This is a genomic window from Mediterranea massiliensis (assembly GCF_900128475.1).
Classification (GTDB): Bacteria; Bacteroidota; Bacteroidia; order Bacteroidales; family Bacteroidaceae; genus Bacteroides; species Bacteroides massiliensis_E.
In genome coordinates this window covers 330327-387997 of record NZ_LT635837.1, presented here as the reverse complement: position 1 = coordinate 387997, position 57671 = coordinate 330327, and the positions used below count along the sequence as shown (strand labels likewise).

Sequence of the window (57671 nt, the reverse complement as noted above, 5' to 3'; positions counted from 1 at the left end):
TGAGTTTGGCATCAAGCCCATTGGCTTGGGAGCCCGCGATACGCTTCGCCTGGAGATGGGCTTTTGCCTGTATGGCAACGACATCGATGACACCACATCGCCCATCGAGGCCGGCCTGGGCTGGATCACCAAGTTTGTGGACGGCAAGAACTTCATCAACCGTCCGATGCTGGAGAAGCAGAAGGCCGAAGGTGTGGCCCGCAAGCTGGTAGGCTTTGAGATGATAGACCGAGGCATTCCCCGTCATGGATACGGACTGATGGATGCGGAAGGTCATCCGATTGGTATGGTGACTTCGGGTACCATGTCTCCCATGCGAAAGATCGGTATCGGTATGGGGTATGTGAAGACCGAATTCAGCAAGCCTGGAACGGAAATCTGCATCGATATGCGCGGCCGCAAGCTGAAGGCTGTAGTCGTGAAGCCGCCTTTCCGGAAGTAAGTTCTGGGTAGAAGTCTTGTTTGTCCGGCTTAAAGCAATCGTTTGTCCAGCTTAAAGCAGGGCTTTACCCAGCTTAAATGATTCATTTGGGCTGGGCAAACAAGCGCTTTAAGCTGGGTAAAGGGATGCTTAGGTTCATCATTAATAAAAAGAAAAGAGGATGCGCAGGTGCGCATCCTCTTTTTTAGTCTTTTCAAATAAAGAAATGATTATTTCTTCTGGCTCTTGGCGTAGCGGCTCATGAACTTGTCTACGCGACCGGCTGTATCGACCAACTTGGACTTACCGGTGTAGAACGGGTGGGAAGAGCTGGAGATTTCCAGTTTTACCAACGGATAAGTTTCGCCTTCGAATTCGATTGTCTCTTTCGTGTTGACAGTAGAACGAGACAGGAACATGTCGCCATTCGACATATCTTTGAATACTACCGGACGGTAATTTTCGGGATGAATACCTTTTTTCATTTCGATATTGTTTTTAATTTTTTATTTCGGTTACTATATGCTTGGTAACAAATAGTGGTGTGTAATGGTCTTTTTAACTTTTCAGGGTGCAAAGATAGTGCTATTTATTGAAACAGAAAAAAAGTTTGCTGAAAAAATAGGTTTATCTCGTTTTATTTCTTTCTTTTGCAGCCGAAACCATTCGCATAATTATGAAAAAACTATTCTTCCTAATGACTCTCTGCCTCTTTGCCGTCGGCGTGGGGGCGCAGAACGGAAAGCGCGGCTTGTATAGCGTGGCGTTCTACAATCTTGAGAATCTGTTTGATACCATTCACGATGCCGGCAAGAACGATTATGATTTCTTGCCAGGGGGCAGCTACAAGTGGACATCGCAGAAGTATGAAGCCAAGCTGGCGAATATGGCACGGGTGCTTTCGTCCCTGTCGCGCGACGAGGTGCCCCAGGGACCGGCCTTTATCGGTGTGGCCGAAGTGGAGAACGACCGGGTGCTGACCGACTTGCTGGAGCAGCCTTCCCTTTCCCAATACAAGTTTATCCATTACGAAGGGCCTGACAAGCGGGGTATCGACTGTGCCTTGCTTTACGACCCGCAGCAATATGAAGTGACGGCTTCCAGGCTGGTCTTGTCCGAACCCTATCAGGGCGACACGGTACACCTGACGCGCGGCTTTCTGATTGTGGACGGGCGGATGGCCGGTGAGCGTGTCTGTGTCATCGTCAACCATTGGCCTTCGCGCGGTGCCAAGTCGCCGGTGCGGGTGCATGCAGCCCGCCAAGTACGGGCGCTGGCCGACTCCCTGCAACGCAGCGACCGGAGGCTGAAGCTGATCGTGATGGGCGACATGAACGACGACCCCATGGACGAGAGTATGCAGACGCTGGGCGCCTGCAAGTATAAAAAAGAGGTGAAGAAGGCCGATTTCTATAATCCGTGGTGGGAAACCCTGCAGGACGACGGGGTAGGTACCTTGCTGTATCGGGGTAAATGGAACCTGTTCGACCAGATAGTTCTGTCAAAACCTTTGCTGAAAAAGCGCAGGGGATTGCGTTATGACCATCATGAAGTGTTCCGCCGCGATTACCTCATCCAGCAGGACGGCAAGTACAAGGGTTCGCCCTTGCGTACCCACGGCGGCCGTACGTGGCTGAACGGTTACAGCGACCACCTGCCTACCATCATCTATCTGAAGAAATAAGTCGCATGCCGATTTTCGGATCGGGTTTGCAACGTAGACATTGCAATCTTTTGTTAAAACTCTTCAAACACATGAAAAATTTTTGTTTTTCTTTGTGTTCGGAGAGTTTTTTTATAGACCTTGTGACCGCTTTTTAAAGGAGAATGTGTACTTTTGCACAGAATTTGATTCACTAACAATAAACTTTTAAACAAAATGGTTAATTACAAAGATTTAGGTCTCGTAAACACCAAAGCGATGTTTGCGCGTGCCATCAAGGGCGGTTATGCCATTCCGGCATTCAACTTCAACAATATGGAGCAGTTGCAAGCCATCATCAAGGCTTCTTCTGAGGAGAAGAGCCCGGTTATCCTGCAGGTTTCTAAGGGTGCCCGCAACTATGCCAACCAGACTTTGCTGCGCTACATGGCCGAAGGTGCCGTTCAGTATGCAAAGGAATTGGGATGCGAACATCCTGAAATCGTTCTGCACCTGGACCACGGTGACAGCTTCGAACTGTGCAAGTCTTGTGTAGACATGGGCTTCTCTTCTGTAATGATCGACGGTTCTCATCTGCCTTACGAAGAGAATGTCGCTCTGACTAAGAAGGTTGTTGAATATGCTCATCAGTTTGATGTAACAGTTGAAGGTGAACTGGGTGTATTGGCTGGTGTAGAAGATGAAGTATCTGCTGAACATCACACTTATACAAACCCTGAAGAAGTAATCGACTTTGCTACTCGTACAGGTTGCGACAGCTTGGCTATCTCTATCGGTACTTCTCACGGTGCCTACAAGTTCAAACCCGAACAGTGCCACGTAGATCCGAAGACAGGCCGTCTGGTACCTCCTCCTTTGGCATTCGATGTTCTGGACGCCGTTATGGAGAAATTGCCGGGCTTCCCCATCGTACTCCACGGATCTTCTTCCGTTCCTCAGGAATATGTTGACATGATCAACCAGTATGGTGGCAAGCTGGAAGCTGCTATCGGTATTCCCGAAGACGAGCTGCGTAAGGCTGCCAAGTCTGCTGTCTGCAAGATCAACATCGACTCAGACTCTCGTCTGGCTATGACAGCTGCTGTCCGCAAGGTATTCGCTGAGAAACCCGCTGAGTTCGATCCCCGTAAGTATCTGGGTCCGGCTCGTGACGAAATGGAGAAACTGTACAAGCACAAAATCATCAACGTGCTGGGTTCAAACAACAAGTTGGCCGAATAATTTCTTCACCGGTATATGACAAAGGAAGCCGTCCCGACTGGGACGGCTTTTTTTATGTCTATGATTATTGGTCGTATTCTAATTAAAGGATATATGTGAAGTCTTGAATTTCAAAACTTGAAAACTCCGTTTTCACTTTGTGTTTCACTCCGTTTGCACTATCTTTGCAGTCCGAAAAATTAACGATTGCTGGAAGATGGCTAAAGCATTGACTGACCAAGAAGTGGCCTTGTTGAGAAGGAAACTTGATTTGTTGCTCCGTACAGGAAAATTATTAGTGGAGAGTGCCGCCGATACAAACCGCATTGTCCGTAACATGAACCGCGTGGCAGCCTATTTGGGACTACCCGAAGAGAAGCTGCATATCGATGTGAGTTATACCATGCTGATGGTGAACGTGAGCGACGGCTCGCATTCGTTCTCCAAGTTTCAGAAATGCGAGAAGCATGGCATCAACATGACGGCGATTTCTGAAATCAGCAAGTTGTCGTGGCGGGCCATCGAGAACGACTATTCACTGGACCAGTATGAAGAGGAACTGGAGCGCATCCGTTCAAAGAAGCGCAATTATGTGCCCTATGTGGTGGCTATCGGTGCCGGTTTTGCCTGTGGCGGATTCTGCAAACTGTTCGGCGGTGACTGGATTGCTTTTCTGTTTGCTTCCATTTGTGCTTTTGCCGGATTTCGGGTGCGTGCGCGTTGCAATGAGTTCGGTATCAATCATTATATGAGCATCGCCATTGCGGCTTTTATCTCCACGTGCCTGGCTTATATTACGACTTTTTCCGGCTGGTCGGATACTCCGTATCATCCTCTGTTGGCTTGTGCATTGTTCATTGTGCCGGGAGTTCCGCTTATCAACTTTGTGGACGATATGATAGACAACTACATACAGGTGGGCATCGTCCGGGCTGTGAATACGGCCTTGATGGTGGTGGCGATGGCATTCGGCATTGTATTGGCCATGCGTGTCCTGGTAATGGAAGACCTGGTCATCGACAGGAAATTCAGCGAACTGAGCATTGTTCCGCACGACACGTACTTGACGTATGCTGTTGCGGCAGCTATTGCTGCTATGGGCTTCTCCATGATTTTCAATATCCAGCGCCGGTTGTTGTGGGTAGTGGCCATCGGCGGTATGCTGGCTGTCTGTACCCGAAATTTCGTCAACTTCGAGCTGGGCTTCGGTCCGGTAGTAGGTTCCTTCATGGGAGCGCTGGTGGTGAGCCTGGTGGCTGTAAAGGCAGTACACTGGTTCCATGTTCCCAACCATGTGCTGACCATTCCATCGGTCATCCCGATGATTCCCGGTGTATTGATGTATCGGTCGTTGATGGCACTGATCAATATGAACGGTGTCGTGGGCGAGGTGACCATCGCGGTTTCCAACGGCATCAATGCTTCGCTCATCATCCTTTGCATATCGTTGGGCGTAGCTGTACCCAACATCTTTGCACGCCGCTACATTGCCAAGGACAGGCAGCGCTTCTTGGCTGAAGAGCTGCAGAAGCGGAAAGAACGTGGCAAGTTTATAGAATGGTAGGATTTCAAAAACGAAAGATAAATGGCTACCCGAAACGTCGGATTTGATACCGGCGTTTCGGGTAGTTTTTTTATCAGTGTACTTCTATTCGGGCCGATAGCTATATGCTATGGCTTTCCTGTTCTTCAGGGAGGCGGGGACGTCTATCAGGCGCTGGTTGCTGCTGCCGCGGAAATAAAGTGATTCGTCCCGCAGTTCCTGCCGGAAGCGGCCGTCCACCAGTACGTCTATGTATTGCAGGAGGCGGGTATACCGGGTGTTGTTCAATAGCTGTTCGAACGTATATCCTGTGTAGCACCAAATATTTTTGTTACTGTTCTCTTTGATGGCTTGGGCCAGTTCGGCAAAGCCTTCGGGCTGGAACATAGGGTCGCCTCCGCTGAACGTGACATCGGCGAAAGGGTCGTCGAGCACCTTTTGCAGGATTTCATCCGTAGTCATCCGACGTCCATGGCGGATGTCCCATGATTCGGGATTGTGACACCCGGGACAGGCGTTCGGGCATCCGGCGGCGTAGATGGAGGTGCGGAAACCCGGACCGTCTGCGGTGGTATCTTCGAGTATATCGAGTATGGAGAGCATGATTCCGGATTTATTGGTGGATGACGCGGTCGTTCAGTTCGGCCAGTTTGGCTTTGTTCCAACGGTCGGTCGTGCCGACCAGATAGCCTGTGATGCGTTGCAGGCGGTCGATGTTCGTGCTGCCGCATTTGGGGCAGGCGTCCAGATGTTCGGCCGAATTCTCGTATCCGCAATCCATGCAGCGGTTGCGGTTGTGGTTCACGGAACCATAGCCGATGTTGTAGCGGTCCATCATGTCTACTACGCGCATGATGGCTTCGGGGTTGTGGGTGGCGTCTCCATCTATCTCCACATAGAAGATGTGGCCTCCGCGGGTCAGGTCGTGGTAGGGAGCTTCCACTTCGGCCTTGTGGCGGGCACTGCATTTGTAGTACACCGGTACGTGGTTGGAGTTGGTGTAGTATTCGCGGTCGGTGATGCCGGGCAACTGGCCGAACTTCTCGCGGTCGGCACGGGTGAACTTGCCGGAGAGGCCTTCGGCCGGCGTGGCCAGGATGCTGTAGTTGTGCTGGTAGCGGTCAGAGAACTCGTTGGCACGGTCGCGCATGTAGGTCACGATTTTCAGACCCAGCTCTTGGGCTTCGGCCGATTCGCCGTGGTGTCGTCCGGTGAGGGCTACCAGACACTCGGCCAGACCGATGAAGCCGATGCCCAAAGTGCCCTGGTTGATGACGGAGGCTATGGTGTCGTTTGGCTTCAGCTTTTCACATCCCAGCCATAAAGACGACATCAGGAGGGGGAACTGCTTGGCAAAGGCTGTTTTTTGGAACTCCATGCGTTCGTGCAGCTGACGGGCTGTGATGTCGAGCATGGCATCCAGCTTGGCGAAGAAGCGGGCGATGCGCTCTTCCGGGTTGGCAATGTCCATGCACTCGATGGCCAGACGGACGATGTTGATGGTGGAGAACGAAAGGTTGCCCCGGCCTACCGATGTCTTGGGGCCGAAGCGGTTCTCAAAGACACGCGTGCGGCAGCCCATGGTCGCCACTTCGTGCAGGTAGCGCTGCGGGTCGTCGGCCTTCCAGTCCTCGCTCTGGTTGAACGTGGCGTCCAGGTTCAGGAAGTTGGGGAAGAAGCGCCGGGCGGTCACCTTGCAGGCCAGGCGGTAGAGGTCGTAATTGCGGTCGTCGGGCAGGTAGCTGACGCCGCGTTTCTTTTTCCAGATCTGAATGGGGAAGATGGCCGTTTCACCGTTGCCCACTCCCTGGTAGGTGCTGTTCAGCAGTTCGCGGATGATGCAGCGACCTTCGGCCGAGGTATCGGTGCCATAGTTGATGGAGCTGAACACCACCTGGTTGCCACCGCGCGAGTGGATGGTGTTCATGTTGTGGATGAAGGCTTCCATGGCCTGGTGTACGCGTGCCACGGTCTGGTTGACGGCATGCTGTACCAGGCGTTCTTCGCCCTGCAGCCCTTCGAGCGGACGTTGCAGATAGTCGTCCAGTTCTTTCTGATAGAGGTGTGAATAGTCGGCACCGTTCAATTGTTCGAGCGTCTGGATCTCTTCGATGAAGCTGTGGCGCACGTAGGGGGCCAGGTAGAAATCGAAGGCAGGGATGGCCTGCCCGCCATGCATTTCGTTTTGGGCGGTCTCCAGCGAGATGCAGCCCAGGATGCTGGCCGTTTCGATGCGTTTGGCCGGACGGGATTCGCCGTGTCCGGCAGAGAATCCATGAGTGAGGATGCGGTCCAGCGGATGCTGCACGCACGTCAGGCTCTTGGTGGGGTAATAGTCCTTGTCGTGGATATGCAGATAATTCCCCTTTACGGCGTTCAGGGCTTCTTCGCTCAGCAGGTAGTCGTCCACGAAAGGCTTGGTGGTTTCGCTGGCGAATTTCATCATCATGCCGGCCGGAGTGTCGGCATTCATGTTGGCATTTTCGCGGGTGATGTCGTTGGACTTGATATTGATGATTTCCAGAAACATGTCGCGTGTCTTGGCTTTGCGGGCGATGCTGCGCTGGTTGCGGTAGGCAATGTATTTTTGGGCAACGTCCTTGCGGCTGCTTTTCATCAGTTCCAGTTCGACCATGTCCTGGATGGCTTCTACGGTCATCTGTGAGGCGCCGCGGAAAGCAATGTGGTCCGTTATCTGGTGAATCAGTTGCAGGTCTTCCCCTTTGTCGGTGTGAAGCATGGCTTTGCGGATGGCGGTAGCGATTTTCTCTTCGTTGAAGCCGACGATGCGGCCGTCTCGTTTGATAACAGTCTGTATCATAACTATGGTGATGTTTGGGGTGATGAAATATGCTTTTTGGATGATGCAAAGTTATCAAACTTATCCGAAAGTTTTCTGTTTTGGAAAACTTTTATGTCTGTAAAAATTGTTAAGTCGTTTATAATCAGTAGGTGCATTGTTTATTTTGGAAAACTTCGTTTGTGCATATGTTTTCTAATATGGTAAACTTGATGAAATAAAAAAGCCTCCGGTATGTTCCGGAGGCTTTTCATGATATCGGTCGTATGGAGTATTATTTCAATACTTCAGCCAGCTTCTTTTGCAGGTCTTCGCCATGCAGGCCGCGGGCGATGATGGTACCTTCGCCGTCAATCAATACCGTGTGAGGGATGCTGCTTACGGCATACAGTTGGGCGCCTTCGCAGTTCCAGTATTTCAGGTCGGACATCTGCGGCCATGTAATGTTGAGTTGCTCGATGGCAGCTTTCCAGGCGTCTCCGTTCTGGTCGAGCGATACACCGACAATTTCGAAGTTCTTGTTCTTGTACTGTTTGTAGGCTTCTACCAGGTTGGGCATTTCGCGACGGCAGGGACCACACCAGCTGGCCCAGAAGTCTACCAGCACCACTTTGCCTTTTCCTACGTAGTCGGACAGCTTGACGTTCTGGCCGTCAGGTGTCTGCATTTCGAAGTCCGTGAACTTCTGACCTACGGCGGTAGCTTTCATCTTTTCTACATTGGCTTTGATTTTTGCGATGGTCTCATCGTTGTCGTATGCAGCCGGAATCTGGGGCATCAGCGGATCCAGATCTTCTACGTCCATATAGTAGAAGTTCTGTTTCAGCAGGTGGATACCTACGGCATTGGTGATGTTCTGCTTGATGGCGTCCTTCAGAATGGAGATGGATTTGTCTTGCAGTGCTTCAATTTCCTGTCCTTTGGCTTCGCGTTGCTCCTGGGTGAAGGTGGTGTCGGTCGATACGCTTTCGTAGATGGCGTTGATTTGGGCGTTCAGTCCGTTGAGCTGGCTGCGTACGGCTTGGTAGGCGTCGTTGTTGGGCGTGCCGGTAGCCGAGTCGTTGTTGCGGGTCAGGCTTACGTTGATTTTACCATTTTCCAGGAAGAAATCCATCATCAGAGGTTCCTTGTCCTGTGCGGCGTAGGTGATGTAGCGGTTGGCAGCTGTGTCCTGTACGCCTTTGAAGGTAAATGTTCCGTTGCTGATGACAGCCGAGTCGAGGCTGACGAGCTGGCGGCCTTCCACTTTTTTCAGATATACGGTATCGCCGTCAGAGGCTCCTTCTACGGTACCGGTTACGGTGTAACCTTTGTTGCCGTTACAAGCGGCCAGTACGGCAGCTGCGGCAAGCAGATAAGTAAGTTTTTTCATTGTTTCTATGGTTTTAAAATTAGCTGGGCAAAGATAGTGCAAACCGAGCGAAGTGCAAAGCGAAAACGCAGTTTTCAGCCTTGCACTTCCGAGGTGCAGCCTATCTTCTTGAAAGTAGTGCAAACCAAGCGAAGTGCAAAGCGAAAACGCAGTTTTCAGCCTTGCACTTCCGAGGTATCGCTTTTCTTCCTTTTAAATGGTTCAAGCAGGGTAAAGAAAATAACGAATTGTGAAAGATAATTACAGATGGGTGCCTGCCGGAAGAGTGGAGCGGCTATGTGTAGAAAATGGGTTTAAACCCCAAAGGGCCTATGTTTCAAACCCAAGGGGGGAATGTTTGAAACATAAGGCCTCTATGTTTGAAACATTCCCTGGCGGTACTTTTTCTGCCTTTGAATTGCGGTTGCTCTCCAAGAGTAGACGGTTGGTTATATAATTTGACACTCTAACACGGCGCTGGGGGAAATATAGAAAATAAAAATCCCTTCAAGCCGGCAAGCTTGAAGGGATGGGGTTGTTTGTTTGAAATAAGCGTTCTTTAGTTGTCCGCGTGCTTTATTCGGCAGCGGGTGCTTCAGCTTCTGCAGCCGGAGCTTCTGCAGCTTGTTCAGCGGCCTTGGCAGCTTCTTCAGCAGCTTTGGCAGCCTCTTCAGCGGCTTTCTTTTCAGCCAGTGCTTTGGCTTTTTCTTCGTTCACCTTCTTTTCGGCTTCGAGGCGTGCTTTGGCTTCAGCCTTCTTGGCTTCTTCCTGCTTTGCCTTCAGGGCAGCCAGACCGTTCTGCTTGTTGTTCTTCCAAGCTTCGAATTTGGCTTCTGCTTCTGCTTCGCCGAATGCGCCTTTGGCTACACCGCCCAAGAGGTGCTTCTTCATGTAGACACCTTCGCGGGAAAGGATGTTGCGTACTGTGTCAGTAGGCTGTGCACCTTTCAGTACCCAGTCGAGTGCGCGGTCGAACTTCAAATCTACTGTGGCAGGGTTAGTGTTCGGGTTGTAAGTACCGATTTTTTCAATAAATCTACCATCACGTGGTGCTCTTACGTCAGCAATTACGATGGAGTAGAAAGCGTAGCTCTTACGTCCATTTCTTTGCAATCTGATTTTTGTTGCCATAAATGTTTAATTAGTTAATTTGATTTGAATTATGCCATTAGCTCGTAATGGCGGGCGCAAAGGTAAGCATTTTCTTCCGGTCGGCCAAGCAAAAGTCCACAAAATGTGTGCAATACCTCCACATTTGGCCAGCCGTTGCTTATGAATACTTCCGCGGATACCTCAGCAGGATGGCCAGCAGGGCAAAGGCCCCCATGCAGAAGGGGTAATACAGATTTCCGATGATGTCCAGCGGCGAGATGGAAGCCAGCCCCGCAGCAATGAGCATCTGTGCGCCGTAGGGGATGAGGCCCTGCGTCAGGCACGAGAAGGTGTCGAGGATGCTGGCCGTCTTGCGGCGGTCCAGATGGAAACGCCGGGCAATGTCGCGGGCGATGGGGCCGGTGGTGATGATGGCGATGGTGTTGTTGGCCGTACAGAGGTTGGCGATGCTCACCAGGGCGGCAATGCTCAGCTCGGCTCCCCGCTTGCCGTGTACATGACGGGTGAGTCGGGTGATGATGAAGTCGATGCCGCCGTTGTAGCGTATCAGTTCGAGCATGCCTCCGGCGAGCAGGGTGATGATGATGAGCTCGCCCATGCCGGTGATGCCCGCCCCCATGGCTCCGAACCAGTCGAAGAACGACATGCCGGTGAGGAAACCGACGAGTCCCGTAGACACGATGCCCAGCATCAGCACAAGCATGACGTTCATGCCTGCAACGGCGGTACCCAACACGATGAGGTAGGGCAGTACTTTGATCCATTCGATGGTCTCGGTCTGTGGCGGTGCACTGACGCTCAATCCTTGAAAGACATAGACTCCCAGTACCACAATGGCTGCGGGTACCACGATGAGGCAGTTCACGCGGAACTTGTCTGTCATGACGCAGTCTTGCGTACGGGTGGAGGCGATGGTGGTGTCGGAAATGAACGACAGATTGTCGCCGAAGAAGGAGCCTCCCACGACGATGGCCGTCATATAGGCCAGGTCGACTCCGGTCTTTTCAGCCAGCCCCACCGCCACCGGAGTCAGGGCAACGATGGTGCCGACGCTGGTGCCGATGGAGAGGGAGATGAAGCAGGCAGCCAGAAAGATACCTGCCAGCAGCAGGTTGTCCGGCAGGACGTGAAGGGTCAGGTTGACCGTTGCGTCGATGGCGCCCATCTGCTTGGCGCTCTGTGCAAAGGCTCCGGCCAGTACGAATATCCAGATCATCATCAGGATATTCTTGTTGCTGGCCCCGGCAGAGAAGTGGTAGATGCGTTCCTCCAGTTTCAGGCCGCGGGTGATGGCCACAGCATAGCACGACGAGAACAGGAAGGCCACGGTGATGGGCATCTTGTAGAAGTCGTTCATCAGCAGGGAGGTCACCAGGTAGAGGCAGAGGAACACGACGAGCGGACTCAGCGCCCACCAGCTTCCCCGGCGGGATTGGATGGTTTCTTGCATAAAATGGTATTCAGTCTGTTGATGCTTTCCTTAAAGTGTCACTCCATTCTTGAAGATGGCTATTTCCTTATAACCTTTTTTCTCGTTGTTGACCAGTTCGCCGCTGGCCACACGGATGACATAGTCGATGAAGCGTTCGCACGTCTGCTGCATCGGTTCGTCTTCGAGGATGACACCGGCGTTAAAGTCTATCCATCCCGGCTTGTGCTTGGCCAGATTGGAGTTGGTGGATATCTTCATGGTAGGGACGTAAGTGCCGAAGGGCGTTCCGCGGCCCGTTGTGAAGAGAACCATGTGGCAACCGCTGGAAGCCAGTGCGGTGGCAGCCACCAGGTCGTTGCCCGGAGCCGACAGTAGATTGAGCCCCTTCGTGTGGAGGCGTTCACCATAGGACAACACTCCCTCGACGTAGCTTTTGCCACATTTCTGCGTGCAGCCTAGCGCCTTGTCTTCGAGTGTGGAGATACCGCCAGCCTTGTTGCCCGGCGAGGGATTCTCTCCGACGGGTTCTCCGTGGCTCAGGAAGTATTCCTTGAAGTCGTTGATGAGCTTGACCGTCTGGTCGAACAGTTCCCGGTTGCGGCAGCGGTTCATCAGGATGGTTTCTGCGCCGAACATTTCGGGTACCTCCGTCAGGACGGTGGTGCCTCCCTGGGCTACCAGAAAGTCGGAGAACAGGCCGAGCAGCGGATTGGCCGTGATGCCCGAGAAGCCGTCGGAGCCACCACATTTCAGTCCCACGCGGAGCTCGCTCAGGGAAACGTCCTCGCGTACATCCTGCGAAGCTTTGGCATAGAGTTCGCGCAGCAGCTTCATGCCTTCTTCAAATTCGTTGTCCACTTTTTGGGCCACCAGAAACTTGACACGGTCTGTATCATACTCATCCAGAAACTCGCGGAAGACGTCCGGCTGGTTGTTCTCGCAACCCAGGCCGACGACCAGCACGGCTCCGGCATTGGGATGGAGCACCATGTCGCGCAGTATTTTTTTGGTGTTCTCGTGGTCGTCGCCCAGCTGGGAGCAACCATAGTTGTGCGGATAGGCCATGATGGCGTCTACGCCTTTGCCGCCCGTTTCGGCACGCAGGGCTTCGGCCAGTTGGTTGGCAATACCGTTCACGCAGCCCACGGTCGGGATGATCCAGATTTCATTGCGTACGCCCACGTCGCCGTTCTTGCGGCGGTAGCCCTTGAAGGTCAGGTGCCGGTCGGCAATGTCCAGGTCTGCCTTTACCGGATGGTAGGTGTATTCCAGCAGGCCGGACAGATTGGTCTGTATGTTGTGTTCGTTCATCCAGTCGCCCTGTCTGCGGGCTTCGCGGGCATGCCCGATGGGGTATCCGTATTTGATGACGTTTTCACCTTCGGCCAGATTCTTCAGTGCGAATTTATGACCGGCCGGGATATCTTCGTTCAGGGTAATTTCCTGTCCGTCTACATTTATTTTTTCACCTGCCGACAGCGGTGCAATGGCTACCGCTACATTGTCTGCCGGATTGATTTTCAAGAACTTTGTTTCCATGTTACTGGGGTTGAGTGTTAGTTTATCGGTTTGTAGTAGAATTCGATGTTTTCCCGCGTCAGCAGGTCGATAGGCATGAAGTTGATGCGGTTGACCTCCTTCTTCAGAATCAGGTGGTCGCACAGGGTTTTGATGCCGTTGAATCCCTGCAGGGTAGGTTGCTGGGCGATGAGGAAGGAGATGGTACCTCCCTTCAGGCATTCCACATTGCGCTTCAGCAGGTCGTAGCCCATCAGGTTGAAGTCGGCGATGCCTCTCTTGTGCAGGTATTCGCCGATGATGTACGCTTTCGAGTTGAAAGTGATGCCGTTGTGCAGGGTGGGGTGGGCCTTGAAGAAATCGTCCAGCATCTGGGTGTCTTCCGTGTCGCGTTTGGCATGCAGGTCCAGTTCCCAGATGTGGCAGGTGGGGTGATGGCGTTCCATGTATTCGCGGAACCCGATTTCGCGCCTCTCCTGCTGGTTGGAGCCAACCACTCCTTCGTTTATCTTGCGGAAGATGACTATTTCAGTCGCATTCTTGCCGGCCAGCAGCATCAGCATGCGTGCGGCAAAAAATCCGCTTTGGTGGGAGTGCTGACCGAAGAACGAAAGGGCCGGCTGTTCCTGGATATTCGAGTCTATATATATATAAGGTATATGGAGCTGGTTCAGCTGCTCGACGAAGGGGCACGTATACTGGGGAGCCGTCGGTGCCAGCAGTACCCCGTCCGGCTGTTTCTCTACAATCTGTTGCGAAGCCTGTTCGAACGAGTGATAGTCATAAGGGTCGTAGTGGGTAACGTCGGCCTGGATGTTGAAGTCCGAGTAGGCAAGGGTGGCTTCGCGAATGCCTGCTTCGATGTCGGTCCAGTATTCGCTGGCTTCGTGCTGGGGCAGCAGGCAGGCGTAGGTGTACTGCTTGTTGGAGGCCAGGGCGCTGGCATACATGTTGGGCTGGTAGTCCAGTTGCTTCAGTATTTCTTCCACTCGTTTTCGGCTGGCTTCCGATACGCCGCTACGTCCGTGCAGCACCCGGTCTACGGTGCCCACCGAGACATCGGCCATTTGTGCGATATCTTTGATTCTGATTCTGCTCATCTGTTGGTTCTATTGATGGTGTACAGACTCTATTTGTGTGCGTACACAATAATAATCTTAATATTTTCGTCACAAATATATGATAATTTTTTGTATTCCAAAAATTGTTGTATCTTTGTGCCCGCACACGGAAGTATGCATGAATTCTGATGATGTAGATATAATGTGCAGATTGTCAGATGTTTGATTGCTTTTTCTTCGTGTGGATTATAATTTGAAACAAAGTATTATAAAATAACAATTTAATCCTAAAATAAAAAAGATTATGGGAAAGAAAGTCGTAACACTGGGTGAGATCATGCTGAGATTGTCTACTCCGGGCAATACTCGTTTTGTGCAGTCCGATTCGTTTGATGTCGTGTATGGCGGCGGTGAGGCCAATGTGGCTGTCAGCTGTGCCAACTACGGACATGACGCTTATTTCGTAACCAAGTTGCCGAAGCATGAAATCGGCCAGTCGGCTGTCAATGCCTTGCGCAAATATGGCGTGAAGACTGACTATATTGCCCGCGGTGGTGACCGTGTAGGTATCTATTATCTGGAAACAGGTGCTTCCATGCGTCCCAGCAAGGTGATTTACGACCGTGCCCATTCGGCCATTGCAGAAGCCGATCCTTCTGATTTTGATTTTGATGCCATCATGGAAGGTGCCGACTGGTTCCACTGGTCGGGCATTACACCGGCCATTTCGGATAAGGCTGCTGAGCTGACCCGTCTGGCCTGCGAGGCTGCCAAGCGTCACGGCGTGACGGTTTCTGTGGACCTGAACTTCCGCAAGAAACTTTGGACCAAGGAGAAAGCACAGTCTATCATGAAACCTTTGATGAAATACGTGGATGTCTGCATCGGTAACGAAGAAGATGCGGAGCTTTGCCTGGGCTTCAAGCCCGATGCCGACGTGGAAGGCGGCAAGACAGACGCCGAAGGCTACAAGGGTATCTTCAAGGCCATGGCCAAGGAGTTCGGATTCAAGTATGTCATTTCTACCCTCCGCGAATCGTTCTCTGCCAGCCACAACGGTTGGAAGGCCATGATTTACAACGGCCAGGAGTTCTACGAGTCCAAGCGTTACGATATCAACCCTATCGTAGACCGTGTGGGTGGTGGTGATTCCTTTTCGGGTGGTATCATCCACGGACTGCTGACGAAGGCCACTCAGGGTGAGGCACTGGAATTTGCCGTAGCCGCTTCTGCCCTGAAGCATACCATCAACGGTGACTTCAACTTGGTTTCTGCCGAAGAAGTGGAAGCCTTGGCCGGTGGTGATGCCAGCGGACGTGTTCAGAGATAATTTCTTTCAGAATAACCGAAAAACGATCATAGTAAAATGGCAAAATTTGACAAGATAGCCGTATTGAACAAGATAGGTTCTACGGGCATGGTTCCTGTGTTCTACCACAAGGACGCAGAAGTGGCAAAGAAAGTAGTGAAGGCATGTTATGACGGTGGTGTCCGTGCTTTCGAGTTTACCAACCGCGGTGATTTCGCCCACGAGGTTTTTGCCGAAGTGGTGAAGTTTGCTGCCAAGGAATGTCCTGAAATGGCAATGGGCGTGGGTTCTGTAGTGGATCCTGCTACTGCGGCTCTTTACATTCAGCTGGGTGCCAATTTCGTGGTAGGTCCGTTGTACAATCCCGAGATTGCCAAGGTTTGTAACCGTCGTCTGGTGCCCTATACGCCGGGTTGCGGCAGCGTGTCCGAGGTAGGTTTCGCCCAGGAAGTAGGTTGCGACCTGTGCAAGATTTTCCCGGGCGACGTACTGGGACCGAAGCTTGTCAAGGGCATGCTGGCTCCGATGCCGTGGTCCAAGTTGATGGTAACCGGCGGTGTAGAGCCGACTCAGGAGAATCTTACTTCCTGGATCAAGGCCGGTGTGTTCTGCGTAGGTATGGGTTCCAAGCTGTTCCCGAAGGATAAGGTAGCAGCTGAAGACTGGACATACATTACAGAAAAATGCAAGGAGGCTTTGGGCTATATCGCTGAGGCCAGAAAGTAATAAGCTGTATAAGCGGCCGGAGGGGAGGGTGGTTCGGTCCATCCGTCCTTCCGGCATGAATTGGAAATTTCATTTTGTTTAAAGGTGTTTAAAGGGGACGGCCATCGGAATGTCTGAAGCAGATATTTCGGTGGCTTGTTTTTATTGTTTTCCTTAAAAAATCTGTAAGGATATCCCAAAAGTGTAAACAGAGCTATTGTTCTTGAAAAATATGTTATATAACAGGTTTTATTCTGCCGAATGTTTGCAGATTGCAGGAAAAGCGCTACCTTTGCAGTGTGGTTGTGAAACCGCAGAAGACATAAAACAATAAAAGTTTTTTCATAGGCTATTTTTTAAGTGTTTTCATAGTGTATTGGATTTTTTTTTTGAGTAAAAAGAAAGATTGATTTTTGGGTAACAATTGACGAATAACAAGAAAAGCCATTCGGGCTTTTCTTATGTGGACGGGCGGTTCGTGAGAACAAGCTCGTTTTTTTTGTATCTATTTCTACAATCTGTAACTTTTTTGATTGACATGCTGATGTTCGTCAGCAAGTCTTGGTAATCTCTCCTGCCAGGTTGGAGTCCATGAGGCGGCGCACTTCCTGCTGGTTCAGGCCGTGGCCCAGGAGGAACATCAGTTTGGTGACGGCACACTCGGGCGTGCTGTCGTAGCCGCTGATGACGCCTGTCTGGAGCAGCTGCAGGCCGGTGCCGTAGCGTTGCATCTCGACCACACCCCGTTGGCACTGGGTGATGTTGACGATGACGATGCCCCGTTCGTTGGCTTCCGTGAGCTGTCGGATGAGCCATTCTTTCTGCGGGGCATTGCCCGAACCGAAAGTCTTGAGCACAACAGCCTTCAGGCCGGGCACGTGGAGTACGGAGCTGACGATGCTTTCGCGGATGCCGGGGAAGAGGGTAAGCACCACGACGTTGGTGTCGAACAGGTAGTGGGGCTTCATCGGGCGCGACGGGTCGGGGCGTCGGATGAGGTGTTCCTCGTAACGGATGTGGATGCCCACCTTGGCCAGCGGAGGATAGTTGAACGAGCGGAAGGCATTGAAATTCTCCGCATTGATTTTAGTGGTGCGGTTGCCGCGCATCAGCTCGTTCTCGAAGAAGATGCAGACTTCGGGCACCATGGGCGTGCCGTCAGAGCGGCGGGCGGAGGCTATCTCGATGGCGGTGATGAGATTCTCTTTGCCGTCGGTACGCAGCATGCCGATGGGCAGTTGCGAGCCGGTCAGGATGACGGGTTTCGACAGGTTTTCGAGCATGAAGCTCAGAGCACAGGCCGTGTAGGCCATGGTGTCGGTGCCGTGCAGGATGACGAAGCCGTCGTAGTCGTTGTAGTGGCTGCTGATGATTTTCACAATCTTGGCCCAGAGTTCCGGTTCCATGTCCGACGAGTCGATGGGTGGGTTGAACTGGTAGGTGGAGATGTGGCAGTTGAAGCGTTTCAGTTCGGGCACATGCTTGAGCAGCTGGTCGAAGTTGAAGCTTTCCAGAGCACCTGTTTCGGGATTCTCAATCATGCCGATGGTACCGCCGGTATAAATCAATAATACTGAAGGGCAATCTGCTGTTTTCATTTCGCATTCCGTTGTTTGGGGTGAATGATGACGCAAAGATACGGATTTATTCAAAGATATACAATTCTTCTAATGACCGGGGAATGTTCTGGTTGGTATTTGGGCATTGCATTTGGACAGGTTTTCGTTGCAGGTGTGCTTCAAAAGACCTATCTTTGCAGGGAAGGGCGAACCAATCGTCCTTCCCGAATGTTGTACAACTATATTGATTTGAAAGATATGAAAGGATTGAATTATTCATTGATGCGCATCATTTGCGCTTTGATTATCGGACTGCTGCTGGTCCTGTTCCCGGTACAGGCAGGCGAGTATCTGGTGATTACCATCGGTGTGGTCTTTCTGGTGCCTTCGCTCATCAGTCTGATCGGTTATCTGGTACAGAAGGCCGAGCTGCGCCGTCGGTTTCCTGTAGAGGGATTGGGCAGTCTGCTCTTCGGCTTATGGTTGGTTGTCATGCCCGGCTTTTTTGCCGATCTGCTGACCTTTGTATTGGGCTTTATTCTGATGATGGGAGGTGTCCAGCAGATGGCTTCGCTCATGGCGGCACGAAGCTGGATGAAGGTGCCCGGCGGATTTTATGTGGTGCCGTTGCTGATTCTGATAGCTGGTATTGTGACCTTGTTCAACCCCACGGGGGTACGTTCGACGGCCTTTATCATTATTGGTGTGACGTGCCTCGTCTATGCCTTGTCCGAGCTGGTGAACTGGATGAAGTTTACCCGCCATCGTCCGCAGCCCCGCGACGTGGAAGCCTTGAAGGATCATGCAGAGGATGCTGAAATCTTGAACTGATCAGAAAGAGACGATAAAAAACATCAGGCACGGCCTCGCATATCGATGAGGTCCGTGCCTGATTTCTTTTTCAAAGGTATGTCTTTAGAGCATAAGCTCCTCGTAAGGCAGGCCGAAGACATCGGCCACGGCTTTGTAGACCACTTTGCCGTCGGCCACGTTTACGCCGAGTGCCAGGGCGGGGTTGTCCTTGCAGGCCTTCTGCCAGCCCTTGTCTGCCAGCGCGATGGTGTAGGGCAGGGTGGCGTTGGTCAGTGCCATGGTCGAGGTGAAGGGTACGGCGCCGGGGATGTTGGCTACAGCATAGTGTACGATGCCGTCCACGACGTACGTCGGGTCGCTGTGTGTGGTGGGGTGCGACGTCTCGAAGCAACCGCCCTGGTCGATGGCTACGTCGACGAGCACCGTGCCGGGCTTCATCAGGCGGAGCATGTCGCGGGTGATGAGGTGTGGCGTCTTGTCGCCGGGGATGAGGACGGAGCCGATAACCAGGTCTATGGTGGGCAGTTCCTGGCGGATGTTGTGTTCCGAGGAGTAAAGGGTCTTCACGTTCTTGGGCAGCACTTCACTGAGGTAGCGCAGGCGGGGCAGGTTGATGTCCGTAATCATTACCTCGGCACCCATGCCGGCAGCCATCTGTGCGGCGTTGCATCCCACGATGCCTCCGCCCAGTATCAGTACGCGGGCTGGACGTACGCCCGGCACGCCTCCCAGCAGTTTGCCCTTGCCACCCTGAGGCTTCTCAAGGAAACGGGCACCTTCCTGTACGGACATACGGCCGGCCACTTCACTCATGGGGATGAGCAGGGGCAGCGAGCGGTCAGGCAGCTCGACGGTTTCGTAGGCGATACAGATACCTCCGCTTTCTATCATGGCTTCGGTCAGGGCACGGTCGGCGGCAAAGTGGAAGTAAGTGAACACCACCTGTCCGTGGCGGATGAGTTTGTACTCGGGGGCGATGGGTTCCTTGACCTTGACAATCATCTCAGCGGCGGCATAGACTTCTTCGATGGTGGGCAGCATTCGTGCACCTGCATTCACGTAGTCTTCATCGGCAAATCCACTGTTGGCGCCTGCCGTTTGCTGCACGTATACGGTGTGTCCATGTTTGACGAGTTCGGCCACTCCGGCCGGCGTCATGCCGACACGATTCTCATTATTTTTTATTTCTTTCGGTACACCAATAACCATAATGTAAAGTGTTAGGGGTTAAACATGGCGCAATATAGTGAAAAAGCTGACAGAATGTCTTTGCCCGGTGTATGTTTTGCAGCATTTCCGATTATCTTTCTTACGCTTCCAGTTCCCCTTCTTCCGGCTGGCGAGGAGACGCTTCTCCAGAGGCTGCTGGGGGAAAGGCGATTCTTTTGCCTGCATGCGAAGTAAAAAGTCTGAATACGTTGTTTTTATTTTTAGAGTACTTTTTCCGGTTTTTGCTGTGCGTATGTTTTAAAAAGAATGGTGGAATTATCGATAATACAAAGGAAACCATTATCTTTGTTGCACGTAGAAAGCATCATGAATAATGGATTTTATAGACTATGAATGTAAAAAACTTCAGGAATATATTGCTACTGATTTGTATCGCTTGCCATATAGTAGGATGTAAGCCGGGCAGGGAAGAAAAGAATATGGGGTATGATCTTGTCTGTTTCACGGAATACGATGATGACGGCAGCAGCCTGAAAGGGGTAAAACGCAGAACAGATGGAAAGATAATTGTTTCTCCTTCATCATACGCGTCTGTAACGGCCGACAGTTGTTTTATTATTGCAAGCAAAAGTGCTTATAGTCATGAAGTGTGGAAAACAGATGGAAAATATATTGGAAGATTTGACACATTTACCGGATTCAAGCGCGGCTTCTATGTCGGTACAAAGTATCGTACAACAACGTTGTATTTTCCGCACAATGACCTCCTGCTTCGTTCCGAGCATGTCAAGATGGGGAAACATGCCATCTGCTTGCAGGTGGGCAACACATGGCAGGTCATGACCTATGACGGCAGAGTACTCTCGAAAAGTGATGTCATGCCGCCACAAGAAGAATGGGATATAATCAACAAAGACTGATATTTATGAAAAATCTGATTATCTGTATGCTGGCATTTCTGACCGCAGGTGCGTTGGCATCGTGTAGCGATGACAACCCTGCCTCCACAGGTCAGGGCCAGAAGGACGGCAGCGGGGAAGTGTCGTTTGAGATTAGCAATGAAAGTGGAACGGGTACCGGCACCAGTGCCTCTCCTGTCGTGGTCTCCCAAGGGGATACGCTCAATATGGTCATCAGTCAGAAGAGCAGCTATACCGACTCCAATGGCATCACGTTTGAATGCGAGCCGGAAGCCACCATTGAGCTTTTCGCCCAACTGGATACGGTGTATGTGGAACAGTTGAACCAACTGACCGGCGTTCAGGAAAAAACGGAAATCCAGACTTCCACTGAAGGCGATAATCCTGTAGTCAATAAGATTGATCAGAAGTTCCTCATCGGCGAACAGTCTGTCAACTTTGATCTGGCATACGAAGTGTATGGTTATACCACGGCTGGTGGTGAAACGATCGAGATGCCCTACATCAAGCTGAATCAGGCAAACTTTGGAAATTCTGGAGTGACGGAAGAAACAGGACCGGGCACACGGTGCGGAGCGGTAGTCAGATCGATTACAGTCAGGCCGCTGCCACAAACAAGAGCCACTGTCAGCGATACGACCTGGTACGAAGTCAATGCAACCTTTAACCTTGATATTGAAAGCGTAAACACCAAGACTGAAAACAAGCAGAACCTTACCTTTTCTGTTACCTACCTGGGGGCGGTTACCACTGAAGTCGAGTTGGCTGATCCTGTTAAGGAGCTGTCCGCTGCCATGGATGTCCTGGGGGGAACGAGCAGTGTCGCCTCTCCTTTCCTGGTCAATCCTCAGGATACCTTAAGCTTGCTCTTCAGGCAGCATAGTAGTTATACCGATGCCTATGGGAACCGGATGAGCTGTGAACCGGAAGCGAGAATCAATCTCTTCGCACAGCTGGATACCGTTTACGCCCGGACAGCAGATGAGATTGCCCGGACTCCAAGTACCGAAGAGGCGGCATTCGAGGCCAGCGGAGAAAATCCGATTCTCTATTCGGCAATCCAGTCGATTAAAGCCGGAATTCAAGCCATTCGGTTGGAGATGTCGTATGAGACCTTCTCTACAACCGATGGGGACAATCAGGAAATAGAGATGCCATACCTGAAGTTTGAAAATGTCAGTGTCGGCGAGCTTTCCATGAACGAGCGTGCGACCAAGTCCGTGATAAAGACGGATACGGCCTTCTATGATGTCCAGGTTCCGGTAAGACTCGATGTCATACAGGTCGGCACGGCAGACGAGAACCGGCAGACTCTCGAGTTTGTGGTGTCCTATGTAGGAGCCGTTGTGACAGAAATGGAATTAAGTGATCCGGTCAAGGCGTTGTCTGACACGATCAAGGTGTTGGGCGGTACAGAAAGTACATCGTCTCCTTTCCGGGTGGAACTGGGAGATACCCTCGATTTGTTGTTTGTGCAGAACAGCAGCTACACCGATTCCTATGGCAATAGGATAAGCTGTCACCCGGAAGCACGGATTCACCTTTTTGCACAGCAGCATACTGTTTATGTTCAGACGAGAGATGAACTTGAAGGCACTCCTTCCGGCCAAACGCCTGTGTTCGATTCTGCCGGTGACAATCCTGTCCGGTATTCAGCCGTCCAGCTGTTTGAGCATGGAACGCAAGCCATACAGCTGGAGCTGTCCTATGAAACCTATACCCAAAAGGATGCGGAGGAGAATGACATTGCGATGCCGTATTTGAAGTTCCATTCAGCTGCGGCAAGCGCTGTTTCTGTCAGCGAACTCTCCACCTCCACCGGGACCAAGGCCGATACGACGTTCTATCAGGTTCAGGTACCCATCAGGCTTGAAACGGTTAACGTAGGCACTGTTGAGGAGAACAGGCAGGTCATAGAATTGATAGCATCTTATATCGGTGCTGTAGTCACGGAAAAGGACGAGCCGGAACTCGTAAGGGTTGAATACCGCACGGGATACGTTTGGGAAGAACCTCATCACAATCTGCCCCTGCTGTACTATGCCAAGGTTTATCGCGACAGATATTATAGCAATGGGGAAGTCTTTACGGACGAGTTTGTGGATAATGGACATCCGATAGAAATAAGCTTAGGATTCGGATGTATTGCTTATAATGATGATGCTTTTCTTGCTGAGGGCGAATATCGGTATAGTGATGAAGACGTTGTTGTTTTCCATAAGGGTACAATGAATGGTGAACCTAATGATAGTATCAGAACAATGACATCCATTGTTGAAGTAGATGACTTGGATGCGATAGAAGTGAAAGAGGATTTTCATCCGTCACCAGACGGAGACGGTTATCCAGGAAAATGGAGTTGCTATGTTACCGGAAAAACGTATGACGAAGGTGTCTATACGCCAGTTGACCCAGGTTTAGCTACATCTTCTTACGAAAGTTGCGATTTGCCGAGTGGATGGTATTTTCAGGGTTTCACAGAAAAAGCTGATATCACTAAAGTATATTATAAAGATTACATTGCATCTCTATATAGGATGTTTATGCATCTAAGATGCTATGACCAGTTTCTGGTCATAGATGGCATACGAATCAATTTTTTGGATTATTTGCCTGAGAGAGCATTCAATACTGTGATTGAAGATACCTCGTTTGGCAAGACCGTCACAAGAGAAACCCGTGTTAAATTTCTGGGAAGGAACTTTTATGCGGCTTGTATCATGGAGTTTCATCAGAAACAGTAATCTGCTATCTTGATCCTAAGTCAAAGCGTCTGCGTCAAAATTAGGAATGAAGAAGCTGATACAACGTCATCCCGGCCTTGAGCCGGGATTCATTGCACACAACCTGTGGCATGTGGATCCCGCATCGAGTGCGGGATGACAAAACATGGATACTTTCCATTTTAAGACAGTTATGGCTTTTGTAGCATGCTCGGCAAGGATTGTTTAATGGGTCATGCCCCGATGGCAGGGACGCACAGCAGATGCTTGGGGGTAGTGTAGGTAAGGCTTTGTAGGTATGTTCAGAAACTTTGCCCGAATCATCCGCAATACAAAGGAAAAATACTACCTTTGTGGGCCAAGACTTGTGGCGTTCTATCATGTAAGTTTGTACACAAACCATAGCTGCCAATGATAAAGCATTATATATCCTTATTACTATGCGCCGGATGGCTGTGCGGGGCCGCTTCGCTGGAGGCGGCGGTGCCGGCCGATTCGGTGTCTTTTGCCAATCCTTTTGCCCATCCCATCACGTTCAGCGGGAACTTTGGGGAACTGAGGGCCAACCACTTCCACGGAGGACTCGACTTCAAGACGGGAGGGGTGACGGGCAAGCCGGTGCGTGCCTTGGCCGACGGCTACATCTCGCGCATCCGTGTGACGCACGGTTCGGGCTATGTGCTCGACGTGGTCTACAACAACGGCTATTCCACCATCAACCGTCACCTGGAAGCCTTTGCGGGCGACATTGCTCGGAGGGTGGAGAACCTGCAATACGATCAGGAGAGCTGGGAGGTGGAGATTGTGCCCGAAGCGGGAGAATATCCCGTCCGCCGCGGACAGGTCATCGCCTATAGCGGCAATACGGGCTACTCGTTCGGGCCGCATCTGCATCTGGACGTCATCGAGACGGCCACGGACGACTATGTGGACCCGTTGCCTTTCTTTGCCGGGCAGGTAAAGGACCACACGGCACCGCGGGTACAGGGCATCATGCTCTTCCCGCAGGCCGGCCGGGGCGTGGTGAACGGCAAGACGATGAGGCAGGCTTTCGGCGTGAACCAGACGGCGGGCATCACGGCCTGGGGTGAGATAGGGGCAGGCATCCGTGCCTACGATTACATGGACGGGGTGCACAACCGCTACGGCGTGCATACGGTCATCCTCGAAGTGGACGGGAAGGAAGTGTTCCGCAGCGTGGTAGACCGCTTTGCCTACGAAGAAAACCGCTATATCAACTCCTGGACCTACGGGCAATATATGAAGTCGTTCATCGACCCCGGCAACCGCCTCCGCCTGCTGCACGCCTCCAACGGCAACCGTGGGCTGGTGACCATCAACGAAGAGCGTCCCTACCGCTTTGTCTATACGCTGCGCGATGCCTTGGGCAACGAGTCGAAGGTGCGCTTCACCGTGCAGGGCCGTCGGAGCGACATTCCTGCGGTGGAGCATCGAGAGAAGTACCATTTCCGTTGGGACAAGGTGAACTATCTGCAGGAACCCGGCCTGGAACTGGTGCTGCCCCGCGGTGTGCTCTACGAAGATGCTTACCTGAATTATGCCGTCCGTGCCGACAGCGGCGACATTGCCTTCACCTATCAGCTGAACGACCGAAACATTCCTCTGCACAAGGCGTGCAACCTGCGTATCGGGCTGCGCCGCCGTCCGCTGGCCGACAGCACGAAGTACTACGTGGCCAGCGTCAGTGCCAATGGTCGCAAGTACAACATGGGTGGCCGCTACGTGGACGGCTATATGGAAGTGAAGGTGCGCGACCTGGCTACCTATACCGTGGCCATCGACACCGTGCCACCCGTATTGACCCCTGTCGGCCAAGCCGGCTGGGGACGCTCGGGCCGCATCGTCTTCAAGGCAAAGGACGCGCAGACTGGTATCGCCTCCTATCGCGGTACCATCGACGGGCAGTATGCCCTCTTTGGCAAGCCGAACTCCGTAAAGGGAGAACTGGTGTGCCGGCTCGATCCGCGTCATGTGAAGAAGGGCGGCCGCCACGTACTGGTGATGAGCGTCACCGACGGTTGCGGCAACGTCACCACCCGCCAGTACCGCTTTGTGTGGTAAAAATGATAAATGTAAAAGATAAATTCTCTATTAATAAAAATATCGATTATGAAGATTAGAAGATTGACCCTTGCCGTCGTTTGCATGGCGGCAGCTGTGGCCGATGCTTTGGCCTGTACCAACCTCATTGTAGGCAAGAACGTATCGGCCGACGGTTCGACCATCATTTCCTATTCGGCCGACTCCTACTCCTTGTTCGGCGAGTTGTATCACTATCCCGCAGGCCTACACAAGAAGGGGACGATGATTAATGTCTACGAGTGGGACACGGGCAAGTACCTGGGACAGATAGAGCAGGCGCGCCAGACGTACAACGTGGTGGGCAACATGAACGAATTCCAGCTGACCATCGGCGAGACGACCTTCGGAGGGCGTCCCGAACTGGTGGACACGACGGGTGTCATCGACTACGGCAGCCTGATTTATCTGGGCTTGCAGCGTTCGCGTACGGCACGCGAGGCCATCAAGGTGATGACCGACCTGGTGCAGGAGTATGGCTACTGCAGCAGTGGCGAGTCTTTCACCATCGCCGACCCCAATGAAGTGTGGATTATGGAAATGATTGGTAAAGGTCCCGGCGTGCGCGGTGCCGTGTGGGTGGCTGTCCGTGTGCCCGACGACTGCATTTCGGCTCACGCCAACCATAGCCGCATCCATCAGTTTGACACGAGCGACAAGGAGAACTGCATGTATGCGCCCGATGTCATTTCCTTTGCCCGCGAGAAGGGTTACTTCAATGGAGTGAACAAGGATTTCAGCTTCTCCAAAGCCTATGCGCCGCTCGACTTCGGTGCCCGCCGCTATTGCGAGGCCCGTGTGTGGAGCTACTTCAATATGTTTACCGACCGTGGTGATGAGCTGCTGCCCTATATCCAGGGAACAACCGACGAGCCGATGCCGCTCTACGTGAAGCCGAACCGTAAAATCTCCGTGCAGGACGTGAAGAACGCCATGCGCGACCACTACGAAGGCACGGCGCTCGACATCACGAAGGACTTCGGTGCCGGTCCCTATCACACACCCTACCGCCTCTCGCCGCTGGAGTTTGAGGTAAACGGACAGAAATACTTCAACGAACGCCCCATTTCCACCCAGCAGAGCGGTTTCGTCTTTGTGGCACAGATGCGTGAAAACCTGCCGGATGCTGTGGGCGGCGTATTGTGGTTCGGCCTGGACGATGCCAACATGACGGTATTCACGCCCGTTTACTGCTGCGCCACCCGTGTGCCCGAATGCTACACCCGTGTGGACGGTGCCGACTACATCACCTTCTCGTGGAAATCCTCCTTCTGGGTGTTCAACTGGATTGCCAACATGGTATATCCGCGTTACGACTTGATGATAGACGATGTTCGGGCCGTGCAAACCGAGATTGAAACCACCTTCAACCAGGCACAGGAAGGCATCGAGGCCGTTGCCGTCAAGATGCTGGAAACCGATCCGGCTCAAGCCAAGGAATTCCTGACAAACTATACCGTGATGACGGCGCAGAGCACACACGACGCCTGGAAGCGACTGGGCGAATTCCTGATTGTCAAGTATAATGACGGGGTAGTGAAGCGCGTGAAGGACGGCAAGTTCGAACGCAATGCCATCGGCCAGCCGGCTGGCGTTATCCGTCCGGGCTATCCGAAGGAATTTCTCGAGGAATATGTTAAACAGACGGGCGACCGATATAAAATTCCTGAATAATTGGCTGGTTCGTTTTATCTTTTTATCTTTGTCGGAAGTAAGAACGAACAGAATGTGAAGTATTCATCTTTAATATAATAATAGATTATGGAAAATCAAGAACTGATCAAACAAGTGACCGCGAAAGCCCAGGAGTGGCTGGGACCGGCCTTTGATGCCGAAACTCAGGCAGAAGTGAAGCGCATGCTGGAGAGTGACGACAAAACGGAGCTGATAGAGAGCTTCTACAAGGACTTGGAGTTCGGTACGGGCGGTCTGCGCGGCATCATGGGTGCCGGTAGCAACCGCATGAACATCTATACCGTAGGCGCCGCTACGCAGGGATTGGCCAACTATCTGAACAAGTGCTTTGCCGGTCAGCCTATATCGGTAGTCGTAGGTCATGACTGCCGCAACAACAGCCGCAAGTTTGCCGAGATATCGGCCGACATCTTCTCGGCCAACGGCATCAAGGTCTATCTGTTCGACGACCTGCGTCCTACACCCGAAGTGTCTTTTGCCATCCGTCACCTGGGTTGCCAAAGCGGTATCAACATCACTGCCAGCCACAATCCGCGTGAGTACAACGGCTACAAGGCCTATTGGGACGACGGTGCACAGGTGTTGGCTCCGCACGACACGGCCATCATCGACGAGGTGAACAAGGTGAAGGTGGCCGACATCAAGTTCCACGGCAACAAGGAACTCATCCAGATTATCGGCGAGGATGTAGACAAGGTTTATCTGGAAAAGGTACACTCCATCTCCATCGACCCCGAAGTCATCAAGCGCCAGAAGGACTTGAGCATTGTCTACACGCCGCTCCACGGTGCCGGACGTGCGCTTATCCCTGCTTCGCTGAAGCTGTGGGGCTTCGAGAACGTACATTGCGTGGAGTCGCAGATGGTGAAGGACGGTAACTTCCCAACGGTGGTTTCGCCCAATCCCGAGAATGCCGAAGCGCTGACTCTGGCCATCAAGCTGGCCAAGGAAATCGATGCCGACATTGTGATGGCCAGTGACCCCGATGCCGACCGTGTGGGCATGGCCTGCAAGAATGACAAGGGTGAATGGGTGCTCATCAACGGCAACCAGACTTGCCTGATTTTCCTCTACTATATCATCAAGAACCGTCTGGCTACGGGCAAGATGCAGCCGGGCGACTTCATTGTGAAGACCATCGTGACCACCGAACTTATCAAGGCTGTGGCCGACAAGAATCATGTCGAGATGCTCGACTGCTACACGGGCTTCAAGTGGATTGCCCGCGAAATCCGTCTGCGTGAAGGCAAGCAGCAGTACATCGGTGGCGGTGAAGAAAGCTATGGCTTCCTGGCTGAAGACTTCGTGCGCGACAAGGATGCCGTTTCGGCCTGCTCGCTGCTGGCTGAAATCTGTGCCTGGGCCAAGGATCAGGGCAAGACACTCTACGACGTGCTGATGGGCATCTACGTGGAATATGGCTTCTCGAAAGAGACGACCGTCAACGTGGTGAAGCCGGGCAAGAGCGGTGCCGAGGAAATCAAGGCCATGATGGACAACTTCCGTGCCAACCCGCCGAAGGAAATCGGAGGTTCGAAGGTATGCGTGGTGAAGGACTACAAGACACTGAAGATGACCGACGCAGCCGGTCACGTCAGCGACTTGCACATGCCCGAACCCTCAAACGTGCTCCAGTACTTCACGGAAGACGGTACGAAGATTTCCGTTCGTCCCTCGGGTACGGAACCGAAGATCAAGTTCTACATCGAGGTGAAGGGCCAGATGGGTTGCCCCAAGTGCTACGCCGGAGCCAATGCCGATGCTGAAGAGAAGGTGAAGGCCGTACGTGCGTCGCTGGGCATTTGAGACGACATATAATACTCTGTTGAGAAAGTGAGAGGCTGCTTCTTTTTTAAGAGGCAGCCTCTTTTGTTTTGTGAAATACGGAAAAACGAATGGTTATCCGGCTTGTGTGAATCGTTTGCCCAGCTTATGCAAGTTGTTTGCCCAGCTTGTGCAGATCGTTTGCCCAGCTTGTGCAGATCGTTTGCCCAGCTTATACAGACCGTTTGCCCAGCTTATTCGGACGGTTTGCCCGCGTCATGAGGAAACGCTGCCTGTATGTCAGCGGTCCTTGCCTTCCAGCCAGGCGTCGATGAGGCGGCGGGCGATGCTCAGCTTGCGCGGCAGTTCGGGCAGGTTGTTGCGGTGGTAGAAGGCGCCGGCCGTGAGCTCGTCCTCCTGCAGCTTGATGGTGCCGCTCTCGTAGTCGGCAAAGAAACCCACCATCAGGCCGCTGGGGTAGGGCCAGGGCTGGCTGTCGAAGTAGGTGATGTTGCGGATGGTGAGTCCTGTCTCTTCCATCACTTCGCGGCGGACGCACTGCTCCAGTGTTTCGCCCGCCTCGAGGAAACCGGCTACAAGGCCATAGAAGGTGCCGCGGAAGTTGCGGGCATGCACCATCAGTATCTCGTCGCCGCGGCGCACCAGTACGATGATGGCGGTGGAGATGGGCGGATAGAGTTCGTTGCCGCAGCGGGGACACTTCTTCATGATGTCGGTCTTTTGTTCGGTAGGTGTGCCGCAGGCAGGGCAGTAGCGGCTTTGCCGGTCCCAGTAAAGTATCTGGTAGGCCTTGCCGGCCGCCTTGTAGTCTGGCAGAGGCAGGTGGTCGAACGAGGCACGCAGGCCGGTCATCATCCATTCGGCAGTCTCGGCCACGGGGTAGTCGATGGCAAACGCATAGACCTGCTCCCCCGTAGGCAGGGTGACGCGGTGTACCGTCTGTCCCGTTGCGGGGGCTACGGGCAGGCTCTCGCCTGTGGGCAGGGTGCAGGTACCGTCGGGTTGTTTCTGCATCAGCAGGTTGTCCTTGAAGAAGATGCACCGGCGGGCGGTGCGGTCACATTCCAGTTCGTTCATCATTTCAGTAGCTTGTAGGGGTCAGAAGTTCACGTGTACACCTCCCATGAAGGTGGCCTTCGGCATGGGATAGCCCGCGTTGATTTCGTAACGCTGTGCCAGCAGGTTCTCGCCTTTCACGAAGAGGCTTGCAAAGTTACACAGGCGGTAGCTGATATTCAAATTCCAGAGCACGAAAGTTTCCTGCTTTTCCTGTCCCTGCGTCACGGAGGTGTAGAGTCCGCGGATATATTGCACGCCGCTGGCGGCTGTCCACCGTCCCTGCTGGTAGTTGGCACCGACGTACAGCTTATGTTCGGGGGCAGCCAGTACGGGGTGTTCCATGTGCAGCCAGCTGTAGTTGGCATCGGCCTGCCAGTGGGCGTTGAAGCGGTAGGCCACGGTGGCCTCCGCGCCCCAGTTCTCGATGTGGCCCGTGTTCACGTTCTTGCGCTGGGCGGGGTCTACCTGGATGATGTTCTTCCCGTTGATGTAGTAGAGGTTGAGTCCGTAAGTCAGGCTGTTGTCACACAGGCGCTGCGTGTAGGCCAGTTCGTAGCTGACGAGGCTCTCGGGCAGCAGGTCGGGGTTCTTGGAGAACATGAACAGTTCGCGGATGGTGGGGTTGCGGAAGCCCTTGCTTACCATGGCTTTCAGTTCGGCCTGGCGGGGCAGGTGGAAGGCCAGTCCGCCTTGGGGTATCCACTCCGTGCCTGTGTGCGAATGATGGTCCACGCGCAGACCGGCATCGAGCGACAGCCAGCTGCCGATGTTCTGCCGGAAGTCCACGTATCCGGCCAGCTCGTCCAGCTGCTTGTCTACCTGCGGCTGCTTCTCGCCCGTGGCCAGTACCTTGTACCACGACTCGCCGCCGAAGTGCTGGTAGTCGAAGCCAGCGGTGATACGGTTTCCTTCGAAGAGCGAGGCGCTCTGGTACCACGAGATTCCCATCATGCGGTCCTTGGAGTTGAAGTGGGCCGTCTGCGGTTCTTCGCCCGGGTGGTAACCGTCGTTTATCTTGTGTCGGCCCCAGTTGTAGAAGAAGCTCAGTGCGCCCGAGGTCCGCCGGTAGTGGTTCTCGAGGGCGGCCGACGCCATGCCGCGGGTGATGCGCGAGTCGTTGTCGATGTAGGGAGCCGCGACGGTGCCGGGGGTGGAGGCGTTGAAGTGGGTCACGTTGACGTCGCCCCACAGTTTCCACCGGTCATTGAAGTCATAGCCCAGCTTGGCATAGCCGCCATACTGCTCGAAGTCCATGTCGGGCCGGTGTCCGTCGCTGCGGTTGTACGAGCCGGTGACGATGCTGCTGAAGCGTCCGCGCTTCAGGCGGTTGGTCACCTCGGTTTGCAGGGTGTTGTAGGAACCGTAGGCGGCCTGTATGTCGGTCTTAGACCCCTCTTCCTTCATCTGCCGGGTGACGATGTTGATGACGCCGCCCATGGCGTTCGAGCCGTAGAGCACCGAGGCAGGGCCGCGCAGCACTTCCACCCGTTCGGTCATCATCGTCTGGTAGGCGTCGGCGATGGGATGGCCCATCAGTCCCATGTACTGCGGGTGGCCGTCGATGAGCACTAGCAGGCCGGCCGTAGGACTGCCGCCGATGCCGCGCAGGCTCATGCCTCCGGCAGCGCCGGTCGACACGCCGTAGCCCATGATGCCACGGCTGGTGGTGAAGAGGCCGGGCACCTGTTCGGTCAGGGTGGGCAGTACGGAGGGCTGGTAATTGCTTTCCAACTGCTTCCGATCCACGACGGAGATGGTCATGGGCAGGTGTCGGATGTCTGTTTCATTGCGGGTGCCGGTCACCACCACCTCGTCGGTGGTTAGGTTGCGGGCAATGCGTACGCTGTCCTCCTGTCCGCGGGCAGCAGGTGCGGTCAGCAGCAGGAGGGCCAGCAGGCCTCCTGTCAGGTTTCGTTCTTTCATGCGTTTTTTCTCTGGTTGGCGATAAATGTTTCGATAACTGGGAAAATCTCTTTGGCCGAGTGAAGGTCGCGGCTGGCCTGCTCCAGCGGGCACCAGCCCGTGCGGTCGCGGTTGATGATGTGGTCCACCACTTCGTCGCAGCTCACTGCGACGCCCGCTTCCTGCAACAGCCGGAGGGCGGGACGGCTGATGATGTGGGTATACACTTCGTGTACGCCGCCCAGTACCATGAGCGAGGCGGCGGCCTTGCCGATGACCTTGTCGGCTACGGACGCTCCGTGCAGGAAGTCGGGTTCCTGCACCAGCAGGTCGTAAAGGTCGGCCACACCCCGCCGTGTGAACGTACGGGTGCGGTCACCGTTGGCTATCACGCAGGAGTATCCTCCTGCGTGAAGCATGTCTATGAGTTCTTTCATGCTTGTTTTCCGGGGTTACAGCGTTCCTTGCTTGAGTTGTTCTACATAGCGGTCGATGCGGTGCAGCTCTTCGGGGATGTCGATGCTCTGCGGGCAGTGGGACANCGTAAAGGTCGGCCACACCCCGCCGTGTGAACGTACGGGTGCGGTCACCGTTGGCTATCACGCAGGAGTATCCTCCTGCGTGAAGCATGTCTATGAGTTCTTTCATGCTTGTTTTCCGGGGTTACAGCGTTCCTTGCTTGAGTTGTTCTACATAGCGGTCGATGCGGTGCAGCTCTTCGGGGATGTCGATGCTCTGCGGGCAGTGGGACACGCACTGGCGGCATCCGATGCAGTGGCTGGCCTGTCGCAGGCGGGGCACGCTGCGGTCATAGCCCACGAGGAAGGCGCGCCGTGCCTCGCGGTAGTTGGCGTGCTCCTGCGAGGTGGGCAGGTTGCCTTCGTTCACGCACTTGTTGTAGTGCACCAGTATGGCGGGAATGTCGATGCCGTAGGGGCAGGGCATGCAGTACTTGCAGTCGTTGCAGGGGATGGTGGGGTACTGCTTCATCAGGTCGGCCGTCTGTTGCAGGAACTCCAGGTCGTCTTCCGTGAGCGGCACCAGCGGCGAGTAGGTGCGCAGGTTGTCCTGCAGGTGCTCCATGTAGGTCATGCCGCTCAGTACGGTCAGCACGTCGGGGAACGAGCCGGCAAAGCGGAAGGCCCACGAGGCGACGCTCGCTTCAGGCCCGCGCTGCTTGAGGCGTGCCACGAGGTGCTCGGGCAGCTTGGACAGGCGTCCGCCCAGCAGCGGTTCCATGATGATGGCCGGTATGTGGCGCTTCTCCAGTTCGGCATACAGGTAGTCGGCGTTGACGTTGTTGCCCGAAGCATATTTCCAGTCGGCATAGTTCAGCTGGATCTGCACGAAGTCCCAGTGTACCTGGTCGTGCATGGCCAGCACTTCGTCGAACACTTCCTTCGTGCCGTGGAAGGAGAAGCCCAGGTTGCGGATGCGGCCGGCCTCACGTTCCTTCATCAGGAAATCGATCATGCCGTTCTCGATGTAGCGGGCGCGGAAGGTCTCGATGCCGCCGTTGCCGATGGAGTGGAGCAGGTAGTAGTCGATGTAGTCCACCTGCAGCTCCTTGAACGAGCGGTTGTACATGGCGATGGAATTCTCGCGCGTGTAGTTGGAGAAGTTGGACAGCTTGGTGGCCACGAAGAACTTCTCGCGCGGATGGCGTTTCAGGGCAATGCCTGTCGACCGTTCCGACCATCCCTGCACGTAGACGGGCGACGTGTCGTAGTAGTTCACACCGTGGGCCATGGCGTAGTCTATCAGTTCGTTTACGGCATCCTGGTCGATGACGTTGCCGCCCTTTTCGGGAGCGGGCAGGGTGGGCCAGCGCATGCAGCCGTAGCCCAGCAGGGATACTTTTTCTTTCGTTTTCGGGTTCTCGCGCAGGGTCATCTTGTCGGTGGGAACTTCTCCCTGTGCCTGCAGCGAGCCGGAGGCCGAGTCTTTCGGTCCGCATCCCGCCAATACCGCGGTTGTGGTGGCTGTGCTGATGCCCACAATCTTCAGGAACTCGCGGCGGGAGATATCGTTGGAATGATGTTGGTTATTCATAAGGAAGTTATAGTAGTTAAAGGAGTTATAGAAGTTATAGAGGGAGGGTAAGGAGGGGAAACGGATGACCTGCTCGTCCCTCACCGTTTACCGCTCTCAGATGATCCGGTGCCGTTCGTGTCCTTCTACATAGATGGCGCTGAAGGGGCGGGCCGGGCAGAGGTTCTCGCAGGCGCCGCAGCCGATGCAGCGTTCGGTGTCGACGGCCGGGAACTTGAGCGAGTCGGGATTGTTGGGGTCCGACGGTACCATGGTGATGGCACCCGTGGGGCAATGGCGGGCGCAGTTGCCGCACTCCACCTGGTCGGTCTTCACCACGCAGTTGCGCTTGATCCACACGGCGTGTCCTATCTGGATGGACGACTTGTCGGCCACGGTGATGGGCTTGATGGCTCCCGTGGGGCAGACTTCCGAACACTTGGTGCACTCGGGACGGCAGTAGCCGCGTTCGTACGAGGAGAAAGGCTGCATCAGCGTCATCAGTCCGGTCGAGGGGCGTAGCACTTCGTTGGGACATACCGACACGCAGAGCTGGCAGGCCGTACAATGCTGGGCAAAGTGGCGGGCGCCTTGGGCTCCCGGCGGCAGGATGGGAGTCTTTCGGTTGGGGATTTTCTTGTCTTCGATGGTGGCCAGTCCGCCGTCCACCTTCATCTCCTGGGCCTTCAGTACGGCAGCCGAGGCCGCCAGTGCCGTCGATGCCAGAAAGGCGCGGCGGGAGTTGCTTCCCTCAGCCTGCTGTCCGGCCGGTTCGGCCTTGACTTTGGCGGGATGGGCATAGTGCAGCGCCTGGTGCTTGCACTTGTCCAGGCAATCCATGCAGGCCACGCAGCGGCTGTAGTCTATCCGATGGTTCTTGATGTCGATGCACGAGGCTTTGCAGTTGCGTGCGCAGAGGTTGCAGTTGACGCATTTGTCGGTATCGATGACCGGCTTCAGGTAAGCATATTTCGACAGGAAGCCCAGCACGGTACCTACGGGGCAGATGGTGTTGCAGTACGTGCGTCCGCCGCGCCAGGCCAGTACGATGAGTACCACCAGCGTGACGGCGGCGATGACGAAGGTGGGCAGGCTCTTCAGCCAGACGGTAGTGTCATAGAATGCATAGCTGTCGGCCCGCTCGGCCAGGTAGGCCAGCAAGTTGTTTCCCCACTGGTAGATGGGGGCGAACAGGTTGTTTGCGATGCGTCCGTACGAACTGTAGGGGGCCAGCAGGGCCACAAACGAGTGTACGCCTGCCACCAGTGTGACGACGAACACGCCCAGCACGCCGTAACGCAGCCAAGACAGGGCAGGCGAATAGCGGTAGCGGTTCTTCTTGCTCTTCTTCGAGAACCAGGCAATGATGTCCTGGAAGACGCCCAGCGGGCAGATGACGGAACAATAGACGCGTCCCAGCAGCAGGGTGAGAATCACCAGTGCCAGTACCACTCCCACGTTGAGCGCCAGCACGGCAGGGAGGAATTGAATTTTGGCCATCCAGCCGAACCATGCGTGCAGCGTCCCCGTGAAGTCAAGGAACAGCAGGGTGATCAGCGTAAAAAATACGATGGCCAGGGTCAGTCTGATTTTACGTAACATAATAAGGAAGCCTGTTTTAATTAAGGGTAAAATTGTCGTGTATCATTTTTCGAGTGATACGCTGCAAAAATAAGAAGAATTTTGGATAACGGCTATACCCGAATTACGGATATTTGCCGTTTCCCGTTTTTTTCGGGCAAAGTGTCGGACGGAGACGCTTGAAGGGGATGCGCATGATGAGGCTCTGATGCAGTGCTTCGTGAGGTTCTGACGAAGTGCTTCATGAGGGTCCGACGAAGTGCTTCGTCAGGTGGTCATGCAGTGCTTCCTTAGGGGGTGACGAAGCACTGCATGAGAGGGTCACGAAGCACTTCGTCGCGGCGGGTCGGTGTGGGAGCATTTTTCGCCCCGTCAGGAAGCCTGTCATTGCATGGCCGAAGCGTCGAACGAGAGGGGGAGCAGGTCGCCCACCTTCTTCACCTCGTAGATGCCCTTGCGACCGTAGAGCAGGATGCGCATGGGCTGCCGGTAGCGTACCTCCGTTTCGAGCATCACCTGGCGGCAGGCACCGCACGGCGGGATGGGGTCGTCCAGAAATTCGCCCTGTTCGTTGCGGGCGGCGATGGCCAGTGTCGTCACGGCCTGGTCGGGGTAGCGCGAGTTGGCGTAGAACAGGGTGGTACGTTCGGCGCAGAGTCCCGACGGATAGGCGGCGTTTTCCTGGTTGCTGCCGCAGACAACGGTGTTGTCCGCCAGCCGGGCGGCGGCTCCTACCGAGAAGTGGGAGTAGGGGGCATAGCTGCGGTGCGTGGCTTCGCGGGCGGCGTCTATCAGTTCGCGGTCGGCAGCATCCAGTTCTTCGTATGTATAGATGCGGATGCCGATGTGGAGGTTCAGTTCTTTCATGAGGTCTGGTTTCTGTAATTAATGTTACAAAGATAGGGAAGTGATTGGAATTTTCAATTCTTTTGCAGATTTTTGTGCCCGAATCAATGATAACGACATGAAATATACGTCCCGACTGCTGGTCATTATGGCCTTTCTGATGCTGCTTCTGCCTGCCCATGCACAGCGCAGGAACTCCCGTTACAACGAATACATCAAGCAATATGCCCCCATTGCGGTGGAGCAGATGAAGCTGCACAAGATACCTGCCAGCATCACGCTGGCCCAGGGATTGCTCGAAAGCGGTGCCGGGCAGAGCCAGCTGGCCCGCAAGAGCAACAATCACTTCGGCATCAAGTGTCACAACACCTGGAAAGGACGCCGTGTCTATCACGACGACGACGCCAGGGGCGAATGTTTCCGTGCCTATCGCAATCCGCGCGACTCCTACGAGGACCACTCCAAATTCCTGAAGAGCGGTGCGCGCTATGCTTTCCTGTTCAAGCTGAAGATTACCGACTACAAGGGCTGGGCCCGCGGATTGAAGAAAGCCGGCTATGCCACCGACCCTTCGTATGCCAACCGACTGATAACGATTATCGAGGATTACGAACTGTATAAGTACGACAACGAGGGAATGGGCCGTCGCGAGGCCCGCAAGTGGGAGAAAGAACTCAAGAAGAAACCGTGGTTGCTCCATCCCCACCAGGTATATATAGCCAACGGGCTGGCCTATGTCGTGGCCCGTGACGGCGACAGCTTCGAACTGCTGGGCGGAGAGTTCGGCATCAGTTGGAAGAAGCTGGTCAGCTACAATGACCTGCACCGTGAGTACACCCTCGAGGCGGGCGACATCATCTATCTGAAGAAGAAGAACAAGAAGGCGCAGAAGCCCTACACCGTCCACATCGTGCGCGATGGCGACTCCATGCACAGCATCTCGCAGAAGTACGGCATCCGCCTGAAGAACCTCTACAAGATGAACCGCAAGGACATGGAAGAATATGTGCCCGAGGTAGGCGACCGCCTGCGGCTGCGGTAAGACTTATTATAAATAAGGTTTGATTTTTCGGATTTATGCTATCTTTGGATAAGACAGGATGTGGCTCGGGAGAATCAAATTGAAATTTTCATTTTCATTTGCTTCTCCTCTCGCCTTTCGCTATCTTTGCAAGTAGATTAAGCATTGCTTCTATGATGAATTTCGACCAATTGAACTTTGTGACCTTTTGTGTAGGCAGTCTGGCCGATGCGCTGAAAATGAGTGCAGGGAGTGTTTACGGACTGTTGCGTTCATCGGGTATACTGACGGGATACCTGCTCCCGGGATATGACGTATTGCATACCTTCAGTAAGGAATATCTTGTGGAAGACTTGATTTCATATATGAAAGAGAAAGGGGTGTTGGTATGAAGCTGTATCATGCATCTTCTCTGGTTATAGAGCATCCGGACGTATATCATTCACGAGAGTATCTGGATTTCGGCAAAGGCTTTTATCTGACGTCTATGTATAGTCAGGCTGAGAAATATGCGCAGCGTTTTCTGCTCAGAGGCAAGCGGGCTTTTGTCAATGAATATTGGTTGGACGATGATTTGACCGACTGCCGGGTGAAAGTCTTTGCGAGATACGATGAAGAATGGTTGGATTATGTAGGGAAATGTCGTAAAGGAATGTGTGAGGCAGCTTATGACATCGTTGAAGGTGGAATAGCCAATGATAAGGTATTCAATACGATAGATTTATATTTTTCCGGAACAATGAGTAAAGATGATGCGTTGGGCCGGCTTGCTTTTGAGCATCCGAACCATCAGTTATGTATCTTGAATCAGAATGTCCTGGGGCGGCATCTGCACTTTGTGGATGCCAAAGAAGTGAAATTGGGAGGAGTGGAAGATGCAGGCTGATAAAACCATTTTACAGATGAAGTACGCGCGTATTGTACGCTTGTTTGCCGATAAACTGCACCTGTCATACGAAGATGCGCTCGGATTCTTTTATGATTCCGAGACGTATAGACTGATCAGTAATGGAGTGGCGGATATGCATTGCCTGAGTGATGAATACCTTGCCGATGAATTGCTTATGGAATGGAATGAGCAGCGAAGGAACTCGGAAAGCAATGGCTGCCGGGATATACATTTTGATAACTGAAGTCAAGAACTCTTTCCATCGTTTCGCCTCATCTGCATGGGCGACATTCCCGTCTGTTTCCGGAAGAAGGTGCCGAAGTAGGAAGCGTTGGGGAAGTTCAGTTCCTCGGATATTTCGAGCACGGTCTTCTGCGTGTTCTTCAGCAGCGAGATGGCTTCGCGGACGATGGCCTTGAATACCAGTTCCTGCACCGTATAGCCGCTGACCGACTTCGACAGATTGGACAGATACTTGGGCGAGAGGCATAGCTTGTCGGCATAGAACTCCACACCGCGCTGGCTGCGGAAGTTCTGTTCGATGAGGCCGATGAGGCGGATAAAGGTCTCGTCCTTATGTCCCACGCTGTCGCGGCGGTTCACCAGCTTCCGGCTGTAGATGCCGCAGAGGCGGTAGGTCAGTCCGATGAGCAGTAGCTTCTGTTCGAACGAGTTGAACAGTTCCTTCCCGTGTTTCAGGGTGTCGTCCAGCAGGGCGATGTATCTCAGCAGTTCTTCTTCCTCGTCCGTGTGCCACACGTAGCAGGTCTCGGCCGTCAGTTCGGTATAAGGATACATGGACAGGGCCAGGTTGCCCATGATGTCGCGTATCGGTTCGATGCGGTAGACAAAAATGTGCACCTCTACAGCTGACGGGCTTCCCAGAACCTGGAAGACCGCGTTTTCGGGGATGAACAGCGTCTGCCCCTCGCGGGCGTCAAACTCCCGGTTGTTCAGACTGAAACGGAATTCTCCTTTGCGGCAGAGCAGGAGGCCCAGTCCGCATACACGATAGGGATTGTACAGGGAGGAAGGGAAAGACGTCAGGATTCCTTCCGAACTGCAGATGGCATCATGGGCACGCAGGGACTCTTCGAGTCTTTTCAGGCGTTCTTCTTCGTTCATGGGGCGGATGACTTTGGGTTTCATGGGTTAATGGGTGGCTAAGTTAATGAAATATTTGGTATTCACCACAGAGGACACAGCGTTTCACGGAGTTTTTTTATTTTTACCACAGATTACTCAGATTGACACGGATTATATATCACAACTCATCTGCGTCAATCCGTGTAATCTGTGGTGCATCTTAAGATATCCCTCTGTGTTACTCTGTGTCCTCTGTGGTGACTAATCTCTTGCGATAGGGTATCAGCAGTACGAACAGGGCGCAGCCCAGGCAGGCATAGAGCGTCCAGCCGGACATCTCTTTGACCGATGCCAGCGTAGCCTGTACCTGCACCTTGCCTTTGGCAGAGAGGGCGGCCATCTGTTCGGCCTCCAGGCGGCTCTTGCCCTGGTACATCATACCTTGGACGGTGCCCGTGTAGCTGGCGGCCGTTTCGGGAGAGAGCAGGTCTGTGTCGTGCGCCAGACGGGTGATGTAGTGCTGCTGGCGGTGCTGCATCACGTTGGTGTAGAGGGCCGTGCCGATGGCGGGCCCCAGCATCATGCGTACGGTGAGCATGATGCAGATCCACGTGGACAGGTAGCGGTAGGGCATGCGCTGGTTGGCCAGTACGGCGGTGAGCGAGTAGAGCAGCATCATGCCCGTGGCACGGATGATGACGGGGTACTTCATGCGCTCGTACAGGCCGGCAGTCTGCACCTCGAAGTACATGAACAGGGCCGACAGACCGATGAAGACAAAGCCCAGGGCGAAGAGATACTTCAGGTGTACGCCCCGCTTGCCCAGTGCGATGGCTATGACGGCTCCGATGAAGTAGCCCAGGATGGCCCAGTTGTTCAGTGCGGCGTTCTGCCAGTTGTCTATCTTCATGCCCACACCGGTAAACACGTTGACAAACAGGGCGCTGGAGTTCAGCACCATCAGCAGCAGGAAGAGGATGATGCCCAGGTTGATGGTGCGCAGGCGGAACACGTCCATCAGGAAGTAGGGCGAGCGGTGCGTGGCCTCCATATAGACGAACAGGCCGATGAACAGGAGGGCGGCCGCCGTGGCCCAGCGGATGGTGGGGTCGTCGTACCAGTCGAGCACCTTGCCATAGACCAGCACATAGACCACCGACGTGCACATGGCACAGAAGATGACCACGCTGCCGAACTTGCGGAAGTTGATGGGAAAGCGGCGGCCTGGATAGCGGTGGTAGGGCATGGTGACGAAGATGACGAGGACGGCAACCAGCGTGGTGGCCATCATGTAGTAATAGACGTACTGCCATTCGTACTCGTAGGCCAGCCAGGCGGTGAGCGAGGTTCCTATCTGCCCCAGTATCATGAAGAACAGGTAGATGGTGGGCATGCTGACGCTCTTCTCGCTGTCCAGTCGGTCCCATCCTTCGGCATCGCGGGGCTCGTTGCCGGGCGTGATGTTGCGCGTGGCCTCCATGCCGAAGGCGTACTTGATGAGGGTAAAGAGGTTCACCATCATCAGCACCATGCGCAGGAAGCCCATGACGAGGCTGCACAGGGCCAGGAGGAAGATGCTGTCGGTCTTGGCGCACACGTAGCTCAGGGCGTACATCACGGCAAACCCGCCGAGGCACATCATCTTCTCGCGGCGGATGCACACCAGTTCGTAGAAGAAGGGCGAGAAGGCGGCCATGCCGATGGAGGTGAGGAAGCCGACAAACTGGATGTGCTCCGACTGGATGCCCAGTCCGCTCATCATCTCGCCGCTGTTGGCAGTATAGACGCCGCCCACGGTGAGGATGGGGATGAAGAGCAGCACCAGTATCAGGATGCCCAGCGGTTTGGGTACCCAGTTGTAGAACGGATAGTTTTTGGGATAGGAAGCCATAGGGAAAATGAAAAATGATGAATAAAGAATTTTGGGAAAATGAAGAATCATTTTATGGTTCGTACCACCACCATCATGCCGGCAGCCAGGCGTTCGTTGTCCTCGCGGCTCAGATCGTCGAAGTCGATGCGCACGGGGATGCGCTGCTGTATCTTCACGAAGTTGCCGGCCGAGTTGTCCGTAGGTACGAGCGAGTACTTGGAACCGGTGGCGCCCGAGATGGCTGTGATGCGTCCCGTGAATTCCCTGTCCTTGATGGCGTCTATGCTGATGCGTACCTGCTGGCCGATGGCAAGATTTTCGACCTGCGTTTCCTTGTAGTTGGCCACAATCCATTTCTGTGTGTCGGGCAGGATGTAGGTGATGGTCTGTCCGGCACCGATGAACTGTCCTTCTTCCAGGGCACGGCGTCCCAGCTTGCCGTCGCAGGGGGCAGTCACCACGCAGTACGACAGGTTGAGGCGGGCCATGTCGAGGGCGGCCTGTGCGCGCTGGATGGAGGCTTCGATGTTCTGCCGGCGTTGCGACACTTCGTTCACACCCGAGCGGGCAGCCTTCTGCTGGCGTTTCAGGGCATCGAGCTTTTTGCAGGTGGCTTCGTATTCGGTTTCAATCTGTTCCAGCTGGATGGGGGTGGCGGCGTTCCGCTTCAGCAGATTGGTGTAGCGTTGGCGGTCTTTCTCCAGCTTGGCCAGGCGGATCTCGACTTCGGCGATGGAGGCTTCGAATACCGAAGCATTGTTCTGGGTGGTCTGCAGGGTGGCATCCATGACGGTGGCACCGGCCATGGCATCCTTCAGGGCGGCTTCGGCCTCCATCACGCGGATGCGGTATTCGCGGTCGTCGAGTACCAGCAGGGTGTCGCCCTTGTGTACGTTCTGATGTTCGGTGAAGCAGATTTTCTGGATATAGCCCGAAGCCCGCAGGTTGACGGGCGAAATATACTGTTCCACCTGGGCGTCGTTGCTGGTCTCGGTGTTCTTGTAGTCCAGGAAGAGGAGAGCTGCCTGCACCACTCCCCAGACGAGGACGGCGATGCCCAGCAGGCTGGCTATACGTTGGCGGCGGCGCATCTTGCGCAGTTTCTTGGCTTGTTCTTGTAAGGTGTTATTTGTTTCCATAACTGTTTATATTTATTAGAAGGTGATATTGATTATTTCAGTAAACTTTCCGTTTGTCCCGTCAGTTTCAGTAGGGCCAGGTTGGTGACGCGGTAGTTGTAGTGGGCATTGATGTAGTTGTTCTGTGCCTCGCTCATGCGCATCTCGTCCTGCAGGACCTCCGTCATCGAGGCGATGCCTTCGCGGTAGCGGTCCGTGGTCACTTCGTAGACGTCCTCGGCCAGCTGGTAGTTATCTTTCTGTTTCAGGAAAGTACGTTGGTTGTTCATCAGGTCGTTCGTGGCGTTCAGGTACTGCGTCTCGAGGTTCTTCTGCATGTTCTCCTGGTTCAGGCGGATGTTCTCAATGTCAATCTTTGCTTTCCGCAGTTTTGAGCGTTTGTCCAGTCCGTCGAAGAGAGGGATGCGCAGCGTCAGGCCGATGCCGTTGGAGTTGTACCAGTGGTTGGAGGGTCCGGAGTGGAACCAGTTCCGGGCCTTGTCCGTGTAGGCCGAGTACATCCAGTTGGCGGTCAGGCTGAGCGAGGGCAGATAGCCCTGGCTGATCATCCGTTTCTGCCGTTCGGCCAGCTCGCCCTGCGATTGCAGCAGTTGCAGTTCGTACTGGTTGGTGTCCAGTCCGGTCAGTTCGACGGTCTGGATGTTTTCGGTGTCTACAGGTTCCAGGGCGATGTCGGCGTCGGCCGGATAGTCCATGACATACTTCAGCAGGTTGAGCTGCTGGGTCAGCATGGCCTGGGCGTTGTCGTATTGCACCTGCATGTTCTCCAGGTTGATGTTGACGCGCTTCAGGTCCACTTCCATCGCCATGCCGTTGTCGTAGAAGGCCTGGGTGATGTCGCGCAGTTCGCGCAGGCGGTCGATGTTCTCGCGGACGATGCCGATCTGTTCGGCGGTACTTTGTCCCAAGTAGTACATCTTGGCTATCTGCAGGATGAGGTCTTCGCGGGCCTTTTCATAGGTGAGGCGGTTGATGTTGTCCAGCGTGCGGGCAATGTCCACTGCCGTGTAGGCTGTCTGGTTGTAGAGCGGCATCTGGAGCTGCAGGCCTGCGCTGGCGTTGTATTGCAGGGTCTTCGTCACGTTGTATGGGTTGCCGTAGGCCGAGCCGTCGGTCACCGATACCGGTGGGTTGAAGTTGTCGTTGAAAGAGGCTACGGCATTGATTTGCGGCAACAGCTTGGCGCGGTTCTCGCTGATGGCATGCTTGCCTTTGCGTACTTCGTTCTGTTGGGCCTGCAGGCCGAGGTTGTTTTCGATGCCTGTCTTCAGGCACTGGCTCAGCGAAAGCACTTCCTGTGCTCCTGCGCTGCCCATCAACAGACAGGCGAATGTGAATGTGAACAATTTCTTTATCATAGCTTTCTTTTGTTATTTGCCGCAAAGATAGAGGGTTGTTGCGGAACGGTGCTGTCTACATTTCTTCGACTGATGTTCATTTTTTCGCTTTTGTTCATATTTTCCTGTATTTTCTCTGTAAGAAGGGGAAATGAAGGACTGGAAACGTGCTTTCTGTAGCATTCCTTTGCCGGATGTGTCCGGCTTCGATTATCCGAAAATGTACACAGTGTCCGATATCGGACACTCCTTGTTTTGCTCTTTCCATTGATTATAAACGATTTGCATTTTTGGCACGGATTTCGCATATAGATAAGGTGAAGTTCGTTCGGGTGTCCGTTTTCAGCACGGAGATGCGGCGGGTGAAGAAGTGAAGAAAATATAAACATTAAGAACAGATATCTATGGATAGAGAAATTCCGAAAGAGGTGCGCCGCAAGGAGCGCAACAAGAAGTGGATCCGTTACGGCATCATAGCCGCTTCGGGTATCGTGGTCATCAGTGTCCTCATCTCGCTGATGCGGACGGGAGTGAAAGAAAAGGACCTTGTCTTCTCGCAGGTCGATCAGGGAACGATTGAGGTCAGTGTCAGTGCTTCGGGCAAGGTGGTGCCGGCATTCGAGGAAATCATCAATTCGCCCATCAATACCCGCATCCTTGAGGTGTACAAGAAGGGGGGCGACAGTGTGGACGTAGGTACCCCCATCCTGAAACTGGACCTGCAGAGTGCCGAGACCGAATACAAGAAGCAGCTCGACGAAGAGCAGATGCGTACCTATAAGCTCCAGCAGTTGAAGGTGAACAACGAAACCAAGCTGAAGGACCTGGCCATGCAGATCAAGGTGTCCGAGATGAAGCTGAACCGCATGAAGGTGGAGCTGCGCAACGAGCAGTATCTGGACAGCCTCGGTTCGGGTACTACCGACAAGGTGCGTCAGGCCGAACTGAGTGTCAACGTGGCCCAGCTGGAACTGGAACAGCTCCGCCAGCAGTACGAGAACGAGCAGGAGGTGCTGGCTGCCGAATACAAGGTGCAGGAACTCGACCTGAGCATCTTCCGCAAGAGTCTGGCCGAGACCAAGCGTACGCTGGACGACGCACAGGTGCGCTCGCCCCGCAAGGCCATCCTTACCTATATCAACAATCAGATAGGTGTGCAGGTGGGTGAGGGCACGCAGATTGCCGTCATCAGCGACCTGAGCCACTTCAAGGTGGAGGGCGAGATAGCCGATACCTACGGCGACCGCGTGGCGGCCGGCGGACGGGCCATCGTGAAGATAGGCAGCGAGAAGCTGGAAGGGCAGGTGAGCAGCGTCACCCCGCTTTCGAAGAACGGCGTCATTTCCTTCACCGTGCAGCTGGAGGACGACAGCAACCGCCGCCTGCGTTCGGGCCTGAAGACCGATGTCTATGTGATGAATTCCGTCAAGGAAGACGTGATGCGGCTGGCCAATGCCAGTTACTACGTGGGCCGTGGCGAGTACGAACTCTTTGTGCGCGACGGCGAAGGCCAGCTCGTGAAGCGCAAGGTGCAGTTGGGCGACTCCAACTTCGAGTACGTCGAAGTGGTTTCGGGCCTCAAGCCGGGCGACCAGGTGGTGGTGAGCGACATGAGCCAGTATAAGAACAAGAACAAGCTGAAACTGAAGAAATAAGAACATAGCTATGCTGAAAAACTACTTCAAACAAGCCTGGACCCTGATGCGGCAGAACCGCCTCTTTACAGGCATCTACGTGGTGGGCACGGGTCTGTCCATTGCGCTGGTGATGACACTGTTCATCATCTTCTACGTCAAGTTCGGCCCTGTTTATCCCGAGTATAACCGCGACCGTACGCTGGTGCTGAAGCCCCTGAAACGCTATCCGAAGGGAAAGCCCGAGAACTGGAACATCTACGGCGGCGTGGCCTACTATGTGGTGGACCAGATGCTGCCGGGGTTGCCTCATGTGGAGCAGGTGGCGGGCAGTGTGATTGATTTTTGGGGAGATTATCAGGTGTCTGCCACAGACGTAAAGCCCTTCAAAGCTACTCCCCGTTTTGCCAACGGCGCTTTCTGGAATGTCTTTTCCTTCCGCTTTGTCGACGGCCAGCCATTCACGCAGGAAGATGTGGAGGCCAAGGCGCAAGTGGCCGTCATCGGTGAGTCGCTGGCCAAGCGGTTGTTTGCCGCCGTCGAGGGAGTGACGGGGCGTCATTTCAGTTTCAACGGGCGCGACTACCGCGTGTGCGGCGTGGTGCGGGATGTTTCCAATGCCACACCCGAAACGGCAGGCGACCTGTGGCTGCCCTTGCTCAATGCGCAGTATATCTCCAAGGAGCTGGACAGGCAGGGATTGCTGGGCAATGTGTTTGTATCGCTGCTGGTGGACGATGCGGAGAACTTCGAAACCGTGCGCAGCGAGGTGCAGGATGTGTTCCGACGCTTTAGCTTGCAGGACAAGGATTATGAATACGACCTGATGGGGCAACCCGATCCATACTGGCTCAGCACTTTCCGCCAGGATGTGGAGAAGGCGCCCGACACGATGGAACTGGCCAAGGACTTCCTCTACATCCTGCTGGCCCTGCTCTTCATCCCGGCCCTGAACCTGAGCGGTATGATTTCCTCGCGCATGGACAGCCGCATTGCCGAGCTGGGCATCCGCAAGGCTTACGGGGCTACGCGCCGCCGCCTGCTGGAGCAGGTGCTCTGCGAGAACCTGTTGCTCACGTTGCTGGGCGGTCTGGCAGGCCTGTTGTTCTCCTACCTGATTGTGTTGACGGCCAGCGACTGGATTCTGACGCTGTTCGACAAGAACATCTACGACACTTCGCTCTCCACGTCGCTCACGCCCGAGATGCTGTTCAATCCCGCCGTGTTCGGCTGCGCGCTGGCCGTGTGCGTGGTGCTCAATGTGGTGTCGGCCCTCGTGCCTGCGCTGGGGGCGATGCGCCACCCGATTATGGAATCATTGAATACGAAAAGATAAATGTATTTAGAATACAGAAGTTAAGAAGTTAAGGAGTTAAGCCGATAGCAGGTTGTACAGGCAGAAGTAAAGATGATATATAAATATGCTATTTGGTATAAGTATTGGCTTAACTCCTTAAGTTCTTAACTCCTTAACTCCTAAAAATAGAATTCATGCTTCAAACCATCTTACACCAACTATGGAACCAGCGTCGTCAGAACGCCTGGATATTCCTGGAACTGCTGGTCGTCAGTTTCTTCCTTTGGACCGTTATCGACCCTATCTATGTATTGACCGCCAATCGTGCCATTGACCGGGGATACAATCCCGAAGGGCTTTACGTGGTAAACATCGGCATGTACGACGAGACGAACGGCAACTTCGACCCCGACATGGCTTCCGACTCGATGAATCTGGTGGCCTACACACGCCTTGCCCGCATCGTACGCGAGCAGCCCGAGGTGGAATGCTGGGCCATTGCCGGTAATCAAAGTTTCCCTTGTAGCAGCTCGTGGAGCGGTACGCAAATCTATGCCGATACCGCCTCTTTGCACAAAAGGGAAGGTTTCGTACATGCCCAGTCTTATTGCTTTGTGGCAACCGATGGCAGCAATATGCTTCATACCTATGGCATGAAGGATGCCCGTACAGGCGGTGACATCCAGGTGCCTGAACAGGTGGAAGACAAGGCATTCATCTCCGAACGGCTGGCTCAGCGCCTGTTTGGTACGACCGATGCCGTAGGAAAGAAAGTCTACCAGGGCGAGGATGCTTTGGAGATAGCGGGCGTATTCCGCGACTTCAAGCATCGCGACTACGAGCAGCCTTATCCGCTCATTGTCACCATGTACAGCGAAATGTATGGAAGTCCGTATATGCCGTGGTGGTACAATTTTGTCATCCGTCTGAAGCCGGGTGTGGACGTGTCAGCCTTCAAGCAGCGTTTCTTGCAGGAAGTGGCGCCGCAGCTCTCCGTCGGCAACTTCTACTTCGACAGTCTGAAGGAATTTTCGGAGCTGAGCGAGGCCTATGCCATGAAGAGCGGTGTCACCAACAAGCTCCGCCTGCAATACGCCCTGACGGGTTTCGCCCTGCTCTGCATCTTCCTGGGCATGGTGGGCACCTTTTGGATACGCAGCAACGCCCGTCGCGGCGAGATTGGAGTGATGCGCAGTATGGGCGCTTCGCAAGGGTGCATCGTGCGGCAGTTCCTCCTCGAGGCCTGGCTGTTGCTGACGATAGCCTTCGTGCTGGTCATCCCCTTCCTGTTCTATCATGCACACGCCAACGGCCTGTACACGGTAGAGATGAATGACAAGTTCGTGCCCAATCCCGCCTACGGGCAAAACCGTTTCGGTTTCCACTTCACCGTGGTACTGGCACTCAGTTACGTTATTCTGATGCTGATAGCGCTGGTCGGGACGTATATCCCTGTACGCCGTGCGGCCCGTACGCTGCCGGTGGAGGCATTGAGAGAAGAATAAATAACCGGCTGACGGTCAGTGATTTGGTACTTTATTTTGCTTTACTGATTTTAAAGCGTCGCTTTATCAATATTAAAGCATTGCTTTACTGGTATTAAAGCATTGCTTTAAAGGCGTTAAAGTATCGCTTTAATGAGACTGAAGTATCACTTTATTGGGTATCAACAGAAAATAAAGTGCTATATGCTTTATCCATATATAGTTAGATAGATTTGTTATGATGCTGAAGACCTATTTCAAACAAGCCCTTGCGTTGTTCAGGCAGAACCGCCTGTTCAGTACGCTCTACATTGCCGGCACAGGGCTGGCTATTGCCATGACGGTTGTGATGGCGGTGGTTTACTATGTGAAGCTGGCACCTGTGTATCCCGAGGTAAACCGGGAAAATACGTTGTATCTGACTCATGCCAGTTTTCGTTCGGAGGAATATACCGTTCAGGCTGGACTGTCGTTTCAGGCTGTGCAGGAGTGGATGTATCCGTTAAAGAACGTAGAGGCAGTTTCTGCCATTGTGGACTATGGCATGGATGAATCCTTTTACATACAGCCTACCGATTTGAGCGGTGACTTTAAAGTGGCTTTAAAGCTTACAGATCCAGCCTTTTTCCGCATCTACTCATTCCGCTTTTTGGAAGGAAATCCTTTCACCGATTCCGATTTGGCAAGTGGCATCCATACGGCTGTGATCTCCGATGACCTGGCGCGTCGTCTGTTCGGTAAGACCCAAAATGTTGTCGGACGTTCGTTTTCGTTGGATTATGTCAACTATCGTGTGTGCGGTGTGGTACGCGGTGCCAGCTATCTCACCTCGAAGTCGTATGCTCAGGTCTATTTGCCTTATTCGGTTTTCGGAAATTATACGAAACCGTATTCAGACAAGTTCCCGTATAGTGGCATTTTCTCCGTCACTTTTCTTGTGAAGGACAAGGCACAGGCTGATGCTTTGCGGGCAGAAATCAGAGACCTGACGAGGCGGGTGAACCTGCAGTACAAGGATCAGTGGCAGCTGGAGTTGTGGAAGCAGCCAACTTCGCACTGGCTCAGCGTTTTCCAAAGTCATCCATCGGATGCCGACTTCAATCCTTGGAAGACGGCGGGTTATCTGGTCGTCGTGGTACTGGTGTTGCTATTGGTGCCTGCCCTCAACCTGAGCGGGCTTATTGCCAGTCGTATGGAGAGCCGCTTGCCCGAGATGGGAGTGCGTAAGTCGTTTGGCGCAGGACGCAACATACTGCTTTCGCAGGTGATGTGGGAAAACTTCTTCCTGACACTGACAGGTGGTCTGCTGGGATTGGTATTGGCATGGATCGTTGTCTATGTAGGACGTGAATGGGTTTTCACGTTGCTCGACCAGTGGCCCGAAGTTGTGCCGCAAGGTGTCGATGCCTATGTATCGGGCGAGATGCTTTTTGCACCTGCCGTCTTTGGCATCGCCTTCCTGCTCTGCCTGGCACTGAACCTTCTGTCGGCCTTCCTGCCGGCGTGGATGTCGCTCCGCAAACCGATTGTGTATTCACTGTATGAAAAAAGATAAGCATTATGTTCAGACTCATTCTTAAAACCCTATGGACCCGTCGCCGCCGCAACGGCTGGCTGCTGGCCGAACTGATACTGGTCGCTGTCCTTTCGTGGATTATCTTCGATCCTGTTATTGTGGTGACCTACGACCGTCACCTTCCGCTTGGCTACGATGCCCACCGCCTCTGCATGGTGTCCGTCGGTATGTTGCAACCGCAGGCGCCGGGCTATGATGCCCAGGCTACCGACTCTGCTTCGCTGATGCAGGCGTATCTGAATATCGTGGAACGTGCCCGCCAGCATCCCGATGTAGAGCAGGCCACTCCCGTACTTTCTTTCATATATCCCGGTTCGCAAGGAAGCAGTACTTCCACCCTGATGGCAGAAGGTGATACAGTGGGACTCGACCTTATGTATGTTGAGTTTCTGCCACATACCCATTTCTTTGAAACATTCGGCTTCAGGCCCGTGCAGGGCAGCATGACGCCCGAAGAATTGTCGGACCATACGTATGGCGGGATGAATGTTGTATTGAGTGAGTATGCACAGGAAGCCTTGTTTCACACCCGTGTTTACAACAAGAATCTGCGTTGCTGGATGACGAACGAGACGGATACGATCTATTTGCCCGTTGTCGTAGGTGCGGTAGGAACTTTCAAGTACACCAATGACTGGCGTCCTGTTCCTGTCGCCTTCGAGCCGATATTGCATCCCGATATTCTTTCCAGTGTGAACGATATGCACGTAGTCATCCGTTTGAAGGAGGGTGTCAGCATGGACCGCTTCCTGCATGAGTTCCGTCCTTGGATGGTTCGCCAGATGCGGGTTGGTAACCTTTATGCACGCGATTTGCAGTCGTACGACAGCATCAACCGGATCAGTGAGTTTGGTACTGCGACGTCACTCTATCGCCGCAACCTGAGTATAGCCCTGTTCTTCCTTGTCAACCTCTGTTTAGGTGTTGTCGGTACCTTCTGGCTACAGACCCGTACACGGCGCGAGGAGGTAGGCATCATGCTGTCCTACGGTGCTACGCCGCGCCGCATCCGGCTCCAGTTGCTGGGCGAAGGTGTGGTGCTCACGACGATAGCTACCCTGATAGGCTGCTTCCTCTACCTGCAATACGGGCTCAGCGAGGGACTGAGCAAGGGCAGCGCCTGGATGAAGAGTACCATGCCCTGCTGGGTGGACCACTTCGGGCAGCACTTCGCCATCGTGTCGCTCATCATCTACCTCATTCTGCTGGTTGTGGTGCTGGTGGGTATTTACATCCCGGCCCGCCGCATCAGCAGCATTGCTCCAACCGAAGCGCTGAGGGACGAATGAAAGCGTCCGCCAAAATCGGACAGAGTGTTCATTTTCGGACACTCTGCTTTTGGCTAAAGTGCAGATAATCAGTGGCAGCTGATTTTGGCACGACTTTTGAATTAAATTTGTCACAGAAAACAAAGAATACAATAACTATAAACAACATACAATTATGGACATGATCAAATTAATTGGTATCAACAAGATTTACCGTACAGACGAGATTGAAACACAAGCGTTGGAAAATGTGAACCTCACCGTATCACAGGGCGAGTTCCTCAGTATCATGGGGCCTTCGGGCTGTGGCAAGTCTACCTTGCTCAACATCATGGGCCTGCTCGACACGCCTACCAGCGGTACCATCGAGATTGCCGGTACCCGCGTGGAAGGCATGAAGGACAAGGAACTGGCAGCCTTCCGTAACAAGACACTGGGCTTCGTCTTCCAGTCGTTCCATCTGATCAACTCGCTCAACGTGCTGGACAACGTAGAACTGCCGTTGCTCTACCGCAAGGTGTCGGCCAAGGAACGCCGCCGCCTGGCCGAAGAGGTGCTCGAGAAGGTAGGCATGACGCATCGTATGCGCCACATGCCCACACAGCTCTCCGGTGGTCAATGCCAGCGTGTGGCCATTGCCCGTGCCATTATCGGTAATCCCGAAATCATCCTGGCCGACGAACCTACCGGTAACCTGGACTCGAAGATGGGTGCCGAAGTCATGGAACTGCTGCACCAGCTGAACTACAATGACGGACGTACCATCGTGATGGTAACGCACAACGGCGAGCAGGCCAAGCTGACCAGCCGCACCGTTCAGTTCTTCGACGGCCGTCAGATAGGATAACGTGTAACAAACCAACGAAACAGACAGACAATGAATACAAATATCATAGGAATCATCGTAGCGCTGGTGCTGGCGTTTGCCGCAGCCGTGGGCACATTCTTTATTCAATAACGACGTATGATCAAGCAATATTTCCAACAAGCCTGGGCGCAGCTCCGCCAGCAGCCGCTTATCAGCGGGGTGACGGTGGCTGGTACAGCCCTTTCCATCTTCCTCATCATGCTGGTGGTGATGATGCAGCAGGTGCAGATCGAGCCTTTTGCGCCCGAGAGCAACCGTGACCGCTTCCTGCACGTGAAGTGGGGCAGCATTACCAACGAAGCGTGGGGAGACGGCAACAGCAACGGCCCGTGGAGCGTAGCTACGCTGAAAGAAATCTACGGCAAGCTGATGACGCCCGAGGCTGTCACCATTTATGTAGCCTATTCCTTGCCCCAGCCGGTTAGCCTGCCCGGTCAGCCCACTACGGCGGTCGATGTGCGCGAGACGGACAGCCAGTTCTGGACGGTGTTCGACTTCGCCTTCACCGACGGCAAGCCTTTCGACCAGGCTACGTTCGACGCCGGTCGGCCGGTGGCGGTCATTACCGAAAGCGTGGCGCGCCTGCTGTTCGACACGACGAAGGCCGTGGGAAAAGAATTCCTGCTGGCTCATGCGCCCTATCGGGTGTGCGGTGTGGTGAAGGACGTATCGACGCTGGCTTCGACGGCCTATGCGCAGGTGTGGATTCCCTATACCTCGACCGACCAGGTGACCAAAACGTGGGAGAACGACCTGATGGGTCAGATGAGTTGTACCATCCTGGCTCGCGACCGCAGCGACTTCCCTGCCATCCGTGAGGAAGCCGGTCGCCGGTTGGACGAATTCAATAAGGTGATAGGCGAGAACGGCTATCGGATCATCAACCGCAACCGTCCCTACGACCAGGAGAAGAACGCCCTGACAGCCGGTGCCAATGTGGAGCCGGATGTGGCGGCTGCCCACCGGACGCGTTTCATTATTTTTCTCATCCTGCTCATCGTGCCTGCCATCAACCTGAGCAGCATGACGCAGAGTCGCCTGCGCCGCCGCGTGGCGGAGATCGGGGTGCGCCGTGCCTTTGGCTGTACGCGCATGGAGCTGCTGGGACAGATATTAAGCGAAAACTTCATCGTCACCCTGCTGGCAGGTGTGTTGGGGCTGATAATCAGCTTTCTCTTTGCCTTTTTGTTCGGTGATACCCTCTTTGCGCAGGACTGGACAACTTCGCTCAATCCGCCCGTGGTCGATGCTTCCATCCTGATACATGCCTCTACCTTCGGCTGGGCGTTGCTCTTCTGCTTCGTGCTCAACCTGCTCAGTACCGGCATTCCCGCCTGGCGGGCGTCGCGGATGAATATTGTGGAGGCGATTAACGGGAAGTCACATTAATCAAGTGGACAAGAAAAAAATATGAACAAGAAACTATTTACCCAAATACGCAACGAATGGCGCAGCAACCTGTGGCTGGCGCTGGAGTTGCTGGTGGTGAGCGTGGTGATGTGGTACATCATCGACCTGCTCTACTGCCGCATGGCTACCTATCTGGAGCCGCGGGGCTTCGATACGGAGCATTGCTACCTGATCAATATGGGCGTGCTCACCGACAAGAGTCCCGATTATACACCTTATAGCGATACCCACAAACAGAGCGACGAGGTACGCGAACTGGTGGAGCGCTTGCGTCGCCGCCCCGAGGTAGAGGTGGTGAGCTTGTCGCTGAGCGCTTATCCTTATAATGGAAGTAACGGCTCTGCGGAAGTGGATTACGATACGCTTCATGCACCCCGCTGGACGATCCGCCGCATTGCGACGCCCGACTTCGTGCGTGTGTTCCGTTACCGGGGGGCGCGAGGCGAGACGCCCGAGCAGCTGGCTGAAATATTGGAGCGGGGCGACTTCCTGGCTTCGGACAACCTGTATCGCAAGTATGGCGTTCCGATGACGTCGCTGGTTGGCAAGAAGGAATTTTACCTGTTCGGGGATACGACCCAGATGTACCGTTTGGGCGCCGCCTTGCAGAATGTGCGCTACGACGACTTCAGTCAGGCACGTTCCAGCTATTCCATGGTGTTCAATATGAATTTGCTGTCGGATGATTGGATTAATGCTGATAATGAGCTCTGTATCCGCGTCCGTTCCGACCGGGACCAGAACTTTATGGAGAACCTGAAGGCCGATAGCGAGAAGCAGTTCCGTATAGGCAATCTCTACATCAGCGACATCAAGAGCTTCAAGGACATCCGCCGCAGCTTCCAGCAAGGCGAGACCAGCGAGATGCGCAACTTGGTTGTGGGCATGAGCTTCCTGCTGCTCAACATTTTCCTGGGACTGCTCGGCACGTTCTGGTTCCGCACGCAGCAACGGCGCGGCGAGATTGCCCTGCACAAGGCGATGGGCGCTACGGACGGTGCGGTGTTCGGCCGACTGATGAGCGAAGGCATCTTCCTGTTGCTGATCGTCACCGTGCCTGCCGTCATTATCGACATCGTGCTGGCTCACTTCGAGCTGAACAGCTGGCGCAACGGCACTACGTTGGAATGGTCGCGTCTGGCCTTCTGTGTCGCCGCTACGTTTGTCCTCATCGCTGCCATGATAGCTATTGGAATCGGCATACCCGCACGCCGGGCCATGAAGGTACAGCCGGCGGAGGCGTTGCACGATGAGTAAGAGGCCTTGAGCAGTTTATTTTTGTTTAGTGTGGATAAACTGTCAGTTTAATATGGATAAACTGATGGTTTAAAACGGGTAAACTGATAGTTTAATACGAGTAAACTGGTTGTTTAATACGAGTAAACCAAAAATAAACTGCTTTGTTGTTGCTTGTCAATTGCGTAAGAGATGACAGAACCACCGTCTTGAACGAGTGAAAATTGAGTGATTCACATAATGAAACGTGTAAAATGAAACAAACTTTTAAAATGAAACAAACTTTCCATACTTCCCGCCTCCCTTTCTCCTTGGGAGAAGGGGCGAGGATGAGGCTCTACTTCCAACAGGCCCTTTACCACCTGCGCGAGAATCCCGTCATCAGCTGGATATCCGTGCTGGGCACGGCGTTGTCCATCTGCATGATTATGGTCATCGTCATCACCCTGCGGGTACGGGTGGCCGACTGCGAGCCGGAGGTGAACCGCAGCCGTTCGCTCTACGTGCCCAATATGTCCTACCGCGCCAAGGGCGACTTGAGCGGCAGTTCCGCCAACTCGAGCATGTCGGTGCAGACCGGCCGCGAATGCTTCAAGACGCTGACCACGGCCGAGGCTGTCACGCTGGTATCGAATCCCGGCAAGGTACGCGTTTCGCTGCCTGCCGGGGCCAAGATGACGGCCGACAGGGTACAGACCGACGAAGACTTCTGGCGGGTGTTTCAGTTCCGCTTCCTCGACGGCAAATCTTTCACGGCGGCCGACCTGCGTAGCGGCCTGCCCCGTGCCGTCATTGCCGCTTCGGTGGCCCGCCGCCTGTTCGGGCGGACGGACGTCAGCGGACAGCACGTGGAGCTGAACCACGTGGACTTTCAGGTGTGCGGCGTGGTGGCCGATGTCTCCATGCTGGCCACGGACGCTTATGCCCAGGTGTGGATACCCTACACGGCCGGCGATGCCGAAGCCAACACCTGGGGATATAATCTGATGGGGCCGATGCGCGCCGTCATCCTGGCACATAGCCGGGCCGACTTCCCCGCCATTCGCGAGGAATGTGAACGCCTGCGGCAGAAGTACAACGATGCACAGGATGGGGTAGAGGTGTTCTACCGCGGACAGCCCGACACGCAGTTCACCCACCTCTACCGCACGTGGAGCCAGGAGCCCGACGTGCAGGGCGTAGTGTTGCGCTACGTGATGGTGATGCTCATCCTGCTCATCGTGCCTGCCATCAACCTGAGCAGCATGACCCTGTCGCGGATGCGGAAGCGGATGGCTGAAATCGGGGTGCGCAAGGCCTTCGGTGCCACGGCCAACGAACTGATGCGCCAGGTGTTTCTGGAGAACCTGCTGCTGACCTGCCTGGCAGGCCTGTTGGGGCTGGCGCTGAGCTATGCCGCCACCTTCGTGCTGAACGGCTTCCTCTTCGGCAACTCCACCAACGCCTATCTGTCCGGCGAGACCAGTCTGACGGCCGGCGAACTGCTCAGCCCGTGGATTTTCCTGGCCGCTTTTGCCTTCTGCCTGCTGATGAACCTGCTCAGTGCGGGTATCCCCGCCTGGAGGGCATCGCGGATGAACATAGTGGAGGCCATCAATGGAAGGGAAGGATAAGGATGTATAGAAGGAAAACACAATCATGATGGAAAAGAAAATATTTACTCAAATACGAAACGAATGGCGGAGCAACTTCTTCCTCGCCTTGGAACTGTTGGTTGTCTTCGTGGTGTTGTGGTACATCGTGGACTGGTGTTGCACGACGGCCCGTGTCTATTTCGCCCCGATGGGGTTCGATACGGAACATTGCTATAACCTGACGGTGAACCGGCTGACTCCCAACTCCGCCTTATACGACCCCAATCTCACCATCGAAGACGACATGGACGCCCTGCTGGAGATAGCCGAGCGTCTGCGTCATCGTCCCGGCGTGGAAGCGGTGGCCATCTCACAGAACTGCATCCCCTACGGTGACGGCAGCAACGGCATTGAAGTCTTCGTGGATACGGTGTCGGTCCACACCATGCACCGACTGGCTCAGTCTGATTACCTGCGCCTGTTCCGCATTCAAGGGGTAGCCGTGCAGGATGCCGACGGGCGGACGGTGCGCACCACGAGCTCCGACTCGCTGGCCGCTGTGCTAAAGCCGGGCACGATGATCCTGTCGCGTAATGCGGTTGCAAAATACGAATCCTTGGGCATGCCCGACGCCACGGCGTTGCTGGGTCGTCAGTTGCCCCTGTGGAACCCGGACAGTGACAACCGCCTGCGCGTTATCGGTATAGCCGAGCCCACGCGCTGGAACCACTTTGAGACTGCCGACCAGTGGGGCGGGCCTTTCATCGCCACCGACTTTCCGCGTGAAGTGATGATGGAGTTCGAGAACACGGCCTACCTGCAACTGAGCTTGCGCGTGTCGCCGGACGCCGACCACGGTTTCATGGATGCGCTCATGGCCGATGCCGACCGCCTCTACCGTGTGGGCAATACCTACCTGCTTGACATACAGCCCTTCAGCCAGTTGCGCTATGTCAACGAGCTGGAGAATGTAGACGAAGTCAAGACGCAGCTCTGCATCCTGGGCTTCCTGCTGCTCAACATCTTCCTGGGTGTGATCGGTACCTTCTGGTTCCGCACGCAGCACCGCCGCAAGGAGGTGGCCCTCCGCATGGCGATGGGCAGTACGCGCCGGGGCATCTTCCTGCGCCTGATTGCCGAGGGACTGTTGTTGTTGACACTGGCCGCCGTGCCCGCTGCCATCATCGCGATGAACATCGGCGTGGCCGAGCTGGTGGACGTGACACAGCTTCCTTTCGATGCTTCCCGCTTTTTCCTCGCCCTTGTACTCTCGTGGCTGCTGATGGCTGTGATGATTGTGGTGGGCGTATGGTATCCGGCCCGCCGTGCCATGAAGATACAGCCGGCGGAGGCGTTGCACGATGAGTAATGATTGAGCGCTAACCACTAAATAATAAATAAAATGAAACATTCTTTGCTACACAACTTGCATTCCTACTTCCGTCTGCTGGGTCAGCACCGCTTCTATACCACGGTGTGTGTGGTAGGTACGGCGGTGACCATCGCCTTCATCATGGTGGTGGTGATGGTCTACGACTTCCGTACGGCCAATGTGGCTCCGGAAACGAGGCGCAGTCGGCTGATTTACAACGACGGCACCCAGTGCATGCGTCCCGATGGTACCAACATGTGGGGCTACCATGGGCTGGGACCCACCGCTTTCCATGCTCTTCTGGACT

Annotated in this window: 48 protein-coding genes and 1 pseudogene (2 of these 49 cut by a window edge); 27 read left to right on the top strand and 22 right to left on the bottom strand. The window is 54.1% G+C overall.

The features are described 5' to 3' along the window. Positions 1-442 carry the 3' end of a glycine cleavage system aminomethyltransferase GcvT gene (gcvT, locus tag BQ7483_RS09480; protein ID WP_072545720.1) on the top strand. 644 nt of this gene lie to the left of the window's left edge, so the window shows 442 of its 1086 coding nt (coding positions 645-1086); the start codon falls outside the window, past its left edge; it ends in the stop codon at positions 440-442. Positions 443-651: 209 nt separating this feature from the next. Here the strand turns inward: gcvT and BQ7483_RS09475 are convergent, their stop codons facing one another. After that, positions 652-906 carry a type B 50S ribosomal protein L31 gene (locus BQ7483_RS09475; protein ID WP_022019436.1) on the bottom strand — a complete coding sequence of 85 codons (255 nt, stop codon included), beginning with the start codon at positions 904-906 and terminating at the stop codon, positions 652-654. A 191-nt stretch (positions 907-1097) separates the two neighbouring features. Here BQ7483_RS09475 and BQ7483_RS09470 point away from each other — a divergent pair, with 191 nt between their 5' ends. From BQ7483_RS09470 to BQ7483_RS09460, 3 genes are all read left to right on the top strand, one after another. Next, positions 1098-2105 carry an endonuclease/exonuclease/phosphatase family protein gene (locus BQ7483_RS09470; RefSeq protein ID WP_072545719.1) on the top strand — a complete coding sequence of 336 codons (1008 nt, stop codon included), beginning with the start codon at positions 1098-1100 and terminating at the stop codon, positions 2103-2105. 195 nt (positions 2106-2300) lie between these two features. Beyond that, the gene (locus BQ7483_RS09465) at positions 2301-3305 is read left to right on the top strand and encodes a class II fructose-bisphosphate aldolase (protein ID WP_022019438.1); all 1005 of its coding nucleotides are present in this window, start codon (positions 2301-2303) and stop codon (positions 3303-3305) included. Positions 3306-3501: 196 nt separating this feature from the next. After that, on the top strand, positions 3502-4848 hold the full coding sequence (locus tag BQ7483_RS09460; protein WP_022019439.1) for a threonine/serine exporter family protein: 1347 nt from the start codon (positions 3502-3504) through the stop codon (positions 4846-4848). Between the two features lie 84 nt (positions 4849-4932). On the opposite strand, the gene nrdG is transcribed toward BQ7483_RS09460, so the two are convergent. The 7 genes from nrdG to BQ7483_RS09425 all read right to left on the bottom strand — a co-directional run bounded on the left by nrdG (position 4933) and on the right by BQ7483_RS09425 (position 14141). After that, positions 4933-5430: an anaerobic ribonucleoside-triphosphate reductase activating protein gene (gene nrdG, locus BQ7483_RS09455; RefSeq protein WP_072545718.1), complete on the bottom strand. Its 498-nt coding sequence runs from the start codon at positions 5428-5430 to the stop codon at positions 4933-4935. A gap of 10 nt (positions 5431-5440) precedes the next feature. Continuing rightward, positions 5441-7648 (bottom strand): anaerobic ribonucleoside triphosphate reductase, encoded by a 2208-nt coding sequence (locus tag BQ7483_RS09450; protein ID WP_072545717.1) that lies wholly within the window; start codon positions 7646-7648, stop codon positions 5441-5443. 253 nt (positions 7649-7901) lie between these two features. Further along, the gene (locus BQ7483_RS09445) at positions 7902-8999 is read right to left on the bottom strand and encodes a TlpA disulfide reductase family protein (RefSeq protein WP_072545716.1); all 1098 of its coding nucleotides are present in this window, start codon (positions 8997-8999) and stop codon (positions 7902-7904) included. A 555-nt stretch (positions 9000-9554) separates the two neighbouring features. Beyond that, positions 9555-10109, bottom strand: a complete 555-nt coding sequence (locus BQ7483_RS09440) for a 30S ribosomal protein S16 (RefSeq protein ID WP_022019443.1) — start codon at positions 10107-10109, stop codon at positions 9555-9557. A gap of 139 nt (positions 10110-10248) precedes the next feature. Then, positions 10249-11541: a Na+/H+ antiporter NhaC family protein gene (locus BQ7483_RS09435; protein WP_072545715.1), complete on the bottom strand. Its 1293-nt coding sequence runs from the start codon at positions 11539-11541 to the stop codon at positions 10249-10251. Between the two features lie 30 nt (positions 11542-11571). Further along, the gene (locus tag BQ7483_RS09430; RefSeq protein WP_072545714.1) at positions 11572-13062 is read right to left on the bottom strand and encodes a UxaA family hydrolase; all 1491 of its coding nucleotides are present in this window, start codon (positions 13060-13062) and stop codon (positions 11572-11574) included. 17 nt (positions 13063-13079) lie between these two features. Beyond that, a complete protein-coding gene (locus BQ7483_RS09425; RefSeq protein WP_072545713.1) occupies positions 13080-14141 on the bottom strand; it encodes a LacI family DNA-binding transcriptional regulator in 1062 nt (353 codons plus the stop codon). 265 nt (positions 14142-14406) lie between these two features. On the opposite strand from BQ7483_RS09425, the gene BQ7483_RS09420 reads away from it, so the two are divergent. Then, a complete protein-coding gene (locus tag BQ7483_RS09420; RefSeq protein ID WP_022019447.1) occupies positions 14407-15432 on the top strand; it encodes a sugar kinase in 1026 nt (341 codons plus the stop codon). Between the two features lie 36 nt (positions 15433-15468). Continuing rightward, positions 15469-16137: a bifunctional 4-hydroxy-2-oxoglutarate aldolase/2-dehydro-3-deoxy-phosphogluconate aldolase gene (locus BQ7483_RS09415; RefSeq protein ID WP_022019448.1), complete on the top strand. Its 669-nt coding sequence runs from the start codon at positions 15469-15471 to the stop codon at positions 16135-16137. Positions 16138-16667: 530 nt separating this feature from the next. On the opposite strand, the gene BQ7483_RS09410 is transcribed toward BQ7483_RS09415, so the two are convergent. Beyond that, entirely contained in the window at positions 16668-17714 is a 1047-nt protein-coding gene (locus tag BQ7483_RS09410) for an asparaginase (RefSeq protein ID WP_072545712.1), read from the bottom strand. A gap of 219 nt (positions 17715-17933) precedes the next feature. Between BQ7483_RS09410 and BQ7483_RS09405 the strand changes: the two genes are divergently transcribed. Then, complete coding sequence (locus tag BQ7483_RS09405; RefSeq protein ID WP_022019450.1) at positions 17934-18506, top strand: HdeD family acid-resistance protein; 573 nt, start codon at positions 17934-17936, stop codon at positions 18504-18506. Between the two features lie 84 nt (positions 18507-18590). On the opposite strand, the gene ald is transcribed toward BQ7483_RS09405, so the two are convergent. Continuing rightward, positions 18591-19697: an alanine dehydrogenase gene (gene ald / locus BQ7483_RS09400; RefSeq protein ID WP_022019451.1), complete on the bottom strand. Its 1107-nt coding sequence runs from the start codon at positions 19695-19697 to the stop codon at positions 18591-18593. Positions 19698-19797: 100 nt separating this feature from the next. Next, positions 19798-19998, bottom strand: a complete 201-nt coding sequence (locus BQ7483_RS17535) for a hypothetical protein (protein WP_139247622.1) — start codon at positions 19996-19998, stop codon at positions 19798-19800. Between the two features lie 139 nt (positions 19999-20137). Between BQ7483_RS17535 and BQ7483_RS09395 the strand changes: the two genes are divergently transcribed. The 5 genes from BQ7483_RS09395 (at position 20138) to BQ7483_RS09375 (ending at position 28902) form a co-directional block, all read left to right on the top strand. After that, a complete protein-coding gene (locus tag BQ7483_RS09395; RefSeq protein WP_139247621.1) occupies positions 20138-20578 on the top strand; it encodes a hypothetical protein in 441 nt (146 codons plus the stop codon). A gap of 5 nt (positions 20579-20583) precedes the next feature. Continuing rightward, entirely contained in the window at positions 20584-23322 is a 2739-nt protein-coding gene (locus BQ7483_RS09390; RefSeq protein ID WP_139247619.1) for a hypothetical protein, read from the top strand. Positions 23323-23712: 390 nt separating this feature from the next. Further along, positions 23713-25383 carry a M23 family metallopeptidase gene (locus tag BQ7483_RS09385; RefSeq protein WP_139247617.1) on the top strand — a complete coding sequence of 557 codons (1671 nt, stop codon included), beginning with the start codon at positions 23713-23715 and terminating at the stop codon, positions 25381-25383. A gap of 48 nt (positions 25384-25431) precedes the next feature. After that, a complete protein-coding gene (locus BQ7483_RS09380; protein ID WP_072545709.1) occupies positions 25432-27075 on the top strand; it encodes a C69 family dipeptidase in 1644 nt (547 codons plus the stop codon). 87 nt (positions 27076-27162) lie between these two features. Beyond that, positions 27163-28902: a phospho-sugar mutase gene (locus BQ7483_RS09375; protein ID WP_072545708.1), complete on the top strand. Its 1740-nt coding sequence runs from the start codon at positions 27163-27165 to the stop codon at positions 28900-28902. Positions 28903-29160: 258 nt separating this feature from the next. Here BQ7483_RS09375 and nudC read toward each other — a convergent pair whose 3' ends face one another. The 7 genes and pseudogenes from nudC to cdd form a co-directional block, all read right to left on the bottom strand. After that, positions 29161-29958, bottom strand: a complete 798-nt coding sequence (nudC, locus tag BQ7483_RS09370; RefSeq protein WP_139247629.1) for an NAD(+) diphosphatase — start codon at positions 29956-29958, stop codon at positions 29161-29163. A 21-nt stretch (positions 29959-29979) separates the two neighbouring features. Beyond that, positions 29980-31863 carry a TonB-dependent receptor gene (locus BQ7483_RS09365; protein WP_072545706.1) on the bottom strand — a complete coding sequence of 628 codons (1884 nt, stop codon included), beginning with the start codon at positions 31861-31863 and terminating at the stop codon, positions 29980-29982. Then, positions 31860-32279, bottom strand: coding sequence for a DUF1893 domain-containing protein (locus tag BQ7483_RS09360; RefSeq protein ID WP_072545705.1), 420 nt, complete (start codon positions 32277-32279; stop codon positions 31860-31862). The genes BQ7483_RS09365 and BQ7483_RS09360 overlap by 4 nt, the downstream gene beginning before the upstream one ends. A gap of 106 nt (positions 32280-32385) precedes the next feature. Then, positions 32386-32490: pseudogene (locus BQ7483_RS18050) on the bottom strand (DUF1893 domain-containing protein); the annotation flags it as partial. A 15-nt stretch (positions 32491-32505) separates the two neighbouring features. Then, positions 32506-33894 carry an aldo/keto reductase gene (locus BQ7483_RS09350; protein ID WP_072545704.1) on the bottom strand — a complete coding sequence of 463 codons (1389 nt, stop codon included), beginning with the start codon at positions 33892-33894 and terminating at the stop codon, positions 32506-32508. Between the two features lie 96 nt (positions 33895-33990). Beyond that, positions 33991-35475: a 4Fe-4S binding protein gene (locus BQ7483_RS09345; protein ID WP_022019461.1), complete on the bottom strand. Its 1485-nt coding sequence runs from the start codon at positions 35473-35475 to the stop codon at positions 33991-33993. Between the two features lie 363 nt (positions 35476-35838). After that, positions 35839-36321: a cytidine deaminase gene (gene cdd / locus BQ7483_RS09340; RefSeq protein ID WP_022019462.1), complete on the bottom strand. Its 483-nt coding sequence runs from the start codon at positions 36319-36321 to the stop codon at positions 35839-35841. A gap of 97 nt (positions 36322-36418) precedes the next feature. On the opposite strand from cdd, the gene BQ7483_RS09335 reads away from it, so the two are divergent. From BQ7483_RS09335 to BQ7483_RS09320, 4 genes are all read left to right on the top strand, one after another. After that, a complete protein-coding gene (locus tag BQ7483_RS09335; protein WP_022019463.1) occupies positions 36419-37342 on the top strand; it encodes a glucosaminidase domain-containing protein in 924 nt (307 codons plus the stop codon). 152 nt (positions 37343-37494) lie between these two features. Next, positions 37495-37713 carry a DUF3791 domain-containing protein gene (locus BQ7483_RS09330; RefSeq protein WP_022019464.1) on the top strand — a complete coding sequence of 73 codons (219 nt, stop codon included), beginning with the start codon at positions 37495-37497 and terminating at the stop codon, positions 37711-37713. Beyond that, positions 37710-38207, top strand: a complete 498-nt coding sequence (locus BQ7483_RS09325) for a DUF3990 domain-containing protein (RefSeq protein ID WP_022019465.1) — start codon at positions 37710-37712, stop codon at positions 38205-38207. The genes BQ7483_RS09330 and BQ7483_RS09325 overlap by 4 nt, the downstream gene beginning before the upstream one ends. Positions 38208-38223: 16 nt before the next feature. Next, positions 38224-38454 (top strand): DUF3791 domain-containing protein, encoded by a 231-nt coding sequence (locus tag BQ7483_RS09320; protein ID WP_022019466.1) that lies wholly within the window; start codon positions 38224-38226, stop codon positions 38452-38454. 2 nt (positions 38455-38456) lie between these two features. Here BQ7483_RS09320 and BQ7483_RS09315 read toward each other — a convergent pair whose 3' ends face one another. From BQ7483_RS09315 to BQ7483_RS09300, 4 genes are all read right to left on the bottom strand, one after another. Continuing rightward, complete coding sequence (locus tag BQ7483_RS09315; protein ID WP_022019467.1) at positions 38457-39359, bottom strand: helix-turn-helix domain-containing protein; 903 nt, start codon at positions 39357-39359, stop codon at positions 38457-38459. A gap of 175 nt (positions 39360-39534) precedes the next feature. Continuing rightward, positions 39535-41187 (bottom strand): MFS transporter, encoded by a 1653-nt coding sequence (locus BQ7483_RS09310; protein ID WP_072545702.1) that lies wholly within the window; start codon positions 41185-41187, stop codon positions 39535-39537. Between the two features lie 47 nt (positions 41188-41234). Beyond that, positions 41235-42308, bottom strand: a complete 1074-nt coding sequence (locus BQ7483_RS09305; protein ID WP_072545701.1) for an HlyD family secretion protein — start codon at positions 42306-42308, stop codon at positions 41235-41237. Positions 42309-42340: 32 nt separating this feature from the next. Further along, a complete protein-coding gene (locus tag BQ7483_RS09300; RefSeq protein WP_072545700.1) occupies positions 42341-43666 on the bottom strand; it encodes a TolC family protein in 1326 nt (441 codons plus the stop codon). A 383-nt stretch (positions 43667-44049) separates the two neighbouring features. Between BQ7483_RS09300 and BQ7483_RS09295 the strand changes: the two genes are divergently transcribed. From BQ7483_RS09295 to BQ7483_RS09245, 11 genes are all read left to right on the top strand, one after another. After that, entirely contained in the window at positions 44050-45300 is a 1251-nt protein-coding gene (locus tag BQ7483_RS09295; RefSeq protein ID WP_022019471.1) for an efflux RND transporter periplasmic adaptor subunit, read from the top strand. 10 nt (positions 45301-45310) lie between these two features. Then, entirely contained in the window at positions 45311-46615 is a 1305-nt protein-coding gene (locus tag BQ7483_RS09290) for an ABC transporter permease (protein WP_072545699.1), read from the top strand. 155 nt (positions 46616-46770) lie between these two features. Beyond that, complete coding sequence (locus tag BQ7483_RS09285) at positions 46771-48081, top strand: ABC transporter permease (protein WP_072545698.1); 1311 nt, start codon at positions 46771-46773, stop codon at positions 48079-48081. Between the two features lie 220 nt (positions 48082-48301). Beyond that, positions 48302-49615, top strand: a complete 1314-nt coding sequence (locus BQ7483_RS09280) for an ABC transporter permease (RefSeq protein ID WP_072545795.1) — start codon at positions 48302-48304, stop codon at positions 49613-49615. Positions 49616-49620: 5 nt separating this feature from the next. Next, the gene (locus tag BQ7483_RS09275) at positions 49621-50925 is read left to right on the top strand and encodes an ABC transporter permease (protein ID WP_022019475.1); all 1305 of its coding nucleotides are present in this window, start codon (positions 49621-49623) and stop codon (positions 50923-50925) included. Between the two features lie 160 nt (positions 50926-51085). Next, a complete protein-coding gene (locus BQ7483_RS09270; protein ID WP_072545794.1) occupies positions 51086-51751 on the top strand; it encodes an ABC transporter ATP-binding protein in 666 nt (221 codons plus the stop codon). Between the two features lie 117 nt (positions 51752-51868). Continuing rightward, positions 51869-53161, top strand: a complete 1293-nt coding sequence (locus tag BQ7483_RS09265) for an ABC transporter permease (protein ID WP_072545697.1) — start codon at positions 51869-51871, stop codon at positions 53159-53161. A 21-nt stretch (positions 53162-53182) separates the two neighbouring features. Next, positions 53183-54439 (top strand): ABC transporter permease, encoded by a 1257-nt coding sequence (locus tag BQ7483_RS09260; protein ID WP_072545696.1) that lies wholly within the window; start codon positions 53183-53185, stop codon positions 54437-54439. Positions 54440-54747: 308 nt separating this feature from the next. After that, positions 54748-56031, top strand: coding sequence for an ABC transporter permease (locus BQ7483_RS09255; RefSeq protein WP_072545695.1), 1284 nt, complete (start codon positions 54748-54750; stop codon positions 56029-56031). A 25-nt stretch (positions 56032-56056) separates the two neighbouring features. Further along, on the top strand, positions 56057-57361 hold the full coding sequence (locus BQ7483_RS09250; protein WP_072545694.1) for an ABC transporter permease: 1305 nt from the start codon (positions 56057-56059) through the stop codon (positions 57359-57361). Between the two features lie 33 nt (positions 57362-57394). Continuing rightward, positions 57395-57671: the 5' end (the start) of an ABC transporter permease gene (locus tag BQ7483_RS09245; RefSeq protein WP_072545693.1), read on the top strand. It continues 1073 nt past the right edge of the window; 277 of the gene's 1350 nt are visible here — the first part of the coding sequence; its start codon is at positions 57395-57397; its stop codon lies beyond the right edge, outside the window.

Bases quoted from the DNA above. Each gene is read 5' to 3' on its own strand.
- BQ7483_RS09475 (WP_022019436.1), bottom strand. From the start codon at position 906: ATGAAAAAAGGTATTCATCCCGAAAATTACCGTCCGGTAGTATTCAAA.
- BQ7483_RS09470 (WP_072545719.1), top strand. From the start codon at position 1,098: ATGAAAAAACTATTCTTCCTAATGACTCTCTGCCTCTTTGCCGTCGGC.
- BQ7483_RS09465 (WP_022019438.1), top strand. From the start codon at position 2,301: ATGGTTAATTACAAAGATTTAGGTCTCGTAAACACCAAAGCGATGTTT.
- BQ7483_RS09460 (WP_022019439.1), top strand. From the start codon at position 3,502: ATGGCTAAAGCATTGACTGACCAAGAAGTGGCCTTGTTGAGAAGGAAA.
- nrdG (WP_072545718.1), bottom strand. From the start codon at position 5,430: ATGCTCTCCATACTCGATATACTCGAAGATACCACCGCAGACGGTCCG.
- BQ7483_RS09450 (WP_072545717.1), bottom strand. From the start codon at position 7,648: ATGATACAGACTGTTATCAAACGAGACGGCCGCATCGTCGGCTTCAAC.
- BQ7483_RS09445 (WP_072545716.1), bottom strand. From the start codon at position 8,999: ATGAAAAAACTTACTTATCTGCTTGCCGCAGCTGCCGTACTGGCCGCT.
- BQ7483_RS09440 (WP_022019443.1), bottom strand. From the start codon at position 10,109: ATGGCAACAAAAATCAGATTGCAAAGAAATGGACGTAAGAGCTACGCT.
- BQ7483_RS09435 (WP_072545715.1), bottom strand. From the start codon at position 11,541: ATGCAAGAAACCATCCAATCCCGCCGGGGAAGCTGGTGGGCGCTGAGT.
- BQ7483_RS09430 (WP_072545714.1), bottom strand. From the start codon at position 13,062: ATGGAAACAAAGTTCTTGAAAATCAATCCGGCAGACAATGTAGCGGTA.
- BQ7483_RS09425 (WP_072545713.1), bottom strand. From the start codon at position 14,141: ATGAGCAGAATCAGAATCAAAGATATCGCACAAATGGCCGATGTCTCG.
- BQ7483_RS09420 (WP_022019447.1), top strand. From the start codon at position 14,407: ATGGGAAAGAAAGTCGTAACACTGGGTGAGATCATGCTGAGATTGTCT.
- BQ7483_RS09415 (WP_022019448.1), top strand. From the start codon at position 15,469: ATGGCAAAATTTGACAAGATAGCCGTATTGAACAAGATAGGTTCTACG.
- BQ7483_RS09410 (WP_072545712.1), bottom strand. From the start codon at position 17,714: ATGAAAACAGCAGATTGCCCTTCAGTATTATTGATTTATACCGGCGGT.
- BQ7483_RS09405 (WP_022019450.1), top strand. From the start codon at position 17,934: ATGAAAGGATTGAATTATTCATTGATGCGCATCATTTGCGCTTTGATT.
- ald (WP_022019451.1), bottom strand. From the start codon at position 19,697: ATGGTTATTGGTGTACCGAAAGAAATAAAAAATAATGAGAATCGTGTC.
- BQ7483_RS17535 (WP_139247622.1), bottom strand. From the start codon at position 19,998: ATGGTTTCCTTTGTATTATCGATAATTCCACCATTCTTTTTAAAACAT.
- BQ7483_RS09395 (WP_139247621.1), top strand. From the start codon at position 20,138: ATGGGGTATGATCTTGTCTGTTTCACGGAATACGATGATGACGGCAGC.
- BQ7483_RS09390 (WP_139247619.1), top strand. From the start codon at position 20,584: ATGAAAAATCTGATTATCTGTATGCTGGCATTTCTGACCGCAGGTGCG.
- BQ7483_RS09385 (WP_139247617.1), top strand. From the start codon at position 23,713: ATGATAAAGCATTATATATCCTTATTACTATGCGCCGGATGGCTGTGC.
- BQ7483_RS09380 (WP_072545709.1), top strand. From the start codon at position 25,432: ATGAAGATTAGAAGATTGACCCTTGCCGTCGTTTGCATGGCGGCAGCT.
- BQ7483_RS09375 (WP_072545708.1), top strand. From the start codon at position 27,163: ATGGAAAATCAAGAACTGATCAAACAAGTGACCGCGAAAGCCCAGGAG.
- nudC (WP_139247629.1), bottom strand. From the start codon at position 29,958: ATGAACGAACTGGAATGTGACCGCACCGCCCGCCGGTGCATCTTCTTC.
- BQ7483_RS09365 (WP_072545706.1), bottom strand. From the start codon at position 31,863: ATGAAAGAACGAAACCTGACAGGAGGCCTGCTGGCCCTCCTGCTGCTG.
- BQ7483_RS09360 (WP_072545705.1), bottom strand. From the start codon at position 32,279: ATGAAAGAACTCATAGACATGCTTCACGCAGGAGGATACTCCTGCGTG.
- BQ7483_RS09350 (WP_072545704.1), bottom strand. From the start codon at position 33,894: ATGAATAACCAACATCATTCCAACGATATCTCCCGCCGCGAGTTCCTG.
- BQ7483_RS09345 (WP_022019461.1), bottom strand. From the start codon at position 35,475: ATGTTACGTAAAATCAGACTGACCCTGGCCATCGTATTTTTTACGCTG.
- cdd (WP_022019462.1), bottom strand. From the start codon at position 36,321: ATGAAAGAACTGAACCTCCACATCGGCATCCGCATCTATACATACGAA.
- BQ7483_RS09335 (WP_022019463.1), top strand. From the start codon at position 36,419: ATGAAATATACGTCCCGACTGCTGGTCATTATGGCCTTTCTGATGCTG.
- BQ7483_RS09330 (WP_022019464.1), top strand. From the start codon at position 37,495: ATGATGAATTTCGACCAATTGAACTTTGTGACCTTTTGTGTAGGCAGT.
- BQ7483_RS09325 (WP_022019465.1), top strand. From the start codon at position 37,710: ATGAAGCTGTATCATGCATCTTCTCTGGTTATAGAGCATCCGGACGTA.
- BQ7483_RS09320 (WP_022019466.1), top strand. From the start codon at position 38,224: ATGAAGTACGCGCGTATTGTACGCTTGTTTGCCGATAAACTGCACCTG.
- BQ7483_RS09315 (WP_022019467.1), bottom strand. From the start codon at position 39,359: ATGAAACCCAAAGTCATCCGCCCCATGAACGAAGAAGAACGCCTGAAA.
- BQ7483_RS09310 (WP_072545702.1), bottom strand. From the start codon at position 41,187: ATGGCTTCCTATCCCAAAAACTATCCGTTCTACAACTGGGTACCCAAA.
- BQ7483_RS09305 (WP_072545701.1), bottom strand. From the start codon at position 42,308: ATGGAAACAAATAACACCTTACAAGAACAAGCCAAGAAACTGCGCAAG.
- BQ7483_RS09300 (WP_072545700.1), bottom strand. From the start codon at position 43,666: ATGATAAAGAAATTGTTCACATTCACATTCGCCTGTCTGTTGATGGGC.
- BQ7483_RS09295 (WP_022019471.1), top strand. From the start codon at position 44,050: ATGGATAGAGAAATTCCGAAAGAGGTGCGCCGCAAGGAGCGCAACAAG.
- BQ7483_RS09290 (WP_072545699.1), top strand. From the start codon at position 45,311: ATGCTGAAAAACTACTTCAAACAAGCCTGGACCCTGATGCGGCAGAAC.
- BQ7483_RS09285 (WP_072545698.1), top strand. From the start codon at position 46,771: ATGCTTCAAACCATCTTACACCAACTATGGAACCAGCGTCGTCAGAAC.
- BQ7483_RS09280 (WP_072545795.1), top strand. From the start codon at position 48,302: ATGCTGAAGACCTATTTCAAACAAGCCCTTGCGTTGTTCAGGCAGAAC.
- BQ7483_RS09275 (WP_022019475.1), top strand. From the start codon at position 49,621: ATGTTCAGACTCATTCTTAAAACCCTATGGACCCGTCGCCGCCGCAAC.
- BQ7483_RS09270 (WP_072545794.1), top strand. From the start codon at position 51,086: ATGATCAAATTAATTGGTATCAACAAGATTTACCGTACAGACGAGATT.
- BQ7483_RS09265 (WP_072545697.1), top strand. From the start codon at position 51,869: ATGATCAAGCAATATTTCCAACAAGCCTGGGCGCAGCTCCGCCAGCAG.
- BQ7483_RS09260 (WP_072545696.1), top strand. From the start codon at position 53,183: ATGAACAAGAAACTATTTACCCAAATACGCAACGAATGGCGCAGCAAC.
- BQ7483_RS09255 (WP_072545695.1), top strand. From the start codon at position 54,748: ATGAGGCTCTACTTCCAACAGGCCCTTTACCACCTGCGCGAGAATCCC.
- BQ7483_RS09250 (WP_072545694.1), top strand. From the start codon at position 56,057: ATGATGGAAAAGAAAATATTTACTCAAATACGAAACGAATGGCGGAGC.